Source organism: Streptomyces sp. NPDC029292, from assembly GCF_055569295.1.
The window spans coordinates 1-57,671 of sequence record NZ_JBVHXR010000010.1 but is presented as its reverse complement, the minus strand read 5'-3'; the positions used below and the strand labels follow the sequence as shown (position 1 = coordinate 57,671).

General features: G+C 70.4%; 49 protein-coding genes. 28 read left to right on the top strand and 21 right to left on the bottom strand.

Annotation, left to right across the window (positions count from 1 at the left end):
• Nucleotides 1-298 precede the first annotated feature (298 nt).
• Together ACZ4WS_RS22330 and ACZ4WS_RS22325 are read left to right on the top strand one after the other, a co-directional pair.
• Nucleotides 299-976, top strand: coding sequence for a response regulator transcription factor (locus tag ACZ4WS_RS22330; RefSeq protein ID WP_018566970.1), 678 nt, complete (start codon nt 299-301; stop codon nt 974-976).
• Between the two features lie 258 nt (nt 977-1,234).
• The gene (locus tag ACZ4WS_RS22325; protein ID WP_467982862.1) at nt 1,235-2,512 is read left to right on the top strand and encodes an ATP-binding protein; all 1,278 of its coding nucleotides are present in this window, start codon (nt 1,235-1,237) and stop codon (nt 2,510-2,512) included.
• 61 nt (nt 2,513-2,573) lie between these two features.
• On the opposite strand, the gene ACZ4WS_RS22320 is transcribed toward ACZ4WS_RS22325, so the two are convergent.
• Nucleotides 2,574-3,101 carry a GtrA family protein gene (locus tag ACZ4WS_RS22320; protein ID WP_467982861.1) on the bottom strand — a complete coding sequence of 176 codons (528 nt, stop codon included), beginning with the start codon at nt 3,099-3,101 and terminating at the stop codon, nt 2,574-2,576.
• Nucleotides 3,102-3,296: 195 nt separating this feature from the next.
• Between ACZ4WS_RS22320 and ACZ4WS_RS22315 the strand changes: the two genes are divergently transcribed.
• The 4 genes from ACZ4WS_RS22315 to ACZ4WS_RS22300 all read left to right on the top strand — a co-directional run bounded on the left by ACZ4WS_RS22315 (nt 3,297) and on the right by ACZ4WS_RS22300 (nt 7,475).
• Nucleotides 3,297-4,457, top strand: a complete 1,161-nt coding sequence (locus ACZ4WS_RS22315) for a 5-(carboxyamino)imidazole ribonucleotide synthase (RefSeq protein WP_467982859.1) — start codon at nt 3,297-3,299, stop codon at nt 4,455-4,457.
• Between the two features lie 77 nt (nt 4,458-4,534).
• Nucleotides 4,535-5,035: a 5-(carboxyamino)imidazole ribonucleotide mutase gene (gene purE, locus ACZ4WS_RS22310; protein ID WP_467983180.1), complete on the top strand. Its 501-nt coding sequence runs from the start codon at nt 4,535-4,537 to the stop codon at nt 5,033-5,035.
• A gap of 5 nt (nt 5,036-5,040) precedes the next feature.
• Complete coding sequence (locus ACZ4WS_RS22305; RefSeq protein ID WP_467983179.1) at nt 5,041-6,219, top strand: dipeptidase; 1,179 nt, start codon at nt 5,041-5,043, stop codon at nt 6,217-6,219.
• Nucleotides 6,220-6,344: 125 nt separating this feature from the next.
• On the top strand, nt 6,345-7,475 hold the full coding sequence (locus tag ACZ4WS_RS22300; RefSeq protein WP_467982856.1) for a dipeptidase: 1,131 nt from the start codon (nt 6,345-6,347) through the stop codon (nt 7,473-7,475).
• A 7-nt stretch (nt 7,476-7,482) separates the two neighbouring features.
• Here ACZ4WS_RS22300 and ACZ4WS_RS22295 read toward each other — a convergent pair whose 3' ends face one another.
• Together ACZ4WS_RS22295 and ACZ4WS_RS22290 are read right to left on the bottom strand one after the other, a co-directional pair.
• Nucleotides 7,483-7,878, bottom strand: a complete 396-nt coding sequence (locus ACZ4WS_RS22295) for a VOC family protein (protein WP_467982854.1) — start codon at nt 7,876-7,878, stop codon at nt 7,483-7,485.
• A gap of 14 nt (nt 7,879-7,892) precedes the next feature.
• Nucleotides 7,893-8,252: a VOC family protein gene (locus tag ACZ4WS_RS22290; RefSeq protein WP_467982852.1), complete on the bottom strand. Its 360-nt coding sequence runs from the start codon at nt 8,250-8,252 to the stop codon at nt 7,893-7,895.
• 94 nt (nt 8,253-8,346) lie between these two features.
• On the opposite strand from ACZ4WS_RS22290, the gene ACZ4WS_RS22285 reads away from it, so the two are divergent.
• Nucleotides 8,347-8,853, top strand: a complete 507-nt coding sequence (locus ACZ4WS_RS22285; RefSeq protein ID WP_467982850.1) for a CGNR zinc finger domain-containing protein — start codon at nt 8,347-8,349, stop codon at nt 8,851-8,853.
• 124 nt (nt 8,854-8,977) lie between these two features.
• On the opposite strand, the gene ACZ4WS_RS22280 is transcribed toward ACZ4WS_RS22285, so the two are convergent.
• From ACZ4WS_RS22280 to ACZ4WS_RS22265, 4 genes are all read right to left on the bottom strand, one after another.
• Nucleotides 8,978-9,589 (bottom strand): hypothetical protein, encoded by a 612-nt coding sequence (locus ACZ4WS_RS22280; protein WP_467982848.1) that lies wholly within the window; start codon nt 9,587-9,589, stop codon nt 8,978-8,980.
• A gap of 31 nt (nt 9,590-9,620) precedes the next feature.
• The gene (locus ACZ4WS_RS22275; RefSeq protein ID WP_467982846.1) at nt 9,621-10,178 is read right to left on the bottom strand and encodes a hypothetical protein; all 558 of its coding nucleotides are present in this window, start codon (nt 10,176-10,178) and stop codon (nt 9,621-9,623) included.
• Between the two features lie 97 nt (nt 10,179-10,275).
• The gene (locus ACZ4WS_RS22270; RefSeq protein ID WP_467982844.1) at nt 10,276-11,541 is read right to left on the bottom strand and encodes an AI-2E family transporter; all 1,266 of its coding nucleotides are present in this window, start codon (nt 11,539-11,541) and stop codon (nt 10,276-10,278) included.
• Between the two features lie 317 nt (nt 11,542-11,858).
• Complete coding sequence (locus ACZ4WS_RS22265; RefSeq protein ID WP_467982842.1) at nt 11,859-13,202, bottom strand: UDP-glucose dehydrogenase family protein; 1,344 nt, start codon at nt 13,200-13,202, stop codon at nt 11,859-11,861.
• Between the two features lie 271 nt (nt 13,203-13,473).
• Between ACZ4WS_RS22265 and ACZ4WS_RS22260 the strand changes: the two genes are divergently transcribed.
• From ACZ4WS_RS22260 to ACZ4WS_RS22245, 4 genes are all read left to right on the top strand, one after another.
• Nucleotides 13,474-14,631 carry an acyl-CoA dehydrogenase family protein gene (locus ACZ4WS_RS22260; protein ID WP_467982840.1) on the top strand — a complete coding sequence of 386 codons (1,158 nt, stop codon included), beginning with the start codon at nt 13,474-13,476 and terminating at the stop codon, nt 14,629-14,631.
• A 305-nt stretch (nt 14,632-14,936) separates the two neighbouring features.
• Nucleotides 14,937-15,299: a four-helix bundle copper-binding protein gene (locus ACZ4WS_RS22255; protein WP_467982839.1), complete on the top strand. Its 363-nt coding sequence runs from the start codon at nt 14,937-14,939 to the stop codon at nt 15,297-15,299.
• A gap of 75 nt (nt 15,300-15,374) precedes the next feature.
• Entirely contained in the window at nt 15,375-15,680 is a 306-nt protein-coding gene (locus ACZ4WS_RS22250) for a class I SAM-dependent methyltransferase (protein ID WP_467982837.1), read from the top strand.
• Between the two features lie 19 nt (nt 15,681-15,699).
• The gene (locus ACZ4WS_RS22245) at nt 15,700-16,176 is read left to right on the top strand and encodes a class I SAM-dependent methyltransferase (RefSeq protein WP_467982835.1); all 477 of its coding nucleotides are present in this window, start codon (nt 15,700-15,702) and stop codon (nt 16,174-16,176) included.
• Between the two features lie 12 nt (nt 16,177-16,188).
• Here ACZ4WS_RS22245 and ACZ4WS_RS22240 read toward each other — a convergent pair whose 3' ends face one another.
• A complete protein-coding gene (locus ACZ4WS_RS22240; RefSeq protein WP_467982833.1) occupies nt 16,189-17,475 on the bottom strand; it encodes an LCP family protein in 1,287 nt (428 codons plus the stop codon).
• 119 nt (nt 17,476-17,594) lie between these two features.
• On the opposite strand from ACZ4WS_RS22240, the gene ACZ4WS_RS22235 reads away from it, so the two are divergent.
• A complete protein-coding gene (locus ACZ4WS_RS22235; protein ID WP_467982831.1) occupies nt 17,595-18,143 on the top strand; it encodes an acyl-CoA thioesterase in 549 nt (182 codons plus the stop codon).
• A 66-nt stretch (nt 18,144-18,209) separates the two neighbouring features.
• On the opposite strand, the gene ACZ4WS_RS22230 is transcribed toward ACZ4WS_RS22235, so the two are convergent.
• Entirely contained in the window at nt 18,210-19,685 is a 1,476-nt protein-coding gene (locus tag ACZ4WS_RS22230; protein ID WP_467982829.1) for an LCP family protein, read from the bottom strand.
• A 126-nt stretch (nt 19,686-19,811) separates the two neighbouring features.
• Between ACZ4WS_RS22230 and ACZ4WS_RS22225 the strand changes: the two genes are divergently transcribed.
• Nucleotides 19,812-20,840 (top strand): glycosyltransferase family 2 protein, encoded by a 1,029-nt coding sequence (locus ACZ4WS_RS22225; protein ID WP_467982827.1) that lies wholly within the window; start codon nt 19,812-19,814, stop codon nt 20,838-20,840.
• A gap of 61 nt (nt 20,841-20,901) precedes the next feature.
• On the opposite strand, the gene ACZ4WS_RS22220 is transcribed toward ACZ4WS_RS22225, so the two are convergent.
• The 4 genes from ACZ4WS_RS22220 to ACZ4WS_RS22205 form a co-directional block, all read right to left on the bottom strand.
• Nucleotides 20,902-22,614 carry an LCP family protein gene (locus ACZ4WS_RS22220; RefSeq protein ID WP_467982825.1) on the bottom strand — a complete coding sequence of 571 codons (1,713 nt, stop codon included), beginning with the start codon at nt 22,612-22,614 and terminating at the stop codon, nt 20,902-20,904.
• A 123-nt stretch (nt 22,615-22,737) separates the two neighbouring features.
• Entirely contained in the window at nt 22,738-24,462 is a 1,725-nt protein-coding gene (locus tag ACZ4WS_RS22215; RefSeq protein ID WP_467982823.1) for an LCP family protein, read from the bottom strand.
• 246 nt (nt 24,463-24,708) lie between these two features.
• A complete protein-coding gene (locus ACZ4WS_RS22210) occupies nt 24,709-26,016 on the bottom strand; it encodes an LCP family protein (protein ID WP_467982822.1) in 1,308 nt (435 codons plus the stop codon).
• 240 nt (nt 26,017-26,256) lie between these two features.
• Entirely contained in the window at nt 26,257-27,012 is a 756-nt protein-coding gene (locus ACZ4WS_RS22205) for a TIGR03089 family protein (protein ID WP_467982821.1), read from the bottom strand.
• 139 nt (nt 27,013-27,151) lie between these two features.
• Between ACZ4WS_RS22205 and ACZ4WS_RS22200 the strand changes: the two genes are divergently transcribed.
• Together ACZ4WS_RS22200 and manB are read left to right on the top strand one after the other, a co-directional pair.
• Entirely contained in the window at nt 27,152-28,672 is a 1,521-nt protein-coding gene (locus tag ACZ4WS_RS22200; protein ID WP_467982820.1) for a peptidoglycan recognition protein family protein, read from the top strand.
• Nucleotides 28,673-28,823: 151 nt separating this feature from the next.
• Nucleotides 28,824-29,906, top strand: a complete 1,083-nt coding sequence (gene manB, locus ACZ4WS_RS22195; protein WP_467982818.1) for a mannose-1-phosphate guanylyltransferase — start codon at nt 28,824-28,826, stop codon at nt 29,904-29,906.
• Nucleotides 29,907-30,064: 158 nt separating this feature from the next.
• Here manB and ACZ4WS_RS22190 read toward each other — a convergent pair whose 3' ends face one another.
• The 4 genes from ACZ4WS_RS22190 to ACZ4WS_RS22175 form a co-directional block, all read right to left on the bottom strand.
• The gene (locus tag ACZ4WS_RS22190; RefSeq protein ID WP_467982817.1) at nt 30,065-31,078 is read right to left on the bottom strand and encodes a DNA-3-methyladenine glycosylase family protein; all 1,014 of its coding nucleotides are present in this window, start codon (nt 31,076-31,078) and stop codon (nt 30,065-30,067) included.
• 248 nt (nt 31,079-31,326) lie between these two features.
• Complete coding sequence (locus ACZ4WS_RS22185; RefSeq protein WP_467983178.1) at nt 31,327-32,661, bottom strand: coenzyme F420-0:L-glutamate ligase; 1,335 nt, start codon at nt 32,659-32,661, stop codon at nt 31,327-31,329.
• A 5-nt stretch (nt 32,662-32,666) separates the two neighbouring features.
• Complete coding sequence (cofD, locus tag ACZ4WS_RS22180) at nt 32,667-33,626, bottom strand: 2-phospho-L-lactate transferase (protein WP_467982815.1); 960 nt, start codon at nt 33,624-33,626, stop codon at nt 32,667-32,669.
• A 93-nt stretch (nt 33,627-33,719) separates the two neighbouring features.
• Nucleotides 33,720-34,211 carry a cysteine dioxygenase gene (locus tag ACZ4WS_RS22175; protein WP_467982813.1) on the bottom strand — a complete coding sequence of 164 codons (492 nt, stop codon included), beginning with the start codon at nt 34,209-34,211 and terminating at the stop codon, nt 33,720-33,722.
• 684 nt (nt 34,212-34,895) lie between these two features.
• On the opposite strand from ACZ4WS_RS22175, the gene ACZ4WS_RS22170 reads away from it, so the two are divergent.
• The 3 genes from ACZ4WS_RS22170 (at nt 34,896) to ACZ4WS_RS22160 (ending at nt 40,606) form a co-directional block, all read left to right on the top strand.
• On the top strand, nt 34,896-35,159 hold the full coding sequence (locus ACZ4WS_RS22170; protein WP_003975777.1) for a WhiB family transcriptional regulator: 264 nt from the start codon (nt 34,896-34,898) through the stop codon (nt 35,157-35,159).
• A 207-nt stretch (nt 35,160-35,366) separates the two neighbouring features.
• Nucleotides 35,367-39,113, top strand: a complete 3,747-nt coding sequence (locus tag ACZ4WS_RS22165) for a glycosyltransferase family 2 protein (RefSeq protein ID WP_467982811.1) — start codon at nt 35,367-35,369, stop codon at nt 39,111-39,113.
• Complete coding sequence (locus ACZ4WS_RS22160) at nt 39,110-40,606, top strand: DUF5719 family protein (RefSeq protein ID WP_467982810.1); 1,497 nt, start codon at nt 39,110-39,112, stop codon at nt 40,604-40,606. The genes ACZ4WS_RS22165 and ACZ4WS_RS22160 overlap by 4 nt, the downstream gene beginning before the upstream one ends.
• A 166-nt stretch (nt 40,607-40,772) precedes the next feature.
• On the opposite strand, the gene ACZ4WS_RS22155 is transcribed toward ACZ4WS_RS22160, so the two are convergent.
• On the bottom strand, nt 40,773-41,222 hold the full coding sequence (locus ACZ4WS_RS22155) for a metallopeptidase family protein (RefSeq protein ID WP_467983177.1): 450 nt from the start codon (nt 41,220-41,222) through the stop codon (nt 40,773-40,775).
• A 352-nt stretch (nt 41,223-41,574) separates the two neighbouring features.
• On the opposite strand from ACZ4WS_RS22155, the gene ACZ4WS_RS22150 reads away from it, so the two are divergent.
• From ACZ4WS_RS22150 to ACZ4WS_RS22120, 7 genes are all read left to right on the top strand, one after another.
• Entirely contained in the window at nt 41,575-41,952 is a 378-nt protein-coding gene (locus ACZ4WS_RS22150) for a DUF3499 domain-containing protein (RefSeq protein WP_467982808.1), read from the top strand.
• 195 nt (nt 41,953-42,147) lie between these two features.
• Nucleotides 42,148-43,764: an L-lactate permease gene (locus ACZ4WS_RS22145; protein ID WP_467982803.1), complete on the top strand. Its 1,617-nt coding sequence runs from the start codon at nt 42,148-42,150 to the stop codon at nt 43,762-43,764.
• 266 nt (nt 43,765-44,030) lie between these two features.
• Complete coding sequence (locus tag ACZ4WS_RS22140; RefSeq protein WP_467982801.1) at nt 44,031-45,395, top strand: phosphomannomutase/phosphoglucomutase; 1,365 nt, start codon at nt 44,031-44,033, stop codon at nt 45,393-45,395.
• Nucleotides 45,396-45,700: 305 nt separating this feature from the next.
• The gene (locus ACZ4WS_RS22135; RefSeq protein WP_467982799.1) at nt 45,701-45,871 is read left to right on the top strand and encodes a Trm112 family protein; all 171 of its coding nucleotides are present in this window, start codon (nt 45,701-45,703) and stop codon (nt 45,869-45,871) included.
• An 84-nt stretch (nt 45,872-45,955) separates the two neighbouring features.
• Entirely contained in the window at nt 45,956-47,083 is a 1,128-nt protein-coding gene (locus ACZ4WS_RS22130; protein ID WP_467982798.1) for an SIS domain-containing protein, read from the top strand.
• A 92-nt stretch (nt 47,084-47,175) separates the two neighbouring features.
• On the top strand, nt 47,176-48,327 hold the full coding sequence (gene manA, locus ACZ4WS_RS22125; protein ID WP_467982797.1) for a mannose-6-phosphate isomerase, class I: 1,152 nt from the start codon (nt 47,176-47,178) through the stop codon (nt 48,325-48,327).
• Between the two features lie 111 nt (nt 48,328-48,438).
• Nucleotides 48,439-49,416, top strand: a complete 978-nt coding sequence (locus tag ACZ4WS_RS22120) for a cation diffusion facilitator family transporter (protein ID WP_467982796.1) — start codon at nt 48,439-48,441, stop codon at nt 49,414-49,416.
• 56 nt (nt 49,417-49,472) lie between these two features.
• Here ACZ4WS_RS22120 and lepB read toward each other — a convergent pair whose 3' ends face one another.
• The gene (lepB, locus tag ACZ4WS_RS22115) at nt 49,473-50,156 is read right to left on the bottom strand and encodes a signal peptidase I (RefSeq protein ID WP_467982794.1); all 684 of its coding nucleotides are present in this window, start codon (nt 50,154-50,156) and stop codon (nt 49,473-49,475) included.
• Nucleotides 50,157-50,273: 117 nt separating this feature from the next.
• Complete coding sequence (locus tag ACZ4WS_RS22110) at nt 50,274-52,361, bottom strand: fructose-specific PTS transporter subunit EIIC (RefSeq protein ID WP_467982793.1); 2,088 nt, start codon at nt 52,359-52,361, stop codon at nt 50,274-50,276.
• A 494-nt stretch (nt 52,362-52,855) separates the two neighbouring features.
• On the opposite strand from ACZ4WS_RS22110, the gene ahcY reads away from it, so the two are divergent.
• Together ahcY and ACZ4WS_RS22100 are read left to right on the top strand one after the other, a co-directional pair.
• Nucleotides 52,856-54,313 (top strand): adenosylhomocysteinase, encoded by a 1,458-nt coding sequence (gene ahcY / locus ACZ4WS_RS22105; protein WP_467982791.1) that lies wholly within the window; start codon nt 52,856-52,858, stop codon nt 54,311-54,313.
• Nucleotides 54,314-54,413: 100 nt separating this feature from the next.
• Nucleotides 54,414-55,028 (top strand): hypothetical protein, encoded by a 615-nt coding sequence (locus tag ACZ4WS_RS22100; protein WP_467982790.1) that lies wholly within the window; start codon nt 54,414-54,416, stop codon nt 55,026-55,028.
• A gap of 45 nt (nt 55,029-55,073) precedes the next feature.
• Here ACZ4WS_RS22100 and ACZ4WS_RS22095 read toward each other — a convergent pair whose 3' ends face one another.
• Nucleotides 55,074-56,114, bottom strand: coding sequence for an RDD family protein (locus ACZ4WS_RS22095; RefSeq protein ID WP_467982789.1), 1,041 nt, complete (start codon nt 56,112-56,114; stop codon nt 55,074-55,076).
• A 119-nt stretch (nt 56,115-56,233) separates the two neighbouring features.
• On the opposite strand from ACZ4WS_RS22095, the gene ACZ4WS_RS22090 reads away from it, so the two are divergent.
• Nucleotides 56,234-57,241: a stage II sporulation protein M gene (locus tag ACZ4WS_RS22090; protein WP_467982788.1), complete on the top strand. Its 1,008-nt coding sequence runs from the start codon at nt 56,234-56,236 to the stop codon at nt 57,239-57,241.
• Nucleotides 57,242-57,671 lie beyond the last annotated feature (430 nt).

Sequence of the window (57,671 nt, the reverse complement as noted above, 5' to 3'; positions counted from 1 at the left end):
TCCTTTCAAGGCTGGCAAACACCAGCCCGCACACAAAAGAGACCTTTAGCATCAATATCTCGCCAAAGGTCCCCGTGTGGTGCTACAGGCGTCTGGTCACCATACGACACGTCAATGCCGCATATGGAAGGACTTGAGACATGGATCACAGGCGATCATGGAACCGGGGACACCCATTCGAAGGTGCTCATCAGGATCGCATCCCACAGCCGCAGGTAAGAAACGCGCCGGTCGCAGGTGTGAATCACGGATGCCGATCGCCCCACAGCTGTCGTCCGTGGCGGACTACCATCACCCCATGACCCGTGTACTGCTCGCCGAGGACGACGCGTCCATCTCGGAGCCGCTGGCCCGCGCACTGCGCCGGGAAGGTTACGAGGTCGAGGTGCGCGAGGACGGACCCACCGCGCTCGACGCCGGGATGCAGGGCGGCGTCGACCTGGTGGTCCTGGACCTGGGCCTGCCCGGCATGGACGGCCTGGAAGTGGCCCGCCGACTGCGCGCCGAGGGCCACACCGTCCCGATCCTCATCCTGACCGCGCGCGCCGACGAGGTGGACACCGTCGTCGGCCTCGACGCCGGCGCCGACGACTACGTCACCAAGCCGTTCCGGCTCGCCGAACTCCTCGCCCGCGTACGGGCGCTGCTGCGACGCGGCGCCGCCGAGCCGCAACAGCCGCCCGCCACGCACGGCGTGCGCATCGACGTCGAGTCGCACCGCGCCTGGATGGGCGACGAGGAACTCCAGCTCACCGCCAAGGAGTTCGACCTCCTGCGGGTGCTGGTGCGGGACGCCGGGCGGGTCGTGACCCGCGACCAGCTCATGCGCGAGGTCTGGGACACCACGTGGTGGTCGTCCACGAAGACCCTCGACATGCACATCTCCTGGCTGCGCAAGAAGCTCGGCGACGACGCGGCGAATCCTCGGTACATCGCGACGGTGCGGGGCGTCGGGTTCCGCTTCGAGAAGAGCTGAGCGAAGTCTTCTCAGCCCCGGGCGGCAATCTTTCGGCCCGTCCGGCGTTTGAGGACGAGCACGAAGCGCGATACGGGGGTCTGGGGGGCGGAGCCCCAGGTGGCGATGGGGGTCCCCCGCTCGAGCGAAGCCGAGAGCGGGGGAGAGCAGGGGCGGAGGCGGCGACCGCAGCCATGGGCGGCTCCGCCGCGGGCTCGCCCCGGCCCAGGGCAGCGCCAGGCACACTGGTCACCGTAAGCAACCCGCCCGGAGGGCCCCGTGCGTCGCCGTCTCATCCAGTCCACCCTCGCCGTCGTGCTCGTCGTGATCGCCGTCTTCGGCGTGTCCCTGGTGATCGTCGAGACCCGCACGATCAGCAACAGCGCCCAGGAGAGGGTGGACTCCGAGGCGCTGCGGCTGGCGAGCATCCTGGACAGCCGGATCCTCGGGAGCGAGGACATCACCGGGGAGATCCTCAAGAACCAGGTCACGGACCAGCGGTACGCCTTGGTCAAGATCCCGGGCAAGGCGCCCATCGAAGTCGGTTCGCAACCCACCGGTGACGTCATCCACTCCACGGCCAAGGGCGAGGAGGGCGAGACGGTCACCGTGCAGGAGCCGCGCTCGGCGGTGACCCGGGAGGTCGGCCGTACGCTTCTGATCATCGCCGCGGTCGCCCTGCTCGCGATCGTCGCCGCCGTCCTCCTCGCGGTCCGCCAGGCCAACCGCCTCGCCTCCCCGCTCACCGACCTCGCGGAGACCGCGGAACGGCTCGGCTCCGGCGACCCCCGCCCGCGCCACAAGCGGTACGGCGTCCCCGAGCTGGACCGCGTCGCGGACGTCCTGGACGGCAGCGCGGAGCGGATCGCCCGCATGCTCACCGCCGAGCGCCGGCTCGCCGCCGACGCCTCCCACCAGCTCCGTACGCCGCTCACGGCCCTCTCCATGCGGCTGGAGGAGATCACCCTCACCGATGACCCGGACACGGTGAAGGAGGAGGCGACGATCGCGCTGACGCAGGTCGAGCGCCTGACGGACGTCGTGGAACGACTCCTGACCAACGCCCGCGACCCGCGGACCGGCTCCGCGGTCTCCTTCGACCTCGACGAGGTCATCAAGCAGCAGCTGGAGGAGTGGCGCCCGGCCTACCGCAGCGCGGGCCGCGCGATCGTCAGCTCGGGCAAGAGGCACCTCCAGGCGGTGGGCACCCCGGGCGCGGTCGCCCAGGTCCTCGCCGCCCTCATCGAGAACTCCCTGATGCACGGCGGCGGCACCGTCGCCCTGCGCACCCGTGTCACCGGCAACCAGGCCGTCGTCGAGGTCACCGACGAGGGCCCCGGCGTCCCCACCGACCTCGGCGCCCGCATCTTCGAGCGCACGATCAGCGGCCGCAACTCCACCGGCATCGGCCTCGCCGTCGCCCGCGACCTCGCGGAGGCCGACGGCGGCCGTCTGGAGATGCTCCAGGCCCAGCCCCCGGTGTTCGGCCTGTTCCTGTCCCGCACACCGCTGAAGAGGCCGCCGATGGGGGAGCACGAGGAGCGGACGGTCAGGTAGGCGTAGAGGGCAGGGGCAGGGGCAGGGGCAGGGGCAGGGGCCGCGGAGCGGCGGCGAAGGCTCAGTTCACGCGGGCCCGCGCCGGCTCTCCGTCGAGGAACGACTCCGCACTCGCCACAGCCTCCCGTGCGGGCAACGCACGGAACACCCACGTGCGGTACGACCAGAAGCGGAACAGGGTCGCGATGCCGATGCCGAGGAACTTGAAGACGTTGCTCTGCAGCGGGCTGTCCCAGCCGAAGCCGTACGTCGCCGCGTACAGCACCCCGTTCTCGATCACCAGCCCCACCGCGCTGAACAGCAGGAAGAGCGTCAGCTCCTTGGTGCGGCCACCCTTGTCGCGGTCCCGATAGGTGAAGTACCGGAACCCGATGTAGTTGAAGACGATCGAGACGACCGTGGCGATGACACTGGCCCGCACGACCTGCAGGCCGGTGGCATGGCGTACGAGGTTGAACACGAGCAGGTTGACGAGCAGCCCCGCCCCCCCGACCGCACCGAACTTGGCGATCTCGCGAGACAGCAGGTCGAACCGGCGGCGAACCGCGCTACGAGGCTTCGCAGGAGCCTCCGAAGAAGCACTGCCCATGGTGTCGCCAGCCCCCGTCGGTCGGATACGTCGGTCGAATACGTCCATTACATCAACCCGGCCATGCTAACCAGCGGCCTTCTGCGCCGCCTGTGTACGAGCTCACAGGTAAGAATAGAGGGGATCACAGGCCCGGAAAGCCGGGCATATAGGCATGGAAACCGGCCACCGTGGCGCGGCCGATACTCTTGGAGCGTGACGTTCCCGGTAGTCGGCATGGTCGGCGGGGGCCAGCTCGCTCGTATGACACACGAGGCGGGCATCCCGCTCGGCATCAAGTTCAAGCTCCTCAGTGACACCCCTCAGGATTCCGCGGCGCAAGTGGTCAGCGATGTCGTCATCGGCGACTATCGCGACCTCGACACGCTGCGTGACTTCGCGCGGGGCTGCGATGTGATCACCTTCGATCACGAACACGTACCCACCGAGCACCTGCGTGCCCTGGAGGCGGACGGCATCCCCGTCCGCCCGGGGCCCGACGCACTCGTGCACGCCCAGGACAAGGGCGTGATGCGCGCGAAGCTCGACGAGATCGGCGTGCCGTGCCCACGGCACCGCATCGTGACCGACGTCGAAGACGTCGCCGCGTTCGCGGCCGAGGGCCTCTCCGAAGGAGAGCCGGGCGACGGCTTCCCGATCATCCTCAAGACCGTCCGCGGCGGCTACGACGGCAAGGGGGTCTGGTTCGTGCGCTCCATCGAGGACGCCCACGACCCCTTCCGGGCCGGCGTCCCCGTCCTGGCCGAGGAGAAGGTCGACTTCGTCCGCGAACTCGCCGCGAACGTCGTGCGTTCCCCGCACGGCCAGGCGGTCGCGTACCCCGTCGTGGAGTCCCAGCAGGTCGACGGCGTCTGCGACACGGTGATCGCCCCCGCGCCCGGCATAGCGGAGGAGCTGGCCCTCCAGGCCGAGGAACTCGCCCTGCGCATCGCCAAGGAACTCGGCGTCGTCGGCCACCTCGCCGTCGAACTCTTCGAGACCCGCGACGGCCGCATCCTCGTCAACGAACTGGCCATGCGCCCGCACAACTCGGGCCACTGGACCCAGGACGGCGCGATCACCTCCCAGTTCGCCAACCATGTCCGCGCGGTCCTCGACCTCCCCCTCGGCGACCCGCGCCCGCGTGCCAAGTGGACGGTCATGGCGAACGTCCTGGGCGGCGACTACCCGGACATGTACTCCGCGTACCTGCACTGCATGGCCCGCGACCCCCAGCTGAAGATCCACATGTACGGCAAGGACGTGAAGCCCGGCCGCAAGGTCGGCCACGTCAACACCTACGGCGACGATCTGGACGACGTCCTTGAGCGTGCCCACCACGCAGCCGGCTACCTGAGAGGCACGATCACCGAATGAGCCCCGCCCACCCGTCGCCCGACCACCACCCCTCAACGAGCGCTGACGCGCGCCCCTGTCCATTGGTCGGCATCGTCATGGGGTCGGACTCCGACTGGCCCGTCATGGAAGCGGCCGCCCAGGCCCTCGACGAGTTCGAGATCGAGTACGAGGTCGACGTCGTCTCCGCGCACCGCATGCCGCACGAGATGATCGCGTACGGCGAGCAGGCCGCCGAGCGCGGGCTCAAGGCGATCATCGCGGGGGCCGGGGGTGCCGCCCACCTTCCCGGCATGCTCGCCTCCGTCACCCCGCTGCCGGTCATCGGCGTACCCGTACCCCTCAAGTACCTGGACGGCATGGACTCGCTGCTGTCGATCGTGCAGATGCCCGCGGGCGTCCCCGTCGCGACCGTCTCCGTCGCCGGCGCGCGCAATGCGGGCCTGCTGGCCGCCCGTATGCTCGCCGCGCACGACGAGGAACTCCTCGGCCGGATGCGGGAGTTCCAGCAGGAGCTCAACGACCAGGCCACCGAGAAGGGCAAGCGGCTGCGCGCCAAGGTCGAGGGCGCGGGCAACGGCTTCGGCTTCGGGAAGTGACGCGCGTGTCGTCCTACGACCTGGCTCGCGAACTGCTCGCCGAGTTCCCCGTCGTCGACGGGCACAACGACCTCCCCTGGGCACTGCGCGAACAGGTCCGCTACGACCTCGACGCCCGCGACATCGCCACCGACCAGAGCGCTCACCTGCACACCGACCTGGCGCGTCTGCGCGCGGGCGGCGTGGGCGCCCAGTACTGGTCGGTGTACGTCCGCTCGGACCTGCCCGGCGCGGTCACCGCGACGCTCGAACAGATCGACTGCGTACGGCAGTTGATAGACCGGCACCCGTCGGACCTGCGCGCCGCGCTGACCGCCGCCGACATGGAGACCGCGCGGAGTGAGGGCCGTATCGCCTCCCTCATGGGCGCCGAGGGCGGCCACTCGATCGACAACTCCCTCGCCGTGCTGCGGGGGCTGTACGCCCTGGGCGTCCGGTACATGACCCTCACCCACAACGACAACATCGCCTGGGCGGACTCGGCGACCGACGTCCCCGCCGTGGGCGGACTGTCGGCCTTCGGCCGCGCGGTCGTACGGGAGATGAACCGCGAGGGCATGCTCGTGGACCTCTCCCACGTGGCGGCGACGACCATGCGGGACGCGCTCGACACGAGCGTCGCGCCGGTGATCTTCTCCCACTCCTCCTCGCGCGCGGTGTGCGACCACCCGCGCAACATCCCGGACGACGTTCTGGAGCGGCTGCCCGCCAACGGGGGAGTGGCGATGGTGACGTTCGTACCGAAGTTCGTCCTCCAGGCGGCGGTCGACTGGACGGCCGCGGCCGACGAGAACATGCGCGCCCACGGCTTCCATCACCTCGACACCACCCCTGAGGGAATGAAGGTCCACCGCGTCTTCGAGGAGACGAACCCGCGCCCCGTCGCCACGGTCTCGACGGTCGCGGACCACCTCGACCACATGCGCGAGGTCGCGGGCGTCGACCACGTCGGCATCGGCGGCGACTACGACGGCACGGCGTTCACCCCGGACGGCCTGGACGACGTATCCGGCTATCCGAACCTGATCGCGGAGCTGTCCGACCGCGGCTGGTCCCGTGCGGATCTCGCCAAGCTGACCTGGCAGAACGCGGTACGGGTGCTGGGCGCGGCCGAGGACGTGGCCCGCGACCTGCGGGCGAGCCGGGGGCCGTCGAACGCGACGCTGGAGCAGCTCGACGGCTGAACAACCGAGGCGGCACACCTGGTGGGTGGGGCGTACCCCCAAACGCCCCACCCACCAGGAAGCCCCCCGGCCTCCGTGCGACGGTGGCGGTACTGCGATCGCCGTCCACCCAACGGAGTCCCGTCATGGCAGACCTGCAGGACGAATTCCACGCCACCGCTGAGGTCGGCGAGTTCGACCGGCCCGCTGCCTGGCCGGAGTCCGAGCCGCTGCCCGTCGACCCCGCGGAACCGGAGAACGACGCAGGGACCGACCCGCTGGCGCGGGCCCACTCCTTCCTCGCCACCCACCCCGTCGCCGACGGCTACAGCGGTCTGCCCTGGGCGCTGCGCCACCTGCCCTGGTTCGACCTGGAGCTGGGCGAGAGCGCCGTGGACACGGACGTACCCCGGATGCGCGAAGGGCACGTGGGCGCGCTCTTCTGGTCGCTGCACCTGCCCGAGGGACTCGCCGGGGACCGGGCCGTCGGCGCGACCCTGGAACAGCTGGACCTGGTGGCGACGGTGGTCGATGCGCACCCCGAGGGTCTGCGCATGACGCGCACCGCCTCCGAGGTCACCGACGCCCGCAACTGCGGCCGCGTCGCCGTTGTGCTCGGCCCCGCCGGAGCGGGCGCGCTCGGCGACTCGATGGGCATCCTGCGCGCCATGCACGCGCTCGGCCTGCGTGTTCTCACGCTCGCGGGCGCCTCCTGGGCGAGCGAGGCGGGCCTGACCCGGTTCGGCGAGGAGGTGCTCCGCGAGATGAACCGCCTCGGCGTGCTCCCCGACCTCTCCGGCACCTCGGAAGCCACCATCAGCCGCGCCCTCGTGTCCTCCAAGGCTCCGGTCCTCTTCACCCGCTCCGCGGCCTGGGCGCTGCGTCCCCATCCGGCCAACCTCCCCGACGACGTCCTCGTCGAACTGGGCGCCGCCAACGGCCTGTGCCTCGTCCCGCTCACGGCCGAGCAGACGGGCCCCTCCGTCCGCGACGTCGCCGACCACCTCGACCACATCCGCGCCCTCGCGGGAGCGGAGTGCGTCGGCCTCTCGGGCACGTACGACTCCGGGGCCGCCCACCCGCAGGACCTCGCCGACGCGTCCTGCTACCCGAAGCTGATCGCGGAGCTGTTCTCCCGCGGCTGGTCCGAGACCGACCTCGCCCTGCTCACCTGGGGCAATGTCCAACGGGCCCTGCGCAGCGCGGATTTCACGGCCCGCGCCGCCCAGCAGCGCCGAGAGCCGTCGTCGGCGAAGATCGCGGAACTCGACGGCTGAGCGCTCGTCAAGCGGTGTCGATCCGGCAGAGGCAGAACGGATGCCCCGCCGGATCGGCGTACACCCGGAAGTCCTTCTTGCCGCCCTCGTCGTCCAGGTCCAGCGGGCGCGCGCCCAGCGCGAGCACCCTCTCCTGGGCGGCGTCGACGGCCTCCCAGGTGGGTCCGGCGTCGAAGTCGAGATGGAACTGTTGCGAGTTGCGGTCGGCGCGGGGCCACTCCGGCGGGACGTACCCCGCGGCCCGCTGGAACGCGAGCCGCGGCCCGTCCGGGATCCGGAGTACGACCCAGTCGTCGTCCTCGGCCCTGGGTGTGCCGCCCGCCACGCGTGCGTAGAACTCGGCGAGCGCTCGGGGATCGGGACAGTCGAGTACGACGGAACGCAGACGTGCGACGGGGTCCACGGCAAACTCCTCGGTCAGCAGGCGCAGAGACAGAACGGGTGCCCCGCCGGGTCGGCGTACACACGCCAGGACCGCGACCGGTCCTCGGCGTCCAGCGGCTTCGCGCCGAGCGCGAGCACGCCCTTCTCGGCGGCGTCCAGGTCGTCGACGGTCAGGTCCAGGTGGAACTGCTGCGAGTCGCTGGGCGCGGGCCATTTCGGCGGTACGTGTCCGGGGGCGGCCTGGAACGCCAGCGACTGACCCTCGGACAGCTTGAGGTCCACCCAGTCGCCCTCCCCCTCGACGGTGCCGCCCAGCACCTCGGCGTAGAACCCGGCGAGCGCGCGCGGGTCGGGACAGTCCAGGACGACGACGCCCAGTTCGGCGAGAGCCATGACTTCCTCCTAGTGCAGACTTGTTACCTGTAGGCCGCCTCATGCAGTAACGAGGGTTACTGCATGCTCCCGCATTGGAGGTAACGTCGCAAGCATGAGTGAGAGATCGCCCGCGCCCGGGGGACTGGCCCTCGTGGAGGCCCTGGTGAACACCGTGGACCTGGAGTCGGGCGCCGACAGGCTGGACACGGCCGAGGGACGTGCCGCGTTCGGCGTCGCGGAGCGGGACGTGGCCGACGTACGAGAGCTGCGCGAATCCCTGCGCGCCGTGTGCCTGGCGCACGCCGGGCACGCCCCGCACCGCGAGGTGACGCCCCTGGGCGAGCTGCTGGCGCGGGCGCCGCTGTACGTGGCGGTCGACGAGCGCGACGGCTCGGCGGCCCTCGCCCCGGCCGACGCGGGCCCGCTGCTCTCCCGTGTCGCGGCGGCCGTGGCGGAGGCGCTCACTGCGGGCACCTGGCTCCGCCTCAAGGCCTGCGAACTGCCCGAGTGTCACTGGGCGTACTACGACCGCAGTCCGGCCGGCCGGGGTCGCTGGTGCTCGATGTCAGGCTGCGGTGCGCGCGCGAAGATGAGGCGGTACCGCGCCAAGGTGTCGTAGGGCAGCGGGAGTCGGACGATCCGGCTCGGCGCACAGCGATGTGGTGCAGAATGCAAAAAGACACCGGTCCGGCCGACTGAGCCTCGGCCGGACCGATGTCGTCCGTGCACGCCGCCGCGCTGCGTCAGGTGACCAGCAGGCGGTTGAAGAACGAACGGTAATGGCGCAGGGCCAGGCGCAGGTCCTCAGTATCCGCCTGCTCGCCCCGATTCCACTGTCCCTCCAGTTCCTGCTTGTGATCGGCGAAGGTGGCGGCGAGCCTCTGCATCACGTCCGCGACCAGGGCGTCGGCGGTGTGCACGGCGTCGCGCGGGTCGTCGACGAACTTGCTCTGCACCTCCTGCCAGCGCGCGCGGAACCCTTCCTCGTCCTCGTCGGTGAGGAGTTGGGGAATCTCGTCCTCGGCCCGGGCGTCCGAGCCGCGGGCCTCGTCCCGGGTGCCGGATTCGTCGGCGGTGGCCTCGGGTGGGGGGCCGGCGTCGGCTTTAGCGTCCTCGGCCGCGTGGCTGGAGTCCGCTTCCGCGTCCTCGGCCGGGGGCCCGGAATCGGCCTGCACGTCCTTGCGTTCGGCGGATTCGCCCGCCAAGGTCGTGCCCTCTCCAGGGAAGGTCGGCACCTCTGGCTGCGTCTCCGCGGTGTCGTTCGTGTCGTCCGTCCTCCGGTCGCGAGGCTGGGCGATGTCGTCGGTGGACAGGCCGCTCTCGGTAGCGGTGTCCGGTATGTCGTGACGCTGCATCTCTTCTCTGTCCTTGCGTTCGCCGAGCCGCTCAGGCCCGGGCGTGGCGGGCTTGGCCTCCATCGGAGAGCAGTTCTTCGAAGAGGGTGCGGTAGTGCACCATGGCGCCCCGCAGTTGCTCCGTGGTCGCCTGGTGCCGAACGCTGAGCTCGTCCACCTCATGGGCGGCCCGGTAGTGCTCCAGCGTGCGGCCGTGCTCGACCGAGAGGTCCTTGAGCTGCTGCTCGAAGTGCTGGGTCGGATAGCCGCGTTCGTCCATCAGGGAGGTCACCAGACGGTCCGCGTCATGCACGGCGCCCTCCGGATGGTCCACGAAGTCCTCCTGCACGTTGGTCCAGTCCCGGGCGTACCGATCCCTGACGTTGCTGTCCAGCGGCTTGATGTCCAGCGAGTCGTGCCGCTTCTCGCGGTCCCTGAGATCGCGTTCTCCGGCCATGCGGCTGTCGGCGTCCTCCACCGTCCGCTCGTACTCCGGGCCGAAGCGCTCGCGCAGCTTCCGGCGGCGTACGAACAGCGAAGCCGCCACGGCGGCCAGGGCAATCACCACCACGATGGGAATGATGATCGCCAGAAGTGTCCCTGTTGACATGGGGCAGAACCTCCTCACGGGGCGGGATGTGCCCTTATTTATGCCGAATTCCCCTGACTTGTCGACTAAAACGAAATAATCAAACATGGGTACGCCCTCACCCCGATGGCCGCCCGGGCTCGTCCGGCTCGGGCGGGGCGCGCAGCTCGCCGATCACGGACCAGGCGACCGACACCAGCGGGACGGCCACGACCGCGCCGATCACGCCGGCCAGGATGCCGCCGGCGATGACGGAGACGGCCACCACCACGGGGTGCAGCCGGACCGCCCAACTCAGCACCAGCGGGTGCAGCACATGGCCTTCGAGCTGGCCGATGACGACGATCAGGGCGAGCACCGCGATCGCGGTGACCGGCCCCCGTGAGGCCAGGGCGACGACCGTGGCCACGGCCAGCGCGATGGGCGAGCCCACCAGCGGGATGAAGGCGAGGAAGAACTCCAGCAGCGTCAGCGGCAGGGCCAGCGGCACACGCAGCGCGAACAGGGCGATCCCGACCAGTACGGCGTTGGTGGCCGCGACGATGATGATGCCCCGCGTGTACCCGGCGAACGTGCGCCATGCCGCCCGTCCCGTGCGCGCCCACGGGTCCCGCGCGCCCTCCGGCAGCAACTCCTGGAACCAGCGCCAGAACTTGTCCCCGGAATGAATGAAGAACAGGGAGCAGAACAGCGCGAGCACCCCGGTGGTGAGCACCTCCACCAGCCGCCCGGCGCCGCTGAGCGCACTGCTGATCAGCAGGGAACGGTGCTCCGAGAGGTACGTGGCCAACTTGCCCTGGAGATCCGACACCACCGTATGGCTCACATGGAAGGGGGAGCCCTCCAGCCACCGTTCGATCCGCCCGATGCCCCCGGAGAACTGGTCTCCCAGCTTGCCCGATTCCCTCGCCACCAGGCTGCCGACCAGCGTCAGCAGCCCCAGCGCCACCACCAGGCTCCCCACGACGCTCACAGCGACCGCCGCGGGCCTCGGCAGCCACCGCGCCAGCTGATTGGCCGGCGGACGCAGCACTGAGGTCACCACCAACGCGAGGAACAGTGCCACCGCGACCAGCTGCAGCCGCCCCAGGATCGTGAAGGCCGCGTACACGGCCACCCCGAGCACCAGCAGCCGCCATGCGTACGCCGCGCCCACCCGCAGCCCGTGGCCCACGGTCGTGGCCACGCTGTCGCGATCCCCGGCGCGCCGTATCGCCGCCCCGGCCGTACGTGCCCGTGCGACCGCCCCCACCCCACGGGCGGGCCGGCTCCCCAGCACGATGAACCGCATCCGTCGTCCCCCGCGACCGGAGCCGGGATCCGCGCCGGGACCCGCGCCGGGCGAGCCCGGCCGTCGGCGCGAACGACGCGATCCGTCGCTCACCTGTGTGTCACCGCCTCCCGCCGGGCGGGACCACGCGACTACGCGTTCCCGAAGGGGCACCTTCGAACACAAGGGGCGTCAGGGACAGCGTGGGGCGGTACGAGGAGTCGGGCGAGTCGGGGACGCCCGGCCGTACGCCATCCGGCCCCCTGGAGTCGGCCGATCGGCGACGGGACGCCGATCGGCGACGGGACGCCGATCGGCGACGGGACGCCGATCGGCGACGGGACAGCGGGGGTGCTGGACGGGCGCTGCCGTATGCAGGCGGGACCGGTGCCTACGTGGTGGGACCGGTGCCTACGCCGTAGGGCCGGTGCCTATGCGGTGGGGCGCCCCATCGCCCGGTACGTCCACCCGGCCCGGCGCCACGCCTCGGGGTCGAGGGCGTTGCGCCCGTCGAGGAGCAACCGGGCCGCCGCGGCCTCGCCGAGCACCGCCGGGTCCAGCTCACGGAACTCGCGCCACTCGGTCAGGTGCAGCACGACGTCGGCGCCGCGCACGGCCTCGACCGCGGAGTCGGCGTATCCGAGGGTCGGGAAGAGCCGCTTGGCGTTCGCCATGCCCTTCGGGTCGTAGACGGTGACCTGGCCGCCCTGGAGGTGGATCTGCCCGGCGACGTTCAGCGCGGGCGAGTCCCGGACGTCGTCCGAGTCCGGCTTGAACGTCGCGCCGAGCACGGCGACCCGCTTGCCGAGGAAGGAACCGCCGCCGAGCGCCTCCCGGGCCAGCTCCACCATCTGACCGCGCTGGCGCATGTTGATGGAGTCGATCTCGCGGAGGAAGGTCAGTGCCTGGTCGGCGCCCAGCTCACCGGCGCGCGCCATGAAGGCGCGGATGTCCTTCGGCAGACAGCCACCGCCGAACCCGATCCCGGCGCGCAGGAACTTCTTCCCGATCCTGTCGTCGTGCCCGATGGCCTCGGCCAGCTTGGCGACGTCCCCGCCCGCGGCCTCGCACACCTCCGCCATCGCGTTGATGAAGGAGATCTTGGTGGCGAGGAAGGAGTTCGCGGACGTCTTCACCAGCTCGGAGGTCGGGAAGTCGGTCACCACGAAGGGCGAACCCTCGGCGACCGGCGTCGTGTACACCTCGCGCAGCAGCTTCTCGGCCCGCTCGCTGCGGACGCCGACGACGATGCGGTCGGGGTGCAGCGTGTCGTTCACGGCGAAGCCCTCGCGCAGGAACTCCGGGTTCCAGGCGAGCTCGGCGTCCTCGCCGACGGGCGCGAGCTCGGCGAGCCGGGCGGCCAGCCGCTCCGCCGAACCGACCGGCACGGTGGATTTGCCGACGACGAGAGCGGGAGCCTTGAGGTGCGGGGCGAGCGCCTCGAAGGCCGAGTCGACGTACGACATGTCGCACGCGTACTCACCGTGCTTCTGCGGCGTGTTCACGCAGACGAAGTGGACGTCGCCGAACTCGCCGACCTCGGCGAAGTCCATGGTGAAGCGCAGCCGGCCGGTGGACCCCTCGATGCCCGCGACGTGCTTGCGCAGCAGCTCCTCGAGACCGGGCTCGTACATCGGGACCTCGCCCCGCTGGAGCATCTCGATCTTCTCGGGGACGACATCGAGCCCGAGGACCTCGAAGCCGAGCTCGGCCATGGCCGCGGCGTGCGTGGCGCCGAGATAGCCGGTGCCGATCACGGTGATCTTGAGGGCCATGGGTGCTCCAGACAATCAGGTGCCGGCGCGTCAGCGCCGTCGTTGAGGGGTGGTGGTCGGGTGACGGGTGGGCTTACGGCCGTGGGTGCGGTGCCCGAGCATAGTCGGGGCGCGCCGGGCGCCCTCACTGGGCAGATCTCGCCGTGTCTTTCCTGCGCTTTTCCCTCTGTCGCCAAGCTCACGTATCACTCGGGTGGGCGTGCCCCTAAAATTTGGGTTACTTAACGGTAGTTAGCGCCACCATCACAGCATCCTTGGAGCGTGAGAGACCTTGGCCGGATCGGCTGATTTCGACCTGTACCGCCCGTCCGAGGAGCACGACATGCTCCGGGACGCGATCCGTTCGCTGGCCGAGGCGAAGATCGCGCCGTACGCCGCAGCGGTGGACGAGGAAGCCCGTTTCCCCCAGGAGGCCCTGGACGCCCTGGTCGCCTCCGACCTGCACGCGGTGCACGTACCGGAGACGTTCGGCGGCGCCGGCGCGGACGCGCTGGCGACGGTGATCGTGATCGAGGAGGTGGCGCGCGTCTGTGCCAGCTCCTCCCTGATCCCGGCGGTGAACAAGCTGGGCTCGCTCCCCGTGATCCTCTCGGGCTCCGAGGACCTCAAGAAGAAGTACATGACGCCCCTCGCCAAGGGCGACGGGATGTTCTCGTACTGCCTCTCCGAGCCGGACGCCGGTTCGGACGCCGCGGGCATGAAGACGAAGGCGGTCCGCGACGGCGACTCCTACGTCCTCAACGGCGTGAAGCGCTGGATCACCAACGCGGGCGAGTCCGAGTACTACACGGTGATGGCGGTCACCGACCCCACCAAGCGCTCGAAGGGCATCTCGGCCTTCGTCGTCGAGAAGTCGGACGAGGGTGTCTCCTTCGGCGCCCCGGAGAAGAAGCTCGGCATCAAGGGCTCCCCGACGCGCGAGGTCTACCTGGACAACGTCCGCATTCCCGCGGACCGGATGATCGGCGAAGAGGGCACCGGCTTCGCGACCGCCATGAAGACCCTGGACCACACCCGCATCACGATCGCCGCCCAGGCCCTCGGCATCGCCCAGGGCGCCCTCGACTACGCCAAGGGCTACGTCCAGGAGCGCAAGCAGTTCGGCAAGCCGATCGCCGACTTCCAGGGCATCCAGTTCATGCTCGCCGACATGGCCATGAAGATCGAGGCCGCGCGTCAGCTGACGTACGCGGCGGCGGCCAAGTCCGAGCGCGGCGACGCCGACCTCACCTTCCAGGGCGCCGCGGCCAAGTGCTTCGCCTCGGACGTCGCCATGGAGGTCACCACGGACGCCGTCCAGCTCCTCGGCGGCTACGGCTACACCCGCGACTACCCGGTCGAGCGCATGATGCGCGACGCCAAGATCACCCAGATCTACGAGGGCACCAACCAGGTCCAGCGGATCGTCATGGCGAGGAACCTGCCGTAAGGAATGGCATGGAGGGAGGCGTCCTTCGGGACGCCTCCCTCATGTTTTCGAGGGCGCGGCGTGACAGCGGCACGAGCCGCCCTGGCCACGTGATGCCTCAAGCGGCCTGAATGGCTCGGGCGGATAACCGATCGGCGTATCGGCGACACCGCCCCCGGTTCGGTGGCGGGAGCTCTTGTCGCTTTGGCGGTGAGGCGTTTGTAGCGGATTGTTCACCTCTGTCCGATGGCGCGGCGCGGTGGACAGGCGTACGACGGAAGGACACGGGGCCCGCCCCGGGCCCTACTTCTTCCTCAGGAGGAGCCATGACCCAGCCCGGAACCATGACCGCGATGAGCAAGGAGATGCAGGACTGCGTCGAGGCCTGCATGTCCTGCCACAGCATGTGTGAGGAGACCATGAGCTCCTGCATGCAGATGGGCGGCCAGGCCCAGATGCAGATCATGCGCGCGCTCATCGACTGCTCCGAGATGACCCGGATGTGCGCCGACATGATGATGCGCCGCTCGCCGATGTCGGCCGAGATGTGCGCGATGTGCGCCAAAGCCTGCGCCATGTGCGCCGAGGCGTGTATGTCCATGCCGGACGACCCTCAGATGATGCGCTGCGCCGAGTCCTGTCGCCGCTGCGCGGAGATGTGCCGCACGATGGCGGGTGCCACGATGTGAACCCCATGTGACCGGCCCCAAGGGCACCCCACGGGGTGCCCTTGATCCGTTGTGCAGCAGGGTGGCCCCATGGACATGACTGGTTTGACGCAGGCGTTCGACGATGTCGAGCGGGCCATGTGGGCCGGGCGGGCCGAGGCGTACGGGAAGAGTTTCGCGTTGCTGTGCGCGTACCCGGTGGAGATGCTGCTGGACGCGGCGGGGGCGTCGGCGGGGAGGTACGTCCTCGATGTCGGCACGGGTACCGGCACGGCGGCCCTGGCGGCGCTGGGGCGTGGGGCGCGGGTATGTGCCGTGGACGCCGATCCGGGGATGGTGGCGGCCGCTCGAACTCGCGGTGCCGACGGGCGGGTCGCGGTGTTGCCCGAAACTGCCCTTTGAGGACGGCGAGTTCGATGCAGTGGTCGGGAACTTCGTCCTCAACCATGTCGGCCGCCCGCGCGCCGCGCTCGCCGAGCTGCGGCGCGTGCTGCGGCCGGGTGGGCGGGTCGCGCTGACCCTCTGGAGCGCGCGGCGCGGTGCCGGACAGGAACTGTTCGGCCGAGCCTTCGAGGCGGCGGGCGTCGTACCGCCGGCGCATGTGCCGCGGCTCGACCCGGCCGAGGACTTCGTTCGTACGCCCGAAGGGCTCGCGAAGCTGCTGGCCGAGGCCGGTTTCACGGAGGCGGAAGCCGCCGAGCCGGAGTGGGATCACCGGACCACCGTCGAGGAATGGTGGGGCGGGGTCGCCACCGCCGGGCTCATCGTCACGTCGCAGGACCCGGAGACGGTCGTACGGATCAGGCGGCACTACGAGCGGCTGAGTGCCGGATTCGATGGTGGGGGAGGGGAGTTGGCCCTGCCGCACATCGCGCTGCTGGCGTGCGGCAGGGCCTAGTAGGGCCTGTCGTCAGTTGCCCGACACCGTCACCTTCTCGTCGTTCTTCAACTCGTTCACCAGCGTCTTGACCTTGGCCTTGTCCCAGACGAGGTTGCCGCCCGTGGAACCGGAGATCGGCATGTTCATGGACTTGCCGTCGCCGCCGCTGACGCTCTTCATGGCCCAGAACATGTCGCCGAGGTCGAACAGCCCCATGTCCTTGTCGACTATGAGGGTGTCCAGGCCCGCGCCCATGGTCGGGTACAGCTTGAAGGGGTTCAGGATCGTGCTCGGCGTCGCGACCTGGTTGGCCAGGGCTGAGAGGAACTTCTGCTGGTTCTTCGTACGGTCGAGGTCGCTGCCCGCGAGCGCGTACCGGGTCCGGACGAACGCCAGCGCCTGCTCACCGTTGAGGGTCTGCTTGCCCGCAGTGAAGTTGGCGCCGGACTTGGTGTCCTTCATGCCGCCCTTGGGGATGGTGATCTCCACTCCGCCGACCGAGTCGACGATGTTCGCGAAGCCCGCGAAGCCGATCTCCACGTAGTGGTCGATGTGCAGACCGGTGTTGTACTCGACGGTGCGCACCAGCAGTTCGGGCCCGTCCTCCGCGTACGCCGCGTTCAGCTTGACCTGGCGGCCGGTGCCCTCGTACGTCTTGCCGGACGAGGATCCCTTGTACGTGGGGATCGTGACGTTCGAGTCACGCGGCAGCGAGATCAGCGTGTCGCCGTTGTCGCCGGTGTGCAGGATCATCATCGAGTCCGTGCGCTTGCCCTCGGCGGACCCGGTGTGCAGCTTCTTCTTCTCCGCGGCGGACATGCCGGCGCGGCTGTCGGAACCGACGATCAGGTAGTTCGTGCCCTTGCCCGCCTCGGGCCGGTCGATGACCTTCGAGAGATCCACGTCACGGTTGAGCTTGGAGTCCGCCCAGAAGTACGTGCCGACCGAGACCACGACCAGCAGCGTGACCAGCGTGATCGCGGTCCACTTTATCCGGCGCCGCCAGTTCGGCGCGGGCCGCGGCTGACGGGTGCCGGTGGGGCCCTGCGGACCGCCCGGTCCGTTCGGGTTTCCGTAGACCTGGCCCGTGTTGTAGCCGGAGTCGTACCCGTCGTCGTAACCCTGCCCGTCGACGTACGACGGCTGCTGGGGCACCCCGCCGCCGTACGGCGGCGCGGCCGACCCTGGAGGGGGCGCCGCCGGGCCACGCCGGACCTGCCGCATCACGCGCGCGCTCTCGGGCTCTGCGCTGGCGCTGCCGCCGCCGTACCGGTTGCTGCGGTTGTCGTCGGACCATCCGTCGGGCCAATCGTTCATGTCGACCAGTGTGCAGGGCCCCACTGTGTGCCTTACAAGAGAGTGGGGAGATCTGGGTCACGGCTGTTGCAGAGCTGATGCAAAGCAGCCCTTGCGTGCCCCGGCATAAGGTGGACGCCATGACAGACCAGGCCCCGACCCCGGAATCCGATATTCCGGGCAAGCCGACCTCCGCGTCCCGGACCACCCTCAGCCACATCATGACCCACAGCGACACCAACCTTCTGGGATCGGTGCACGGTGGAGTGATCATGAAGCTCGTGGACGACGCGGCGGGCGCGGTGGCCGGGCGGCACTCCGGCGGGCCCGCCGTCACCGCCTCGATGGACGAGATGGCCTTCCTGGAACCCGTCCGCGTAGGCGACCTCGTCCATGTGAAGGCTCAGGTCAACTGGACCGGACGTACGTCCATGGAGGTCGGCGTCCGCGTCCTCGCCGAGCGTTGGAACGAGTCCACGCCACCCCAGCAGGTCGGCTCGGCCTACCTCGTCTTCGCCGCCGTCGACGCCGACGGCAAGCCCCGCCGTGTCCCGCCCGTCCTCCCGGAGACCGAGCGTGACGAGCGCCGCTACCAGGAGGCCCAGATCCGCCGCACCCACCGCCTGGCCCGCCGCCGCGCGATCATGGACCTCCGCGAGAAGCGCGCGGCGGAAGGTCTCGACGACTAGGGGTACGGAGTCGGGCGCCCCGCGGATTGGTTACGGACGGCGGATTGGTTACGGACCGCGGATTGGTTACGGGCAGACCACCTGATCGCCGGTCACCACCCCGAACTCCCCCTGATGCGGATCGTCCGCCCGTACCCGCCTGACCTCCTTGAAGTCCGACCCCGCGGTCACCTTCAGCACCGCCCCCTGCCCCTTGACCGCGCGCAGCTCGGCGCCGGGCAGTGAGGCCGCGAGGGAGTTCGCCGAGCGGTCCCAGCGGGGGTCGTACCAGACGATGGTGCGCCGCACGGTGCGGTCCCGCGCGCTGACGGGCTGCCGCGTCGTACGGAACCCGGTGGCGGCGAGCGCGCTGTCCACGCGCTTGCCGAGGCCCGCGGTGGCCGTCCCGTTCTCGACCTGGACGCGGATCTGCTGCGGGGCCACGTCGATGCGCAGGGCCTTGGGCGGCCGTGCCTTGTTCACCGCGAGCGGCTTGTCGTCGCGCAGCGCCTGGAAGAGACGGCCGGCCTTCTCGTCGTCCCACTTCAGCGTCGAGCCAATGCCCTTGACGACGTATCCCATCCGCCCGATCGGCACGGTCGTGAACTCGGAGGAGGAGGGTGAGAAGTTCCGCATCGCCCGCCCGAGGTCGAGCAGTTCGTCCGTGCCGAAGCCCCGGTCCGCGCGGACCGAGCCGAGCACGGCCCGGGTGACGTCACGGAACTTCAGCGGGTTCAGCAGCACCCCGGAGGAGGTGGCCCGCACGAGCAGCGCCGCCAGGAAGCGCTGCTGGCGCTGCATCCGGCCGAGGTCGGAGGCCCCGTCGACATGCCGTGAACGTACGTACTGAAGTGCCTGCCCGCCGCCCAGCAGGTGCGAGCCCGCCGTCAGATCGAGTCCGGTGTACGAGTCCTTCAGCGGCTGTGCGGTGCAGATCTCCACGCCGCCGAGCACGTCCACCGTCTTCATGAAGCTGGTGAAGTCGACCTCCAGATAGTGGTCGATCTTGACGTGGGTCATGTTCTCGACAGTGCGCACGGTCAGGTTCGGACCACCCTCCGCGTACGCCGCGTTGATCTTGATGGGGTGGGAGCGGTGCTGCTCGCCGGTGGTCTGGTCGACGTGCGCGGGCATCTCGGCGTAGGAGTCGCGCGGCAGGCTCACGATGCTGGCCCGCTCCCGGTCCTCCGAGATGTGCACGATCATGATCGTGTCCGTGCAGTGGCAGGGGGTGCCGCCCAGCCGGTACTTCCGCCGCTCGTCCTCCGTGATCCTGTCGCGGCCGTCGGTGCCGACCAGCAGCACGTTCATGCCGTGGCTCCCCGCGGGGCGGTTCTTCATGTCCTTGAAGGGGTCGACCCGGGCGATGTCCGCGTCCAGGCTGGTGACCACCGCGTGCCCGATGCCCGCGGAGGCGAGGATCACCACGGAGAGGGTGGTCACCATCCGCATGGCCCAGCGTGGCTTCCTCGGCCGCACGGGGGGCCGCATCGGAGGCCGCCCGGCACGGGACGGCTGCGGCCGGACTCGAGGGCGTACGGGGGAGCGGGGCGGCGTGGACAAGGAGGGCACCTCCGCGAGGCCGGACGTGGGGATCCGTGAGCACGGTAGGCCCATACGATCTGCGGCCCGGCCCGGAGGCAGGGCGGCGCGCGCCCGTGTCCCTCATTCGCGGTAACGTGGCGTCCGATGAGCGAGAAGTCTGACGTGCGAGCCCCCGCCGTTTCTGTGATCATGCCCGTCCTCAATGAGGAGCGGCATCTGCGCGGGGCCGTCCAAGCGATCCTGGCGCAGGAGTACGACGGCGAGATGGAGGTGGTGATCGCCATCGGCCCCTCCACGGACCGTACGGACGAGATCGCCGCCGAACTGGTGCGCGAGGACCCCCGGGTCCACACCGTGCCGAACCCGACGGGGCGCACCCCCGCCGCGCTGAACGCCGCGATCAAGGCGTCCCGGCACCCCATCGTCGTACGCGTCGACGGGCACGGCATGCTCTCGCCGAACTACATCGCGACCGCCGTCCGCCTCCTGGAGGAGACCGGCGCGCAGAACGTCGGCGGCATCATGCACGCCGAGGGTGAGAACGACTGGGAGCACGCGGTCGCCGCCGCGATGACCTCGAAGATCGGCGTGGGCAACGCGGTCTTCCACACGGGCGGTGCGGCCTGTGCCGCCGAGACCGTGTACCTCGGCGTCTTCCGGCGCGAGGCGCTTGAGCAACAGGGCGGCTACAACGAGGAGTTCATCCGCGCCCAGGACTGGGAGCTCAACTTCCGGATCCGGGAAGCGGGCGGGCTCATCTGGTTCTCGCCCGAGCTGCGGGTGTCGTACCGCCCCCGGCCCTCGGTGAAGGCGCTGGCCAAGCAGTACAAGGACTACGGCCGCTGGCGGCACGTCGTCGCCCGCTACCACGAGGGCTCCATCAACCTGCGCTACCTCGCCCCGCCGACCGCGGTGTGCGCGATAGCGGCGGGCCTCGTGGTCGGCGCGGCGCTGACGCCGTGGGGCTTGGTGATCCCCGGCGGCTATCTCGCGGCCATCACGCTCGGCTCGCTGCCCGCGGGCAAGGGGCTGCCGCTCAAGGCGCGGCTCCAGATTCCCGTCGCCCTCGCGGCGATGCACATGTCGTGGGGCTTCGGCTTCCTCACCAGCCCGAAGGCGCTGGCGAAGAAGGTCATCGCGTCGCGGCGCCCGGCGGTGCTCAGCTCCAACTGAGCTTCCTCTCATGCAAGTTGGGCCCCTCTCGGCTTCGAGAGGGGCCCAACTGCCGTTGTGCTTACGACCAGGTGTAGTCCGGGTCGACGTGCATGCACGCCTTGGTGTCCGAGCCCTTGTCCAGCTTCGCGGACGCCGGCGTCTTGTCGTCGTCCTCCGGCGCCGTGTACGTGGTGCCCGACCGCCAGTCGGCGCCGACGACCAGGGTGACCCCGGAGACGTCCGTCGACTTCTTCACCGCGCTGTACGGGATGCCGAGGGACTTGGCGACCCGCTGGGCGTCGCCCTCCAGGTCGGCGCTCGGATAGCGGATGACGGTCGTGTCCTGGGTGAGCGCCGCCGAGGTGTCGGCCTTCGCCTGCGTGAAGCCCTTGCCGACGAGCAGCTGGGTCACGTCGCTCGCGCGCCCGCTCACCGGCGCCAGCGTGCTGGTGCGCGTGCCGTTCTGCACCTGCACCGCGATCTTGTCGTCCGCCGCGGCCGGGTCGGACGACGTCTTGACCGTGGTGGTCTTCTTCTTGTCCTTGCCGTCCAGCGCGATGTCCTCGCGGACCAGCCGGAAGAGCTTCGCCGCGTCGGTCGGCTTGGGCACCACCCGGCCGCTGGTGGGCGACAAGTACTGCCACGGCATCGTCGTCATGCTGATGCGCTTCGTCGGAACCTTCTTCAGTTCCTTGCTCAGGTCGTACAGCTTCGTCACGGTTCCGAGGGATTTGTCCACGGTGATCGCGTTGGTGGCCGTCTCCGCGAGCTTGCGCAGCTTGTTGGGGTTGCTGAGCGTGGCGTTCTCCCGCAGCTGGCGCACCATCGAGTTCATGTACTGGTGCTGGGCCTTGGTCCGGGCGATGTCGGTGTCGTCCTCGAAGCCGTACCGCGTGCGCAGCCACTGCAGGGCCTGCTTGCCCTTGATGGACGTGGTGCCCTTCTCCAGCTTCAGGCCGGAGCCGTGGCCGGAGGAGGTGTGTGAGTAGACGTTGGCGTCCACGCAGACCGGGACGCCGCCGATGGCGTCCGCCATCGACACCACACCCGAGAAGTCGACCATCATGAAGTGGTCGATGTGGATGTCGGTCAGCTTCTCCCAGGTGGCGACCGTGCAGCCGGGGCCGCCACGGCCCAGCGAGTCGTTCGTCATCGCGGTCGTCTCGGCCGCGTAGACCTTGCCGGTGTCCGGGTCCGTGCACTTGGGGATGGACACCAGCGTGTCGCGCGGCATGCTCACCACCGACATGTTGCTGCGGTCCGCCGACACGTGCAGCAGCATCTGGACGTCCGCGCGGGCCGGTGTGCCGAAGGTGTCCTTGGCGCCGCCGAGCTTCTGGTTCTCCGTGGAGTCCCGGGCGTCCGAACCGATCAGCAGGATGTTCAGCGGGGTCTGGCCCGCCGCGTTCGCCTTCGACTTGGCGGCGCGGTCCTTCGCGTCGCCGATGTTGAGGTCGTCCTTCTTGATGTTGCCGTTCAAGTGCTGGTAGTAGAGATAACCGGCACCGGCGGTGCCGAGTATCAGGACCGCCAGGACCGTCGCCGACCAGCGCAGTATGCGGCGTCTGCGACGCGGGCGCCCCCCGCCCCCGCGTCGGCGCCCACCTCCGCCACCGTGCCGGCCGTGCCCCGGTGGCTTGAGCATCGTGTCGTCGGCCGCCCGAACGCCATCGCCGTCGGCCCGGTGAACGGGCTCGCCGTTCTCGTCGTACAGGCTGTCGTCCCAGCCCAGTTCGCCGGCCTGCCGGACACGTGGTCGTGCTCCCTCCCCGCGCACACCGCTGTGAGCCATCTCCCTGCCCCTCCCCACCCTGCGCCTGACAAACGGGTCCGTCGGACGCCCAACTGGACTCTTTCCGCGCCCGGTTGGACGCTTCTTGCGTCCTGTTAGACGCCTGACGGACCCGTTAGGTCATCAACTGGCGCACACCGTCTTGTCCGCCGTGGACTTCTCGACGTCCGGCGCCTTCGTCGGAGTGGTCATCGACACTCCGGCGCCCTTGAAGTCCTTGCCCAGGGTCAGCACGATCGCGGGCAGACCCTGTGAGTTCTTCTCGCTCTTGCCAGGCTTCATCGCCGAAGCGGACAGCTCCATGAGGTCCGCCAGTTTGCGTGCCTGATCGGCCTGGTCGGGAGAGTACTCCAGGGTCGTCTTGCTGAGTGTTTCGTCAGCGTTTCCGAGCTGGCTGGACTTGGTCACGCCCTCATCATTCTGCAGCCAGTTAAGAGTTGCCTGTGCGGATCCGGCGTCGGCGCCGCCGTTGTAGATGTCGACGCGGATGTCGGCGGCGGCGGAGCGGGTGCCCTTGAGGCGGGCGGCCACTGCGGCCTTCTCCTTCTTCGCCTTCTGCTTCACCGCGGTGAAGGAGACGTCGTTCTTGATGGCGTCGAAGACCGGCTGGGCAGTCGTCGGGTTGGGAACGACCGTCGCGTGGACCTTCTCGGCAGGGTTGTCGATCACCGGAACCGTAGTGAAGGTCAGGTTCTTCGGATTGAGCTTGCCCAGCTCAAGCCCCAGGTCCTTCAGCTTGCCGATGCTGTCCAGCTTGTCGTCGACGGTCAATGCCTTGGTGCCGGCCTCGGCCAGCTTCAGCATCTTCGACGGACTGGTGAGCGTCGAGTTGGACTTCAGCTTGCGCATCAGCGCGCTGAGGAACTGCTGCTGCAGTGCGATCCGGCTCAGGTCACCGCCGAGGCCGACGGAATGCCGGGTGCGCACGAACGCCAGCGCCTGCTCGCCCGAGATGTTGTGCGTGCCCTTCGACAGCTTCAGGTGCGAGTCCGCGTCGTTGATGTCCTTCGCCAGGCAGACCTCCACCCCGCCGACCGCCGTCGTCAGCGTCTTGACCGCGTTGAAGTCGGCGACCATGAAGTCGTCAGGGGTGATTCCGGTCAGCTCGGTGACCGTGCGCATGGTGCAGCTCGGCGTCCGTCCGCTCTGTCCGAGGCTCGTGTTGAAGCGGACGTCCTGTGTGCCCGAGATGACCTTCTTGGTGCCGTCGGCCTGTGTCGTCGGGCAGTCCGGTACGTCCACGATCAGGTCGCGCGGGATGCTCAGCGCGGTGGCGTTCGACCGGTCCTTGGACACGTGCAGCAGGATGTTGGTGTCGGCGTGTCCCACGCTGCCCGTGTCGCCGTAACCCTCGTTGCCCTTGCCGGTGCGCTTGTCGGTGCCGATCAACAGGATGTTGATCGCCTCGTCCTTCCGGAAACCACCGGTGCTCGCGCCGTCGTCGGAGACGGACGTGATGTTGTCGTTCAGGTGCTTGATGTAGAGGTAGCCGGCGGCCGACACGGCGACCAGGACGAAAGCCATCGACCCACCGGTCCACAGCAGTATCTTCTTCGCCTTCGACTTCTTCGGCTTCGTACGCCCCCGACGCCGCCCGGGAACCGGCTCCGGCGGTTCCGCACGGCGTCGGCGCGGCCCCGGCACGTCGGTGGTGCCGGGAGCCTGACGATCCCGGCCCGGCGCCGTACGCGCACGCGCTCCCGCGGGCGAGCCTCTGCGCGGTCTCGGGACTCCCGACTGCGGTGCGGAAGGGGTCAGTCGCAGTTCGTATTCGCCGGTATTCGGGTTGAGTACCCACTGGTCTGCGGGGTCGATGTCGTCCGCCCGCCCACGGCCTTGCGCGTCCACGGTTGTCTGAATCCTCCGTCGGGGCCACGCGGCGCCTTCTCCCCTCAAAAGGCGCTCGGGTCTCGGTCAAGCGGTGCGCGACCTCCAGGACGTACCTCGTGGCCGGGTGCACCGGGTCGCTCACACTATCCGCCCAGTTCAGCGTCAAGCGACGGCGGTGACAAACTCCACTTCCCTACAACCGGGCAATCCGCCCTATTTCTCAGAGACTTCTTAGCTCAGCAGTTCCTCGGCTTGGCGTGCGCTTTACCCGCAGGTGTCCTCGGCGGCCGTGTTCCCGCGGAAAGTCGGCGCGGGGGAGGGGGTGTCGGCGGGGTCATAGGGCCGCTTTCCGCCCGGCTTTCCGTCATCGTCCGACTCCTCTTCGTAGTCGGACGAGTAACTGTTCGGGAAGTCGGACGAGCCTTCGTTGTCGCTGCGACTGGCACTGCTACTGCTCATGCTGCTCTTTGGGGCGGAAACGTCCGGAAGGTCCTTCGAGACGGCCACCGGTGCGTCCTCGCGCAGCCGCGCGAAGAGTTTCGCCGCCTCGGGCTCGACGAGCTGGTCGCGATTGGCGTTGTGGACGTACGACGTCCGGGGCACCGTCAGGAACTGCACACGTTCCGTGGGGATGTTGCGCATGCCGCGCACCAGGTCGTACAGCCCGCGCAGGCTCGCCAGATCCGGGTCCGTGGTGAGCGACGAGGTGGCCGCGTCGAGCACGGGATACAGCTTGGTGGGATTGAGCAGGACGTCGTTGCTGCGCACTTTGTTGACGAGCGCGCCGAGGAACCGCTGCTGCCGGTCCATCCGGTCGGTGTCGCTGCCGTCGCCGATGCTCTTGCGGGCGCGCACGTAGCCGAGGGCCTGCTCGCCGTCGAGCATCACCTTGCCCGCGGGCAGCTTCAGCTTGGCGGCCTTGTCGTCGATGGGCTCCTTCAGACACACCTCGACCCCGTCGACGGCATCGACCATGTCCTTGAACCCGTTGAAGTCCACGACCATGTGGTGGTCGATCCGGATGTTCGTGAGCTTCTCGACGGTACGGATCGTGCAGGCCGAACCGCCGGTCTGGAAGGCAGAGTTGAATATCGTGAACACGGGCCGGGTGCGGGTGCCGTCCGGGCGGCGGCAACTGGGCACGTCCACCATCAGGTCGCGGGGCAGCGAGACGGCGGTGGCGCTGCCCCGGTTCGCGGCGAGGTGCAGCAGGATCGTGGTGTCCGACCGCTCGGTACCGGAATCCCGCCCGTACTGCGCGTTCCCGTCCCCCGACCGCGAGTCCGACCCGATCAGCAGGATGTTCTGCGCGTCGCGCACCAGCGCGGTGGGCCGCTCCTTCTCGTACCGGGCCAGCTCGGCCGCCGCGTCGTTGTCCGCCGTGATGTTCGCGTTCAGCTTCTCGTACGCGGCCCAGCCGGCCCCGACGGCACCCAGCACCACGACGGCGACCCCGATCGCGGTGTAGCGCAGCCAGCGCCGGCGGCGGCGTATGACTCCGGCCCCGGTGGGCGACGCTCCCGGTCCCGGCCCCTCGGGGCCTCCGGAGGGCGTGCCTGCGGTGTCGGTCACGTCTGGGTCCACCCCTCATGGCGTACGAGCGTGCTGCGGTGCTCTTACGACCATGTCCCGGAGGGGGCTGCGAGGGGTGCCGCTGATGGGCCGAACGGATGACGCCGGGCGACCGCGGCGCGCCCTGTAAGGGGCGCGTGGCCTTCGCATCCTGCGGCTCCGCCGCGTGGGCGTGACCAGCCACAGACGGCCCGCGCTGCCCGGGCGGCCCGCGGTTTCCCCGCCCCCTCCGGCGTAGCGTCACCGCGCCGTGGCAGTCACCCGCTCACTCTCGATCCTCTTGGCCAGCCCGTCCTCACCGAGCTGCTCCAGATGGCGGCACAACACCACGGACCCCCCGGTGGCGAGCGCCGAGTACAGCCCGGCGCTGAGCCCCTCCCACGTGTCGTACGGAAGCGCGGACAGAATCCGCGAGCCAGGCCCGGTCAGGTCCAGCGCGGGCGCATCGGCCCGGGCCCGCTCGACGACCTCGGCACCCGTGTACTCCGCCGCGGCGACGATCAGCGCGGGCTCCTCCGGGTCCACGGGCGCGTACGGCTGGAAGCGGTCGCCCTGGGTCGGCACCTCGACGGCGTAGTCGGCGTACCCGTCGGGCGGAACCGGGAAGCGGCGCCCGAGCGGCGCGAGCGAGAGGGCGATGCGCTCGCCGGAGCAGGCGAGCCCGGCCTCGAACTCGCCGGGCCCCGCGACGACGTGGTCCGCCGCGGCCGGATCGCCCCCGACATCCGCGACGACGCCCACCGAGGAGCACGCGAGCAACCACACCGCCGTCTGCCAGTGCGCGGGCAGCAGCAGCGCGACCCGGTCGCCGGGTTCGGCGGACAGCTCGTTCTGGAGCAGGTTGGCGGTCTTGGCCACCCAATTGGCGAAGGTGGCCACGGACAGTTCGACGCGTTCGCCCGTGGCGTCGTCGTAGAAGGTCACCAGGGGGCGCGCGGGGTCCGTGGCGAGCGCGGATCGCAGCAGGTCGGCGGGGGTGCGGTCGGTGGCGTTCACGCGCGCAAGCGTACGCGGGGGCGGCGCGCGGAGCGGACCATCCGTGCCACCGATTCGCCACCGGTTCGGACGAGCGCGCCCGACGGTCCGTCAATTCCGCGATGGACAGATATGTATGAATATGTCCACGATCGGGGGCATGCGTGGATTCCTTGCCTCTTCGGTCGGCGCCACTTGCGCGACCGCTCTCGCCCTACCACTGGCCCTGTCCGCCCCGGCGCAGGCCGGACCGCCGGCGGCGAGCTCCGAGCCCGCCGTCCCCGGCAGCACCCAGTCCCTGCCGCTCGTCCCGCTCGCGGACGGGCGCGCCCTCGGCTCCGCCGCGCCCGAACAGGGGCTCACCAGACGGGACGCGCGGCCCTTCTCCCTGGTCGGCGTCGTCTGGGACAACCCGGATACCGAACTGCACGGCCGTGTCCAGGTCCGTACCCGCGCGGCCGCGACCGGCCACTGGTCCGGCTGGCAGCCCGTCGAGACGCACAACCACGAGCACGCCGCCGACCCGGACACCCCCGAGAGCGCGTCGGGCCGGGTGCGCGGATCCACGGCGCCGCTGTGGGTGGGGAACTCGGACGGAGTGGAGGTGCGCGTCCAGGCGGAGGTGGACGAGCGCGCGCCCACTCCGGGCGACTCGCCGCTTCCCAAGGGGCTGCACCTCGAACTCGTCGATCCCGGCGCGGACGCCGCTCCCGCGGGCGCGCAGATGGACGACCCGCGCGCCGGCGCAGGCTCCACGGAGGCCGATGAGACAGAGGAGCTCGACGAGACCGACGAGCTCGACGAGACCGACGAGCTCGACGAGCCCACCGGCTTCGGCTTCAGCACCGGCTTCGGCTTCGGCTTCGGCTTCAGCACCGGCATCGGCTTCAGCACCGGCACCGGCACCGGCACCGGCTTCACCACCGACACGGCAGAGGCCACAGAGACCGTCGCCGCGTCCGCCGCCAACTCCGATCTCGCGCCCCTGGGCGCCACCGAGATCCCCGCGCTCTCGCAGGAGGAGACACGGCGCGAATTCCTCGCCGTGCGCGGGGGCGAGCAGCGCGCGAAGCCGTACATCGGCGCACGCCCCCGCATCATCACGCGCCGGGGCTGGGGCGCGGACGAGAGCCTGCGCGAGGGCGGCTTCATCTACACGAAGCAGGTCAAGGCCGCCTTCGTGCACCACACGGTGTCCGGCAACAACTACGCCTGCTCCCAAGCCCCTTCGGTCATCCGCAGTATCTACCGCTACCACGTCGTGAGCAGTGGCTGGCGCGACATCGGCTACAACTTCCTCGTCGACAAGTGCGGAAACATCTACGAAGGCCGTGCCGGGGGCGCGGCAAAGCCCGTCATGGGCGCCCACACCCGCGGTTTCAACGCGAACAGCACGGGGATCGCCGTCCTCGGCACCTTCGGCAACACCAAGCCGTCCGCCGCAGCGGTGACGGCCGTCGCGCGGCTCACGGCATGGAAGCTCGGTCTCTACGGTGCCAATCCGCGTGGCAAGACATACCTGAAGTCCGCCGGTGGCAATCTCTACCCAAAAGGAAACAACGTACGACTGAATGTGATCTCCGGCCATCGGGACGGGTTCGCCACGGACTGCCCAGGACGCCTCCTGTACGGCAAGCTCGGCTCGGCCCGGACAGCGGCAGCCCGCTACCAGGGCCGCTGAGGACCGGAGACCACCAGACAGAGCCGTACGGGTCATCCGCACGGAGCCGTCGACGACACCCCACGGCCATCGAAGGCGCATCGCACGGTCTGCATACACTGGCCGGCCGAAACACACTTCGGCCGGTCCCGGCAGGAAGCAGAGACGACAGGTGACAGAAGCGATCCTCCTGGTCGGCGGCAAAGGCACCCGGCTGCGCCCGCTCACGGTGCACACCCCGAAGCCCATGGTCCCGGCGGCCGGGGTCCCGTTCCTCACCCACCAGCTGGCGAGAGCCAGAGCGGCGGGCGTGGAACACATCGTCCTGGCGACCTCCTACCTGGCCGAGGTCTTCGAGCCGCACTTCGGCGACGGCTCCTCGCTGGGCCTTCACCTCGAATACGTCACCGAGGAGGAACCCCTCGGCACCGGCGGCGCCATCCGCAACGTCGCGTCCCGTCTGCGCTCGGGCCCCGACGACCCGGTGCTGATCTTCAACGGCGACATCCTCACCGGGCTGGACATCCCGGCCCTGGTCCGCACGCACGAGACGACGGGCGCGGACGTCTCCCTCCACCTCACCCGTGTCGAGGACCCGCGCGCGTACGGCCTGGTCCCCACGGACGCGAGCGGCCGCGTACAGGCGTTCCTCGAAAAGCCCCAGACCCCCGAGGAGATCGTCACCGACCAGATCAACGCGGGGGCGTACGTCTTCCGCCGCTCGGTCATCGACACGATCCCGGAGGGCCGCCCGGTCTCGGTGGAGCGGGAGACATTCCCGGACCTCCTGTCCTCGGGAGCCCACCTCCAGGGGATGGTGGATTCCACCTACTGGCTGGACCTGGGCACCCCACAGGCCTTCGTACGCGGCTCCGCGGACCTCGTCCTGGGCCGCGCCCCCTCCCCGGCCGTCCCCGGCCGCTGCGGCGACCGCCTGATCCTGCCCACGGCCACGGTCGCCCCCGACGCCAAGCTGACCGGCGGCACGGTCGTCGGCGAGGGCGCGTACGTCGGCGAGGGCGCCCGCGTCACGGGCAGCGCGATCCTCTCCGGCGCCGTCGTCGAACCCGGCGCCGTCATCACCGACTCCCTCATCGGCGCCCGCGCCCGCATCGGCGAACGCTCCATCCTCACCGGCACGGTCATCGGCGACGGCGCGGTCATCGGCCCCGACAACGAACTCCGGGACGGCGTACGGGTGTGGTGCGACGCCCGCATCCCGGGAGCCTCGGTCCGCTTCTCGTCGGACCAGTAGCCTCCAACCGGACGGGCTGATTTCAGCCCGTCCGGCGTTTGCGGACGAGGCCGTTCAGGCCGATAGCAGGGGTCTGGGGGCGCAGCCCCAAGTACGGGAAGGGTAGGGGCGGAGGGGGCGAAAACCGCCCAGAGCCCAGCCCACGCACCGCCGCCCGATCACAGCCGCCCGATGTCCCCCCGAGGCATCTTCGGCATACGGCGAGGCGGCGTCCGCCCCGACAGCAGAATCAACCGCGCCGCACGATGCCGCTGCCCCGCGTAGGGCGAGAGCAGTTCCAGCATGACGGAGTCGTCCGCGTCACGGTCCCCCGCCAGCGCGTACCCCACGATCCCGGGAAGGTGCAGGTCCCCCACGGTCACCGAATCCGCCGCCCCGTGACTGCGCTGCACGACCTCCGCGGAGGTCCACGGCCCCACCCCGGACACCAGCTCGAGCCGAGCCTGAGCCCGCACCGGGTCGAACGACACCGCCTCCTCAAGCCGCGCGGCAACCCGCACGGCCCGCAGAATCGTCGACGCCCGTTTGTTGTCGACCCCGGCCCGATGCCACTCCCAGGAGGGGATCAGCGCCCAGGTCCGCGGCGCGGGCATGACGTACATCCGCTCCGGCGCGGGCCCCGGCGCCGGCTCCCCGTACTTCCGTACGAGCAACCGCCACGCCCGATATGCCTCGTCCGTGGTGACCTTCTGCTCCAGCACGGACGGAATCAGCGACTCCAGAACGAGCCCGGTCCGCGTCAGCCGCAACCCCGGCCGCCGGTGCCGGGCGAGCGCGACCAGCCGGTGCCGCGGTTCGAAGGCGTCCGGGTCGTCCGACGCCCCGAGCAGCTCCGGGAGCCGATCGAGCAGCCATACGGCGCCCGGCCCCCACGCCTCGGCCTGGACCACCCCGCCCCGCAGAGCGACCCGCAGCGTCCCGGGCCCGGCTGGAGTGAGGCTGGCCCGCCACACGGACCCGTCCGGCGTCGTACGGAAGGTCGGATCACCCGGCCCACGCCGCAGCGGCCCGAGCACGAGCCCGAGATCGAGAGGTCCGGACGGCGTCCACGTACGACTGCGACCGGGCGCGCTCGCGGGGCGCGGCACATCACGGGACACGCCTCCGGGCACCACGACATGCCCGCCGCGCACAGTCGTACGCGTCGGCCGAGGAGCGAAACGTCCAGCCACGGATGAGGTCCTAGAGGTGCTCGGGGTGCCCTACGAGGGTAGGCGTTCCGGCCGCCCGGAACACACGAGTCGGCACACCGCGTCGAACCCGAGACCCGGCACATCGAGTGTCAGCGCACCGAGTCTCAGCGCACCGAGTCTCAGCGCACCGAGTCTCAGCGCATCGAGACTCAACGCACGAGACTCAGCGCCCCGCGACGAACACGCCCCGGCGCACCGCGACGCCCCGCGACCCGACGCCCCCCGACTCAGCGCACCTCGATGAACGCCCCCGCGTCCCGCTCGGGCCGCGCCTTCGGCTCTTCGGCCGCATGCCCGACCGCCACGGCACCCATCGGATCCCAGCCCTCCGGCAGCCCCAGCACCTCCCGCACGACATCCCGGCAGAACATCGTCGAGGACACCCACGCGGACCCGAGCCGCTCCCCGGCCAGCGCGACCAGGAAGTTCTGTACTCCCGCCCCTGCGGCGACCACGAACATCTCGCGCTCGGCCCCGTCCCGCCGCACGTCGCCGTACGTATGGGAACCGTCCATCACCAGACACGGCACCACGAGGTACGGCGCCTTGCGCAGCACGTCCCCCCGCCGCACCCGCTTGGCGATGGACTCCTCGCTCTTCCCGTCCGCCCGCAGATCGGCGATCCACGCGTCCCGCATGGCGTCGAGCAGCCGCGTCCGGGACTCCTCGGACTCGAGAAGCACGAACCGCCACGGGGTGGTGTGATGCGGCGCCGGAGCGGTCACCGCCGCCGCCACGGCCCGCCGTACGGCACCGGGGTCGACGGGCTCGTCGGTGAAGGCCCGTACGGTACGCCGCTGGGTCACCGCCTCCCGTACGGCCTCCGAGGTGCCCAGCCGGAACATGTCGTCCCGCGCGCCGCGCGCCATCGCCCGCGTCCCTTCGCCGTCGTCCTCGGCCACCACGTGCGGCAGCCCGCGCACGACGGCGACGGGCAGCCCGGAGGCCTTTCCCTTGACCAGGTCGCCGGCGGCGGCGAGCTCGTCGGCGGTGGCGACGACGGTCGCGCTCAGCGGATTGCCGTACGCGTCCGTGCCGCCGCGCAGATCGTCGAGCACCCGTACGCCCGCGGCCCCGATGGCGACATCGGTGAGCCCGGTGCGCCAGGGCCGCCCGAAGGTGTCGGTGATCACGACACCGACGTCCACACCGAGCGTGTCCCGCAGCCCGTCCCGGACCGCACGCGCCGACGCGTCGGGGTCCTCGGGCAGCAACAGCACGGTCCCGGCGGGGGTGTTGGAGGCGTCGACCCCGGCGGCGGCCATCACGAGGCCCTGCCGGTTCTCGACGATCCGCAGGGTCCCGCGGCGCGCCACGATCCGTACGGTCTCGGCGTCGATGGCGGCCTCTCGGTCGACGGCCTCGACGATCCGTCCCTCGGCCTTGGACACGATCTTGGAGGTGACGAGGAGCACGTCCCCGTCGACGAGTCCGGGCTCGGTCGCGGCGATGAGCTTGGCGAGGTCGTCGCCCTGGCGTACCTCGGGAAGGCCGGTCAGCGCCCAGACCCGGTAGCTCGCCGAACCCCCGCCGTCCGCGAGCCCCTCCTGCGGGGGCAGCAGTCTGTTCAAGACGCCCGTACCTCCTCCGCCAGCGTCAGCGCCTGCCGCGCCATCTCAGCCGTCGCTTCGAGGCCGGACATCATCAGCGGCACGGCCCGGCAGCGGATGCCCGCCGCCTCCACCCGCTCCACGGCGGACGCGTCCACCGTGTCGACGAGCCAGCCGTCGAGCAGCCCCGAGCCGTAGTGCTCGGCGACCGCCGCCGCCGTGGACTCGACGCCCACCGCCGCCAGCACCTTGTCGGCCATGCCGCGCACGGGCGCGTCGCCGACGATGGGGGAGAGGCCCACCACCGGAACGCCCGCGTCGGCGATGGCCTCCCGGATGCCGGGCACGGCGAGGATCGTGCCGACGGACACGACGGGGTTGGACGGCGGGAAGAGGATCACGTCCGCTTCCGCGATGGCCTCCAGGACGCCCGGCGCGGGCTTGGCCTGCTCGGCGCCGACCGGCACGATGGCCTCGGCCGGCACGGAGGCCCGCAGCCGCACCCAGTACTCCTGGAAGTGGATGGCCTTGCGCTCGCCGTCGATCTCGACGGCCACATGGGTCTCGACGCGGTCGTCGGACATGGGGATGAGGCGGACGCCCGGCTTCCACCGGTCGCACAGGGCTTCGGTGACGGCGCTGAGCGGATAGCCCGCCCCGAGCATCTGCGTCCGCACGATGTGCGTCGCGAAGTCGCGGTCGCCGAGCCCGAACCACTCGGGCCCGACCCCGTACGCCGCGAGCTCCTCCTTGAGGTGGAAGGTCTCGTCGGTCCTGCCCCAGCCCTGCTCCTCGTTGATACCGCCGCCGAGCGTGTACATCACCGTGTCGAGGTCCGGGCAGACCTTCAGCCCGAAGAGGTGGATGTCGTCGCCGGTGTTGCCGATGACCGTGATGTCCGCGGCCGGCACGGCCCGCTGGAGACCACGCAGGAACCGGGCACCACCGATACCGCCTGCCAGAACCACAATGCGCATGGGGTTCAGTCTTGCAGGCGGGTACGACAACGCGTCAGGCGGTTACGAGACCTCGCCCGTCCTCGGGCAGTGACGATCGCCGGGGCGCACTGATCAGGCAGTGACGACCGCCGGGGCGCACTGAGCGGCGTGCATCGGCATCTCGGTGAGACCCGGGTAATAAACGTGCAGGCTCACGGCCGGTTCGAGGGAGTCGTTGACGACCTCGTGGAGGTAGCCGGGCGCGAAGACCCGCTGCGAACCGCTGCCCAACGCGCGCGTGCCGCGGTCGGTGTGCTCGGTCAGCGCGCCGTCCAGGACGGTCAGTACGCCGGACGAGGGACCGTGGTCGTGCAGCCCGCTGCCCTGTCCGGGCACCCAGGAAAGGAGCCACACCTCGTAGCCGGGTCCGGTGCGCAGCCGGTGGTACCAGCGCGAGGTCGCGTCGTACTGGACGAGGTGCTCCCACTGGGAGCGGTCGGCGGCGATGGCGCGGGCGAGGCCGACGAACTCGGCCACGGTGGCGGGGTGCTCGCGCGGCGGCTGGAGCAGGTGCGGTACTTCGAGGATGTCGCCGGCGATCTGGAGGTCGCTGTCGCTGTTCATGGGTGCGGTGGTTCCTCGGCGGGAGAGTGCTGGGGTGTCGCGGACCATTTCCGCCCTGGTCAAGGACGGGAGGGGTTGCCCTGGTACGGGCGGTCAGTCGCCTCAGTGGGGCGAGGCAGCCGGAGCGCGGTATGGCTCAACAGCTGAGACAGCAACAGCTACAGCGAGCTCGGGCAGCACCGTGGGACCCGGCGGTGCGGGTCGAGGTGAGTGCCAAGTTCGCGAGCATGCCCACAAGGACACCGGTTCACACCTTCACTGTCAACTTCATGTCCGCTATGTGGGAAATGTTTCACCTCATCCGGTTCATCTGGCAGGCGAAAGGTTTGTTCAGGAGTCCCCCCGGACACATGGCGCACAACCGGGCGCACAAACCTCGCTGTGATCCCGTGATCCAAATGTGATCCGGTTCGCTTCGGGCGTGTGTCGGAACGAGATCGAACTCCTGGGCGTCCTCCCCTGTGAGGGGGCGGGGGCCTGGCCTGGGCTTCTAGGGCTGTCAGGGTTTATGCCGATTTGAACACTTTCCGCATAGCCTTGGTTCCGCAGAGTGAATAAGGGGCCCAATAGCAGATCTCGGCTTGACTGGCCCGGATCGGCACACTTGTAATTTCACTCGTGTCGTTCAGCCGAAATCGGTAACGGCAGCATCACGGGGACGCGAAAGACAGACGAGGGGCGCACATGACCGAGCTGGTGCAGCAACTGCTGGTCGACGACGCGGACGAGGAACTCGGCTGGCAGGAGCGCGCGCTGTGCGCCCAGACCGACCCCGAGTCCTTCTTCCCCGAGAAGGGCGGTTCCACCCGCGAGGCCAAGAAGGTCTGCCTCGCCTGTGAGGTCCGCTCCGAGTGCCTCGAATACGCGCTCGCCAACGACGAGCGGTTCGGCATCTGGGGCGGTCTGTCCGAGCGTGAGCGACGCCGCCTGAAGAAGGCAGCCGTCTGAAAAACAGTCGTACGCGCGTGTGTGCGTGCCACTGACCAAACGGCACACACTCTTACGTAACGAACGGCCCGTCGCGGGTGGGTTATCCACAGGCGGCGGGCCGCTGTGTTGCCCAGCCGTTAGTGTGGGCCCTCGTCCGAGACGTCCCGCTGTCCCCGCCGGACACAGACGTCCACCGCAGTCCATCGAACCGGGGCCCGTACCTCGATGTCCGTGCACAGCCATACGGCAGCCCAACACGACGCTGCCACTGTTGCGTTTGACCCGACCCGCCCGCCCGAGTTTCCGCGCCACGTGGTGACCGCGGTGCTCGTCTCCCACGACGGCGCCCGCTGGCTGCCCGAGGCGCTCGCCGGGCTGCTCGGCCAGGAGCGCCCCGTGCAGAACGCGGTGGCGGCCGACACCGGCAGCGCGGACGACTCCGCCCAGCTGCTCACCGACGCCCTCGGCGCCGACCACGTGCTGCACCTCGCCCGGCGCACCGGCTTCGGCCAGGCCGTCGAGGAAGCCGCCCGCAGCGCCAGTGTGCTCACCCCGGACGACCTGCCCTACCTGAAGCGCCCCAGCGGCTGGGACCCCGTCACCCGCACCTGGCGCGACGACGCGTACGACCTGCCGGACCTCCCGCACGGCGAGCCCGAGCAGTGGCTGTGGCTGCTGCACGACGACAGCGCCCCCACGCCGGACGCCCTGGCCCAGCTGCTGCGGGTGGTGGAGAACGAGCGGGAGCTCGGCAGAGAAGTCGCCGTAGTGGGCCCCAAGCTCCGCGGCTGGTACGACCGCCGCCAGCTCCTCGAAGTCGGCGTCACCATCGCCAACTCCGGCCGCCGCTGGACGGGTCTGGACCGTCGCGAGCAGGACCAGGGCCAGCACGACCACGTCCACCCCGTGCTGTCCGTGTCCACCGCCGGAATGCTGATCCGGCGCGATGTCTTCGAGCAGCTCGGCGGATTCGACCGACGGCTGCCCCTGATGCGCGACGACGTCGACCTGTGCTGGCGCGCCCAGGCCGCAGGCCACCGCGTCCTCGTCGCCCCCGAAGCGGTCGTACGGCACGCCGAGGCGGCCTCCCGCGAGCGCCGCACCGTCGACTGCGTGGGCCGCACCTCCGCGTCCCCGCACAAGGTCGACAAGGCGGGCGCGGTCTACACCCTCCTCGTCAACGCCCGTACCGCACAGCTGCCCTGGATCCTGATCCGGCTGGTCCTCGGCACCCTGCTGCGCACGGTCGCGTATCTCGTCGGCAAGGTCCCCGGACAGGCCGTCGACGAGATCCGCGGCCTCCTGGGGACGCTGCTGCGCCCCGAGCGGATCATCGCGGGCCGCCGCAGACGCGGTCGCCCGCAGGTCGACAAGGGCGAGCTGCGGGCACTGTTCCCGCCGCCCGGCGCGACCGTCCGGGCCACCGTCGAACAGGTCGCGAGCAGCCTCGTGGGCCGCTCCGACCCCGAGGTCGCCGCCGGTGCCGGACGGCACGGCGGTGCGGTCGAGTCCGGGCCGGGCGGCGACGACGCCGAATTCCTGGAGATCGAGCAGTTCGCCCGGCTCAAGCGCGTCGCCCGCAACCCCGGCCCGATGCTCTTCCTGGTGCTGCTGTTCGTCTCGCTCCTGGCCTGCCGTCAACTGCTCGGCAGCGGGGCGCTCGCGGGCGGCGCGCTGCTGCCCGCGCCCACCGACTCCTCCGAGCTGTGGTCGCGCTATCTCGACGGCTGGCACCCCGTGGGCGCGGGCGGCACCCAGTCCGCGCCGCCTTACCTCGCGCTCGTCGCGCTGCTCGCCTCCCTGCTCCTCGGCTCCACCGGGCTCGCGGTCACCGTGCTCCTGGTGGCCTCCGTACCGCTGGCCGGCTTCGCCGCGTACTTCGCCTCGCGGCCCCTCGTCGAGTCGCGCCTGCTGCGCGCCTGGGCGTCCGTCGCGTACGCCTTCCTGCCCGCCGCCACCGGCGCGCTCGCCGGCGGCCGCATCGGCACCGCCGTCCTCGCGATCCTGCTGCCGCTTCTCGCGCGCGCGGGCATCGCCGCGAGCGGGCTCGCCCACTCCTCCGGGGCGCGCGGCAGCTGGCGCGCCACCTGGGCGTACGCCCTGCTGCTGACGTTCACCACGGCGTTCACGCCGATCGTGTGGCCCATCGCGCTGGTCCTCGGAATCGCCCTCCTCGTAGTGCGCCGCAAGGAGATCACCGCCTACGGGCCGCGCTTCCTGGCCCAGTTCGGCACCCCGCTGCTGATCCTCGCCCCCTGGTCGCTGACGCTGCTCCCGTTCGGCTTCTTCAAGGAAGCCGGCCTGGAGTACGGCGACAGCGCTGCCTCCGCGCTCGACCTGCTCGGCGCCAGCCCCGGCGGCCCCGGAACGGTCAACGGGCTGATGCTGATCGGCATCGTGCTCGCCGCGCTCGCCGGCCTGCTGCGCGCGGAGCGCCAGGCGGGGGTCTGGACGGCATGGGCCGTCGCCCTGGTGGCACTCGTCTTCGCCGTGCTGTCGAACGGTTCCACGTGGGCCGGCCCCGCGACCCTCGTCTACGGTCTCGCGCTGCTCGCCGCCGCCGCGATGGGCGGCGACGGGGCACGCGCGCGCGTGGCCGAGCAGAGCTTCGGCTGGCGCCAGCCGGTGGCCGCGCTCATCGTCTTCGCCTGCGCGGCGGGCCCCCTGCTCGTCGCGGCCGGATGGATGATCCGGGGCGCCGACGGGCCCGTGGAGCGCCGCGACCCGGTGCAGGTGCCCGCGTTCGTCGCCGAGGAGAGCGGCACCCGCGACCAGGCCCGCACCCTCGTCCTCGACAGCCGGTCGGCGGCCAAGGTCGGCTACACCCTCGTCCGCGGCTCCGGCGCCCGCCTCGGCGACGCCGAACTCGCGGCGGCGGGCGGCGAGAACAAGAAGCTCGACAAGGTCGTCGCCAACCTCGTGGCGGGCTCCGGCGCCGACCAGGCCAACCAGCTCGGCGGCTTCGCCGTCCGCTACGTACTCGTCCACAAGGGCGCGCCCCGCGAGGTGAGCCGCGTCCTGGACGCCACCCCGGGCCTGACCCGGCTCAGCCAGCAGGACGGCAGCGCCCTGTGGCGGGTGGACCAGCAGGTCTCGCGCGCGGCGATCGTCCCCAAGTCCGGCGAGTCGCAGTCCATCGCCGCCGGACCCGTCGAGCTGCACACCACCATCCCCTCCGGCGCCGCGGGCCGCGTCCTGCGCCTCGCCGACACGGCCGACGCGGGCTGGACGGCGACCCTGGACGGAAAGCCGCTCACCCGCACCACGGTCGACGGCTGGGCGCAGGGCTTCGAACTGCCCACCACCGGCGGCAAGTTGGACGTCACCTTCGACGCTCCGGTGGGCCACACCGCCTGGCTGTTGGCGCAGGGCGCGCTCGCCGTCGTCCTCGTGGTGCTCGCCCTGCCCGGGCGGCGCCGGGACGTCGACGACGACCTCCCCGAGGAGCAGGCCGTCCCCGCCCAGGACGTCACGGGCGAGGGCCGCCGCGCCCGCCGCCTGCGCGCCCAGGCGGAGGCCGAGGCGGAGGCCGAGCAGGCCGGTCAGGAATCCGACGCCCTTCCTCCTCCGGAGGAGGAGGTCCCGGTCGCGCCCGCCGCGGTCCCGCACCAGCAGGCGTACGGCGAGTGGGACACACCGAGCTACGCGGGCGCCGAGTACGGCACCTACGGCGGCGAGCAGTACCAGGGCCAGCAGTACCCGGCGGGCACGTACGAGCAGCCGTACCAGGCGGACCCCTACCAGGGCGGCCAGTACGACCCGTACGCCTACGGGGGCACGACGGCGTACGACCAGACACAGACGTACCAGCAGGGCTACGACGCGACCGGTCAGGGCTACGACGCGACCGGTCAGGGCTACGACGTGACCGGCCAGGGCTACGACCCGGCGTACGACCCCGCGCAGCCCCCGATGCCGCCGCAGCCGCCGCACGGCACCGACAGTGAGCGCCCCGACGGGAGCCAGCAGTGAACCGCACCACCCTGTCCCTGATCGCCGGCGCGACCGCGCTCGCCGCCGTCACCGGATTCGCCGCCCTCAGCACGCCGGCCGCCTCCGGCGACAACGCCGCCAAGGCGGCCGCACAGCTGCCCGTCGAGCGCACCAGCCTGCTCTGCCCGCAACCCAGCACCTCCGACCTCGCCGAGACCGCGTACACGTCCTTCACGCCCGTTTCGAAGGGCACCAGCGACAGCGGCAAGGCCGAACTCCAGGCCGCGACCCAGGAGTCGGCGGACGGCAGCACGAGCAAAAAGGGTGGCAAGAAGGCCGACAAGCCCGTCCTGGAACCCAAGGAGCCCGGCAAGCCGGCCACCGGCGACAGCTCGGGCGCCGAGGCGCCCGCCCTCGTCGGCACCGCCGAGGGCAGGTTCGCGCCCGGCTGGACCGTCCAGGAGACCACCGACGTCGCCGCGGGCACAGGGCGCGGTCTGCTCGGCACCAACTGCACCGCTCCGGACACCGAGTTCTGGTTCCCGGGCGCCAGCACCGCAGGCGACCGCACCGACTACGTGCACCTGACGAACCCCGACGACTCCGCCGCCGTCGTCGACATCGAGCTGTACGGCAAGGACGGCACCCTCAAGGCCACGGTGGGCGAGGGCATCACGGTCCAGCCCCACGCCAGCGAGCCGATCCTGCTGAACACGCTCACCGACGATGCGCAGACCAACCTCACGGTGCACGTGAACGTCCGCAGCGGCCGGGTCGCGGCCGCCGTGCAGGCCCTGGACGACAAGCTCGGCGGCGACTGGCTGGCGGCCTCCACCGACCCTGCGGGCAGCCTCGTGCTGCCGGGCATCCCGAAGGACGCCACGTCCGTGCGCCTGGTCGCCTTCGTGCCCGGTGACACCGACGCCGACCTGAAGGTGCGCCTCGCCTCGCCCTCGGGGCTGATCACTCCCGCGGGGAACGAGACGCTGCACGTGAAGTCCGGCATGACCGCCGCCGTCGACCTCGGCGACGTCACGCGCGGCGAAGCGGGCTCCCTGGTGCTCACGCCCACCGGCACATCGGTGCCGGTCGTCGCCGCCCTGCGGGTCGTGCGCGGCAAGGGCGACAATCAGGAGACCGCGTTCATCCCCGCCACCAGCCCGGTCGGCACGCGCGCGACGGTCGCCGAGAACAGCTCCAAGGGCTCCACACTCGCCCTCTCCGCCCCCGGCCGGAGCGCTCAGGTCAAGGTCACCGCGTCCGCGGGCAGCGAGGGCGGTACAGCGGTGACGAAGACGTTCACGATCAAGGGCGGGACGACGCAGAACGTCGCGGCACCGGTCCCGAGCGGCCTCAAGGGCACGTACGCGCTGACGGTGGAGCCGGTCTCCGGGGGGCCGGTCTACGCCTCCCGGATGCTCGCCGTCACCCAAGAAGGCGTCCCGGGCTTCACGGTCCAGACCCTCCCGGACGACCGCGGGACGGTGGCCGTACCGGACGCGGAGCAGGATCTTTCGGTGCTGCAGAAGTAGGGCCCGTTTCGGAAAGCGGGCTCCACGCGCGCGTGCGGGGTTATTCGCCTCATACGCGCGCGTGCCGTTTCCCGCACGCCCGCCTCCCGCACATCCGCGTGCCCGCGTTCTGCGACGTCCGCGTTCCGCGACTTCCGCGTGTCCGAGTGTCCCGTGCGGGCGGCCGTCAGTCCTCGCCGTACCGAGGATCCACCGTCTCCGGTGTCAGCCCCAGCAGCTCCGCGACCTGTTCCACGACCACCTCGTGCACCAGGGCGGCGCGCTCGTCGCGGCCCTTGGTGCGGATCTCGACCGGGCGGCGGTAGACGACCACGCGCGCGGGGCGGCCCTCGCGGGCGGGGATCGTGCCGCCCAGGGGCACCGCCTCGTCGCTCCAGCCCTCGCCCGGGCTGTCCAGGCGGGGCACCTCGAGGACGAGGAAGTCGATGTCGGCGAGCTGCGGCCAGCGCCGCTCGAGCCGCTCCACGGAGTCCTGCACCAGGTCCGCGAACACCTCGGCGCGGCTCGCGGAGAGTGGCACCTGGGGCGGCGCGACGGGGCCGCGCATGCCCCTGCCATGGCGGTCACGACGGCGGGGCCCGGGTGCGGCGGCGCGGGGCGGTACGGGGTTGTCCATCACTGACGAAGCGTAGTCCCCGTGAGGTCCGTGTGCCCTGCCCCCACGCTGCTGCCGCAGACCGGCGGCACCAAGGTCGTTGATCATTCGAGTTGTCGCTTGATGACCATTCCAGCCAAGGTTGGGATCGAATCCGTATCCCTCCAAGACCGCCGCTCACATGGCAATTGACGTGGTTTGCACCAAGTGGTGACCGGATTCAGGTCTGTTCGGCATCTCGTCACGGGATATCGCCCCAGGTCAGGGTGGCGTGCTCGGAGGCCCGTGTGGGCCGTCTCACAGCACGACACGGTGGGGTGACCTGGGGGAGAGTCGTCGCGGCCCGCTCAAGAGTGCGGTACCGTCCAACGTCGTGAGCCCTGTACGTCGCTGTTCGCGAACCGCTTGCGGCCGTCCGGCCGTCGCGACGCTGACGTACGTCTACGCCGACTCGACCGCGGTCCTCGGCCCGCTCGCCACCTACGCCGAACCCCACTGCTACGACCTGTGCGCCCAGCACTCCGAGCGCCTCACCGCGCCGCGCGGCTGGGAGGTCGTCCGGCTCGCCGACTCCTCGGGTCCCTCCCGCCCCAGCGGCGACGATCTGGAAGCGCTTGCCAACGCCGTGCGCGAGGCGGCCCGGCCCCAGCAGCGCGCCGCGGAGGCCGGCGGCGGCGGCGCGCGCTCGGCGGACCCGATGGAGGTCGCGCGCCGCGGCCATCTGCGGGTGCTGCGCTCGCCGGACAACTGAGCGTCCTTCACCGCCTCTTGGCGCGAGCCTCCTGCTTCCCCGGACGCGGGTTTCCCTGCTTCCCCGAACGTGGGTTTCCTGTGCATCGATTTCACTGAGTGGTGCACGCCCATTGACGTGGAGTTGTTGTGGACACGACCATTCCGTTTGCCGTGAGAAATCGCTTTCCGCATCACGGAATCCGGGGAGGCGCCCGTGTACGTTCAGGAACTGGAACCCGTCGCCCACTCGCTCGGCCTGTCCGCCTTCGTCGCGGCCCTGCCCCTCGTCATCGTCCTGGTCCTGCTCGGCGGCGTCCGCATGAAGGCGCACCGGGCCGGGCTCATCGGCCTCCTGGCCGCCGCCCTGGTCGCCTGGCTCGCGTACGGCATGCCGGTGGGCCAGACGCTCTCCAGTGCCGCCCAGGGCGCCGTCTTCGGCCTCTTCCCCATCCTGTGGATCGTCGTCAACGCCCTGTGGGTGTACCGGATGACCGTCCGCACCCGGCACTTCGACATCCTGCGCCGCTCCTTCGGGCGGCTGTCCGACGACCCGCGCATCCAGGCGCTCGTCGTCGCCTTCTGCTTCGGCGCGCTCCTGGAAGCCCTCGCGGGCTTCGGCGCGCCCGTCGCGATCTGCTCGGTCATGCTGGTCGCGCTCGGCTTCGACCCGGTGCGCGCGGCGGTCGTCGCGCTCGTCGCCAACACCGCGCCCGTCGCCTTCGGCGCCATGGGTACGCCGGTCGTCACCCTCGCCCAAGTCACGGGCCTGCCGCTGGATTCCGTCGCCTCCGTAGTGGGCCGCCAGACCCCACTGCTGGCCCTCGTCGTCCCCCTCCTGCTCGTCGGCCTGGTCGACGGGCGACGCGGGCTGCGCGAGACCTGGGTGCCCGCCCTGGTGTGCGGAGTCGCCTTCGCCGCCGCCCAGTTCGCCGCCTCCAACTACGTCTCCGCGCAACTCGCCGACATCGGCGCCTCCTTGGCGGGCGCCGCCGCCCTGGTCGCCGTACCGCAGGCGCGCAGGCCCGCCGCCGAGCCCGTACGGGCCGCCGTCCTGACCGGCGTACGCAGCGAGGACCTGGACGAGGAGGACCCGCGCCCCGAAGTCGTGCGCGCCTACGCCCCGTACGCGCTGATCGTCGTCATCTTCTCGATCGCGCAGATCCCGGCGGTGAAGGACTGGCTGGCCAAGGCGACCCGCGTCTTCGACTGGCCCTTCCTGAACGTCGTCAATCCGGACGGCAAGCCGGTCGGCGGCAATGTCTTCACGCTGCCCCTGGTGTCGACCGGCGGCACGCTGGTGCTGCTCGCCGGGCTGTGCACGGCGGCCGTTCTCGGGGTGCACGCGCGCGTGGCGGCCAGGGAATGGGCGGCGACGGTCCACGAGTTGAGGTTCGCGATCCTCACCGTGACGTCCGTACTGGCCCTCGCCTACGTCATGAACCTCTCCGGACAGGCCGCCACGATCGGCCACTTCGTGGCGGCGGCCGGCGCGGGGCTCGCCTTCTTGTCACCCGTTCTCGGCTGGTTCGGCGTGGCGGTCTCCGGCTCCGACACCTCGGCCAACGCCCTCTTCGGCGCCCTTCAGGTGAGCGCGGCACGAGAGTCGGGGCTGTCTCCCGAACTGCTCGCCGCCGCCAACAGTTCGGGCGGTGTCCTCGGCAAGATGATCTCGCCGCAGAACCTGACCATCGCGTGCGCGGCGGTCGGGCTCGCGGGCCGCGAGGGCGACCTGCTGCGCAAGGTGCTGCCGTGGAGCGCCGGGCTGCTGCTGATCATGTGTCTGATCGTGGTGGGACAGAGTTCGCCGGTGCTGGAGTGGATGTTGCCCTGACGGGCTCCTAGCCTCCGGTGCGGATGTTGCCTTGACAGCCTCCGGGCCTCCGGGCCTCCGGGCCTCCGGGCCTCCGGGCCTCCGGGCCTCCGGAGTGGATGGTGCCCCGACGCGCCGCGTTACCCGCGGGTGACGGGGGCGAGTCCGCAGGTGACGGACACGGCGTCGCAGATGACGGATGCGCATCCGCTCAGCTCGGGCACAGCGGACTGTCAGCCCGGACGGGTAGTTTGGGGTGACCGAAGTGGACTTCTGGAGGGTTGGCCGTGACTGCTGATCTGTCGCAGCTCGTGAAGGCGTACGACGTACGCGGGGTGGTTCCGGACCAGTGGGACGAGTCGCTGGCCGAACTGTTCGGGGCGGCCTTCGTCCAGGTGACCGGAGCGGACGCCGTCGTGATCGGGCACGACATGCGGCCCTCCTCGCCCGGCCTGTCACGTGCCTTCGCGCGTGGGGCGGCGGCGCGCGGTGTCGACGTGACCGAGATCGGCCTGTGCTCGACGGACCAGCTGTACTACGCCTCGGGCGCGTTCGACCTGCCGGGCGCCATGTTCACGGCCTCGCACAACCCCGCCCAGTACAACGGCATCAAGATGTGCCGGGCGGGCGCGGCGCCGGTCGGCCAGGACACCGGCCTTTCCGAGATCCGCCAACTCGTCGAGTCCTGGCTCGACTCGGGCGCCCCGGCGGCCTCGGACGCCACGCCGGGAACGATCACGCAGCGGGACACGTTGGAGGATTACGCGGCGTACCTCCGCGGCCTTGTCGACCTGACCTCCATCCGCCCCCTGAAGGTCATCGTCGACGCGGGCAACGGCATGGGTGGACACACGGTCCCGACCGTCTTCGCCGGACTGCCCCTGACGCTGGTCCCGATGTACTTCGAACTGGACGGCACGTTCCCGAACCACGAGGCCAACCCCCTCGACCCGGCGAACATCGTCGACCTCCAAAAGCGCGTGCGCGAAGAGGGCGCCGACATCGGCATCGCCTTCGACGGCGACGCCGACCGCTGCTTCGTCGTCGACGAGCACGGCGACCCGGTGTCACCGTCCGCGATCACCGCCCTGGTCGCCGCCCGCGAACTGGACAAGCACGGCGGCGGCACGGTCATCCACAACCTCATCACCTCGTGGTCGGTCCCCGAGGTCGTCCAGGAGCACGGCGGCACCCCGGTCCGCACCCGCGTCGGCCACTCCTTCATCAAGGCCGAGATGGCCCGCACCGGCGCGATCTTCGGCGGCGAGCACTCCGCGCACTACTACTTCCGCGACTTCTGGAACGCCGACACGGGCATGCTGGCCGCCCTGCACGTCCTCGCCGCCCTCGGCGGCCAGGACGGCCCGCTCTCCCAGCTAGTCGCCGAGTTCGACCGCTATGCCGGCTCCGGCGAGATCAACTCCACGGTCGACGACCAGGCCGCCCGCCTCGTCGCCATCAAGGCCGCCTACGAGGGCCGCGAGGGCGTCGAGCTGGACGAGCTCGACGGCCTGACGGTCACCGCCGAGGACTGGTGGTTCAACGTCCGCCCCTCCAACACGGAGCCGCTGCTGCGCCTGAACGCCGAGGCACGGGACGAGGCGACGATGGGGAAGATGCGGGACGAGGTGCTGGAGATCATCAGAGGCTGAAGCCTGGGGCGCGATTTCAGCGCCGGGCGGCAATCTTTCAGCCCGTCCGGCGTCTGAGTACGAGGCCGTTAGGCCGATAGCGGGGGTCTGGGGGCGGCAGCCCCAGGTACGGGACGGGTAGGGGCGGAGGGGGCGAAAACCCCAGACGCCCACCCCAACACCGATTATATGCCCCTAAAACCGGTCACATGCCCCCGCCCCCGCATGGCCTCACCCCCGCACAGCCCCGGCGCCCAGCCGCCCACGGCGGTACCCTGACCAGGCCGCATCCACCTGTCGCATCCACCCGTTCGGAAGGACACCCCATGCCGCTCGAAGCCGGCCTCCTGGAGATCCTCGCCTGCCCGGCCTGCCACGCCCCGCTCAAGGAGCAGGAGAGCGAGCTGGTGTGCACAGGCCAGGACTGCGGCCTCGCCTACCCCGTCCGGGACGGCATCCCCGTACTTCTCGTCGACGAGGCCCGCCACCCCGCGTAAGCGACAGCGGCTCAGCCGCCCGCGCGAGCGACCCCGGCGGCACACAGGTAAGCGACCCCCCGGCGATCGGAGGCTGCCGACCCCATGCTCGATGAATCGCTGCTCGACGACCCCGAGGCGCTCGACCGCGCCGACAGACGGGCGCTGCTCCGCGGTGCCGCCGAGGCCGGCGCCCGGGTGCGCACCGCGGTCCGGCACGCCAACGAGGCCGGGATCCCCGAGCTGAAGCCGGACGGCCGCCCGCGCGCCGTCCTGATCGCGGGCCCCGGCATGGCCGCCACCGGCGTCGCCGAACTGCTCGGCACCCTCGCCGGAGCGAGCTGCCCCCTCACCCGGCTCACCCCGACCGGTGTCGCCCCTGCCGCGGGCGCCCTGCGCTGGGAACTGCCCGGCTGGGCGGGCCCGGTCGACCTCCTCCTGATCGCCACGCCCGATGGCACCGAACCAGGTTTCGAACTCCTGATCGATCAGGCGTACCGCCGCGGCTGCACCGTCGCCGCCGTGGCCCCGGCCGGCTCCCCGCTGGCCGAGTGGGTGGAGGGCGCGCACGGCCTCTTCGTACCGATGGCGACCGCCCCGTACGAGCAGGACGAACCCCTCGCGGCCTCCGCCCCCGGCGTCCTGTGGGCGCTACTCACCCCGCTGCTCGCCCTTCTCGACCGCACCGCCCTGCTCACGGCGCCGCCCGACACCCTGCAGAAGGTCGCCGACCGTCTCGACCACATCGCCGAGCGCTGCGGTCCGGCCATCGCGACGTACAGCAACCCCGCCAAGACGCTCGCCGTCGATCTGGCGGAGGCCCTCCCGGTGATCTGGACGGAGGGCACCTCCGCGGGCCCCGCGGGCCGCCGTTTCACCGCCGCGCTCGCGGAGCTCGCGGGCCGCCCCGCGCTCACCGCCGAACTCCCCGAGGCGCTCGCCTCCCACAGCGTGCTGCTCGCGGGCGCACTCGCCGCCGGCGCCGACCCCGACGACTTCTTCCGTGACCGCGTCGCGGAGGCGCAGGCCCTGCACGTGCGCGTGGTCCTGCTCCGCGACCGCCCGATCGGCGGTATCAGCGCGGCGCCCGCCGCCCGCGAACTAGCCCTCAGCCACGACACCGCGATCAGCGAGCTCGAACCCGAGGAGGGCGGCGACCTCGAGACCCTCGCGGAACTGATCGCCATCACGGATTTCGCCGCCGTTTACCTGGCGCTCGCTTCGGGGGCCTGATCTTGACCCACACGAGCTGACGCACATCAGCTGCCGCACACCCGGTGACGAGCGCCCGCCGAGCAGCGTACGTACGGAGAAAACGACACACCATGGACCGCCTCGACAACACCGTCCGCCCCTACGCCTGGGGTTCGACCACCGCCATCCCGCGGCTGCTCGGCGTCGAGCCGACCGGTGAGCCGCAGGCGGAGATGTGGATGGGCGCCCACCCGGGCGCGCCCTCGCTCACGGCGCGCGGTCCGCTCAACGAGGTCATCGTCGAGGACCCCGAGAAGGAACTCGGCCGCGCGGCCGTCGCCAAGTTCGGGCCCCGCCTGCCGTTCCTGCTGAAGATCCTGGCCGCGGGCGCCCCCCTCTCCCTCCAGGTGCACCCCAACCTCGAACAGGCGAGGGAGGGTTACGAGGACGAGGAGCGCCGTGGCATCCCGATCGACGCCCCGCACCGCAACTACAAGGACGCCAACCACAAGCCCGAACTGATCTGCGCCCTCACGGAGTTCGACGGCCTGTGCGGCTTCCGCGCGCCCGACGAGGCCGCCGAACTGCTCGCGGGCCTGGACGTCGACTCCCTCAAGCCGTACGTCGACCTGCTGCACGCACACCCCGAGGACGCGGTACTGCGCGAGGTCCTCACGGCCGTCCTGAGCGCCGACCCCGACGCCATGGCCCACACGGTCACCGAGGCCGCGGCGGCCTGCGACCGCCTCGGCGGCGCCTACGCCCCGTACGCCGACATCGCCCACCACTACCCGGGCGACCCCGGCGTCATCGCCGCGATGCTCCTGAACTACGTCCAACTCCAGCCCGGCGAGGCCCTCTTCCTCGGTGCCGGCGTCCCGCACGCTTACCTGAACGGCCTGGGCGTCGAGATCATGGCCAACTCCGACAACGTCCTGCGCTGCGGCCTGACCCCCAAGCACGTCGACGTCCCCGAACTCCTGCGCGTCGTCCGCTTCGAGGCGAGCGACCCGGGCGTGCTGCGCCCGGAGGCGTCCCCGGACGGCGAGGAGGTCTACGCGACCCCCATCGACGAGTTCCGCCTCTCCCGGTACGTACTCTCCGAGGGTGCCGCCCCACACGACCTCACGCGCACGACGCCGCAGATACTGCTCTGCACGGCGGGTTCCGTACACGCGGACGGCATCGTGCTGGCCCCCGGCCAGTCGGCCTTCGTACCGGCAGGCGAAAAGGCCGAAGTGTCAGGGATCGGCACGATTTTCCGCGCGACGGTTGTGGCCTGAGGCGACCACGGTGGTGGTCCGACGCATCGCTGTCGGACCGGGCTGCAACAATGGCCCACCGGCAAAGGGCGGGCAAAGCCCGGACGGCGTACGAAGGGACAGCAGGAGCACATGAGCGCTTCAGGCGGCACCAAAGCGATCGTGGCGGCACTCGGCGCCAACCTCGCGATCGCGGCAGCGAAGTTCGTGGCGTTCGCCTTCAGCGGCTCGTCATCGATGCTCGCCGAGGGCGTCCACTCGCTCGCCGACTCCGGCAACCAGGCCCTCCTCCTGATCGGCGGCAAGAAGGCCCAGCGCGAGGCGACCCCGCAGCACCCCTTCGGCTACGGCCGCGAGCGCTACATCTACGCCTTCCTCGTCTCGATCGTCCTCTTCTCGGTCGGCGGCATGTTCGCCGTCTACGAGGGCTACGAGAAGATCAAGCACCCGCACGAGATCGAGCACTGGTACTGGCCGGTGGGCGTCCTGGTGTTCGCGATCATCGCCGAGGGCTTCTCCTTCCGCACGGCCATCAAGGAGTCCAACGAACTGCGCGGCAAGCTGTCCTGGGCGCAGTTCATCCGCCGCGCCAAGGCCCCCGAGCTGCCGGTCGTCCTCCTGGAGGACTTCGGCGCGCTGATCGGTCTGGTCCTCGCGCTCGGCGGCGTCGGCCTGGCCCTGCTCACCGGCGACGGCGTCTGGGACGGCATCGGCACGGTCTGCATCGGCGTCCTGCTCATCCTGATCGCGCTGGTCCTGGCCGCGGAGACCAAGTCCCTCCTCCTCGGCGAGGCCGCGGGCACCGACGACGTCAAGAAGATCGAGGACGCCATCGTCGACGGCGACACGGTCACCGGCATCATCCACATGCGCACCCTCCACCTCGGCCCGGAGGAGCTGCTCGTCGCCGCCAAGATCGCCGTCCAGCACGACGACACGGCCGCCGAGGTCGCCTCCGCGATCAACGCCGCCGAGTCCCGCATCCGCACCGCCGTCCCGATCGCCCGCGTGATCTACCTGGAGCCGGACATCTACAGCGAGGCCGAGGCGGCGAAGGGCCCGGACCGCAAGGCGACGCCCGGGGGACCGGCCCAGACGGCCGAGCACTGATTTCCGCTTGTACGCAGTGGGGGCCCGCCTGAAGATCAGGCGGGCCCCACGGGTGTTCAGGCATGCACGGGCCACGGCGGCAGGGGAGGCACCGCCCGCCGCCGTCGCCGTACGACCAGGGCGGCGATCCCGAAGCCGAGTCCGGCGAGTGCGACGACCAGCCCGAGCACCGCGACCGCGAACCACGCAACGGCTCCGCCGGGCCTGTCGACCACCCGGCCCACGACGGCTCCGTTCGCCACCGTGCCCTGGTGGCCGTCGCTCTGGTAGAAGCGGGAGTCGTTCGAGTTCAAGCGACGGTCACCCATCAGGAACAGCCGCCCGGGCGGCACCGTCACGTCGATCAACTGGTGCCCCCCGTCGGCGATACCGTCCTTCACGTACGGCTCGTCGAGTGGTTTCCCGTTGAGGGTGATCGGCTCGTTCGCTCCCTCGACCCCGACGCCCCCTGGGCACACGATCCGGTCGCCGCCGACCGCGATCACGCGCTGTATCAGGGCTCCCTCGATGTGCCTCTCGGGCACCTCGTACAGGACGACGTCCCCCCGGTGCACCTCGTCGCCGTCCAGCCGTTCCACGAACAGCCGCTGACCGACGGTGTAGGTGGGCGACATGCTCTCGCCCATCACTGTGACCGTCGTATAGGCCGAACGCACATACAGCAGCGAGCAGATGACGATCGCCACCCCCAACGGCCCCAACAGCCACGCTGTGATCGCCAGCCCTCGTCCTTTACGCATCCCTGTCCCCTCCCGACGCGGCCCTCCCGCGCGGCGCAGAGGCTAGCGGTTTCCTGTGAACGCGAAACGGTGGGCCCCACACCTGTTGGCACGAGGCCCGCCGCTCTTCCGCGTCCGCTACCGAATCTCGCGCAGTACGTCGAGCACCGCGCCCTCGTCCGCGGCCGCCGCGAGCCGCTCCCGGAACCCGGTGTCCATCAACTTCCGCGACAGCAACGCCAGAATCCGCAGATGTTCGTCGCCCGCCGACGCTTCCGGTACGGAGATCATGAAGACCAGCTTGGCCTTGGTCCCGTCGAGCGCACCCCACTCGATGCCCTCGGCGGACCGCGCGAACCCGACGACCGGCGCGGTCACCGCATCCGTCTTGGCATGCGGAATCGCGATCTCCTCCCCGAGCCCCGTCGTGCCCTGCGCCTCCCGCCGCAACGCCGTCCGCACCAGCTCCTCGACATCCGCGACCTTCCCGGTTGCGGCCAGCAGCCCGGCCATTTCCCGGATCGCGGACTCCTTGTCCCGCGAGTCGAGACGAACCTTCACAGTCTGCTCGGTGAGGTAGCCGGAGAGGACCTCGGGCTCGGTCGCGGTGGTGGCAGGAGTTGTGGTGATGACGGGGGCAGTGGTCGAGTCCGCTGTCAGAGGCTGCGGCCGTACGGCGGTGGCGGCACCGGCACTCGCACCGGCGCCCACCCCGACGAGCACGGGCGCGGGAGCGGGCGCGAGCGGCACCGCGGCCACCAGCGTCTCCCCGCGCCGCTTGCGCTCGCTGAGGTCGACCAGGGTGACCGTCGTCAGAGCCGTCACCGCGGTACCGATGGCCACGGCGACGAAGAACATCGGTACGCCGCCCACGGCACCCAGCACCGCCACGATCGGCCCGCCGTGCGGGACCGCGTCCTTGACCCCGGCGAGCCCGGCGATCGCACCGGCGACCGCGCCGCCGAGCATGTTCGCCGGGATGACCTGCGCGGGCCGCGCCGCCGCGAACGGGATCGCGCCCTCGGAGATACCGAAACAGCCCATGAACAGAGAGGCCAGACCTGTCTCGCGCTCCTGCTCGGTGTACAGGCGCTTGCGGATCAGCGTGGCCAGGCCCTGGCCGAGCGGCATGACCGGAATCGCGGCCGCGCACATGCCCATGACGGTCTGGTTGCCGGTCGCGATGAGCCCAGCGCCGAACAGAAACGCCGTCTTGTTGACCGGTCCGCCCATGTCGAACGCGATCATCAGCCCCAGAATCGCGCCGAGCAGAATCGCGCTCGTTCCCGTCATCCCGCTCAGCCAGCTGGTCAGATGCTCGAAGACCCAGGAGATCGGCTTGCCGATGACGTAGATGAAGAACAGGCCGAGCGCCGTCGTCGCCACGATCGGGATCACGATGATCGGCATGATCGGCTGCACGAACTTCGGAACCTTGACCTTCTTGATCCACAACACCAGATACCCGGCGAGGAACCCGGTCACGATCGCCCCGATGAAGCCCGCGCCCGCCTTGGAGTCGTACAGCGCGCCCGTGTTGGCTATCCAGCCGCCGATCATGCCCGGCACCAGCGCAGGTCGGTCGGCGATCGCGTAGGCGATGTAGCCGGACAGGATCGGGATCATCAGCTGGAAGCCGATGACACCGATCTGGTTGACGTAGTACCAGAAGGTGTCCGCTGGGATGACATAGCCCTTGGCCGTCGCGTCTCCGCCCAGCGCGAGCGAGACCGCGATGAGCAGACCGCCGACCACGACGAACGGGATCATGTACGAGACGCCGTTCATCAGCGCCTTGTAGAAGACACCCCGCTCCTTGCCTCCGCCGAGCGCGCCGCTCGAGACTGCCGAACCGTCTCCTTCGTGCACGGGCGCCGACCGAACCTGCTCGATCAGCCGCTCGGGATGGTGAATCCCCTCGGCAACCCCGACAGTGATGACCCGCTTCCCCGCGAACCGACTCAGGTCCACGTCCTTGTCCGCTGCGACGATGACGCCGTCGGCAGTGCTGACATCGTTGTCATCGAGCACGTTTTCGGCGCCGATGGACCCCTGGGTCTCCACCTTCATGTCGATCCCGAGACGCTCCGCCGCCTGCGAGAGCTTCTCGGCCGCCATATAGGTGTGGGCGATGCCGGTCGGGCATGCGGTCACTGCGAGCAGCTTCAACCGCTTCTGCTCGCCATCGCCGTTGCCCGTGGGGGGAGGGCCGGCCGGATTGGTCACGTGGATCTCCTAACGCCTTTGTCACGCGGAACGCCGTCCCGGACGCCCCGCAAGATCGCTTACATGGTCCCGATCTCCTCGCATCCTGCAACACGCAGGCTCAGGTTCAAAGGTCTAGAAGTCCCTGTTTGTGCTGGTCTGATGGCTCCTGCTGCCCATCCTGTGCGCTCCCTGTTATCGATCCCGAGGGTGTTCCGTTATCGGCCTGGTGCGTGCGCGCGGGACCCCTCCGGGTCCGGAGGCGGACTGGGGGGCGTCGGGCCCACCGGTGTAGCTTGGTGACTGAGCCAGACGTCGCTGCTGATGGCGGTCGGGCGGTCCCACCGCGGACCGACCGAGGGAGAGAGGGCCTCCGACGGACTGCGCTGCGCGCATCAGGCACGCCTGTGCCCTGCCGGGCACCTCTGTGCCCAGCTCGGGCATACGTATGCCCGCCGCCGCGCAGACAGCCGTATCCACCTCGCCCCAATCCCGACCCCGAGGAGCAGCTCGCCATGACGACTGTCGACAACCGACAGGACTTCAAGGTCGCCGACCTCTCCCTGGCCGCATTCGGCCGCAAGGAGATCACCCTCGCCGAGCACGAGATGCCCGGCCTGATGTCGATCCGCAGGGAGTACGCCGAGGCGCAGCCCCTCGCGGGCGCCCGCGTCACCGGCTCCCTGCACATGACGGTGCAGACCGCCGTTCTCATCGAGACCCTGGTCGCCCTGGGCGCCGAGGTCCGCTGGGCCTCCTGCAACATCTTCTCCACCCAGGACCACGCCGCCGCCGCCATCGCGGTCGGCCCGAACGGCACGCCCGACAACCCGCAGGGCGTCCCGGTCTTCGCCTGGAAGGGCGAGACCCTGGAGGAGTACTGGTGGTGCACGGAGCAGGCGCTGACCTGGCCGAACACCCCCACCGGCGGCCCGAACATGATCCTGGACGACGGCGGTGACGCCACCCTCCTCGTCCACAAGGGCGTCGAGTACGAGAAGGACGGCAAGGTCCCCTCCGTCGACACCGCAGAGTCCGACGAGCACCGCGTCATCCTCGAACTCCTGCACCGCACCATCACCGACGGCTCGCAGAAGTGGACCCAGCTCGCCTCGGAGATCCGCGGCGTGACCGAGGAGACCACGACCGGCGTCCACCGCCTGTACGAGATGCACCGCGACGGCACCCTGCTGTTCCCGGCGATCAACGTGAACGACGCCGTGACGAAGTCGAAGTTCGACAACAAGTACGGCTGCCGCCACTCGCTGATCGACGGCATCAACCGGGCCACCGACGTCCTGATCGGCGGCAAGACCGCGGTCGTCTGCGGCTACGGCGACGTGGGCAAGGGCTGCGCGGAGTCCCTGCGCGGTCAGGGCGCCCGGGTGATCGTCACCGAGATCGACCCGATCTGCGCGCTGCAGGCGGCGATGGACGGCTACCAGGTCACGACCCTCGACGAGGTCATCGACAAGGCCGACATCTTCGTCACCACGACCGGCAACAAGGACATCATCATGGCCTCGGACATGGCCAAGATGAAGCACCAGGCGATCGTCGGCAATATCGGCCACTTCGACAACGAGATCGACATGGCCGGCCTCGCGCAGATCCCGGGCATCGTCAAGGACGAGGTCAAGCCCCAGGTCCACACCTGGAAGTTCCCCGACGGCAAGGTGCTCATCGTCCTGTCCGAGGGCCGCCTGCTGAACCTGGGCAACGCCACCGGTCACCCGTCGTTCGTGATGTCCAACTCCTTCGCGGACCAGACGCTGGCCCAGATCGAGCTGTTCACCAAGCCCGAGGAGTACCCGACCGACGTGTACGTGCTGCCCAAGCACCTGGACGAGAAGGTCGCCCGTCTCCACCTCGACTCGCTCGGCGTGAAGCTGACGACGCTGCGCCCCGAGCAGGCCTCGTACATCGGCGTAGAGGTCGAGGGCCCGTACAAGTCGGACCACTACCGCTACTGAGCACCCCGGCCGAGCAGCGGTACCACCGCTCGGCGTACGGATGTCAGCAGGCCCTCGCCGTCCCGGCGGGGGCCTGTCCCCGATGAGGACCTGAACCCCTATGCCCCGCGGCCGTTATTCGCTCCATGATCCGCACGATCACACCCCCCTCGCTGAAGAGCACTTCCACTGCGCGCCCGGCCCCTCCGGCTGGCGCTATGTCTCCCAACTCACCACCCCCTCCGGCGACCAGTCGGGCTCCGTCGACCTCGCACTCGACGACCTCGGCCGCCCCATCCGTCTCGAACTGCACGCCGCCGGCTGGCAGGTCCGCGGCGCCGCGCTCGAGGGCGTGACCTGGGTCCGCACCGACCCCACCGGCACGCAGGCCACCGAAGGCAATGTCCGCGCCCACGCCTTCACCGGCACGTCTCCCGCATTCCTCGTCGCCACCGCCCGTCTCCTTCGCCTCACCCCCTCAGCCTCCGCGACCCGCGTACGCCTCGTCGCCTTCACCGACCCGGTCCTCGCCCCGCGCACCCTCGACCAGTCCTGGGCCTTGATCTCGAGAGAAACACACGCCACTGACAATGGCCCCCTGACCGTGGACGAATACCAGGTCACAGCGCTGGACACGGGGGAGCAGCACGCCGTGCACCTCTCGGGAGACGTGGTGCTCGCCGCACCCGGCATCGAACTGGAACATCTCGAGTCACCACCGTCGGTCTTCACCTGACGACGTCGCGGCCCGTCGGGCGCCGGGCGGCGCGGCAGCGTCCGATCAGGCCGGCGGCACGAAGCCCGTCGCGGGATGGTCGGCCTGTTCTTCCAGCGGCGTGCTGGGCTTCGGCGCCTGCGGCGACGCCGTTCCGGGTCGGCCCGGGGCCGGGCGCTGATCAGTGACTCCCGCGGTCGCGGGATATGAGGGAGCGGCTGACGGATAGGGGTACGAGGGAGCCACCGGCGGATAGGAGTACGAGGGAGCCCCCGGCTGTCCCATCGCCGGGCCGACCGCGCCCGGCATCCCGGCCACGGGCCCATCCGGCCCCCCGCGCGCCGTCACGGCAGCTCCGCCATTGCCAAACGCCCGCCGAGCCTCCCGAGCCTGCCGCTCCTGCACCACGGCCGCCAAAAACGCGGCCGGCGGAACCCCCTGCGGCGCCGGAGCCCCCGTACGGGCAGCGAGATCCACGGCGAGCCGCTCCGCCATCGCCCCACCGACCTGCGGATCCAACTGGTGCATCCGCGTCAGGTACTGGCGGACGGCCAGCCACAACCCGTCCGGAACGGCGGACAGATCAAGCCCGGAGAACCGCCCCGCCAGCCAGGGCGGCGGCGGAGGTACGAACGGCAAATGTCCGGCCGGAACCCGCTCCCGTACGACGAGGGTCCCCGCGAACACGTCACCGAGCCGTCGCCCTCGCGCCGAGACGAGCGAGGCGATGCACGCGACGATCCCGAGCGTCATCAGAATCTCGACCACACCTACGGCACCGCGCACCAGCGCGTGCCGGAACCGGATCGGCCCGCCGTCGTCCCGTACCACCCGCAGCCCGCACGCCAGCTTCCCGAGCGAACGGCCGTGGCTGAGCGTCTCCACCGCGATCGGCCCACCCACCAACACGAGCACGAAGCTCGCGACCGAGACCGCGAGCTGGGCCGCTTCGTCCAGGGCAGCCGTCGAAGCCACCAGGCCGATGGTCACGATGACGTAGACGGCCATGGCCACGGCCAGGTCGAGCAGCACGGCCAGCGCCCGGCTCGGCAGCTTCGCGGGGCGCAGTTCCAGCGCCACCGCCTCGCCTGTCACTAGCTCACTCACGCTCGCCGTCCTTCCCCTGACCTGCCCCGAGAATGGCCAGTCTGCCAAGCTGAGGGCACATCGCGCCGCAGTACGACAAGCTGACACTCACGACGAGCAGCCGAGGAGCAGCCAACCCGATGGACCTCGACGTCTTCGTGTCCGCCCACCGCCCGGAGTGGGACCGGCTCGACGCCCTGCTGCGCCGCCAGCGTCGCCTCACCGGATCCGAAGCCGACGAACTCGTCGCCCTGTACCAACGCACCGCCACGCACCTCTCCCTGATCCAGTCCAGTGCGCCGGACCCCCAGCTCACCGGCCGACTCAGCCAACTAGTGGCACGCGCGCGTAGTGCCGTGACAGGCACCCGCCGCGCCTCCTGGCGCGATGTCACCCGCTTCCTGACACACGGTTTCCCGGCAGCGGTCTACCGCTCACGCCACTGGTGGGTGCCCACCGCCCTCCTCTCCATCGTGATCGCGGCCCTCCTGGGGTGGTGGATCGGTACGCATCCCGAGGTCCAGTCCTCGATCGCCGCTCCCAGCGAGCTGCGTGACCTCACCCGCCCAGGCGGCCAGTACGAGACGTACTACTCCAGTCACCCCGCCGCCTCTTTCGCGGCCCAGGTGTGGACGAACAACGCCCAGGCCACCGCGATGTGCCTGGTCCTGGGCGTCTTCCTGGGCATACCGGTCCTCTGGATCCTCTTCCAGAACATGCTCAACCTGGGCGTCGGCATCGGCCTGATGTCCTCGGCCGGCCGTCTCGACACCTTCCTCGGGCTCGTCCTTCCGCACGGCCTCCTGGAACTGACGGCCGTCTTCGTGGCCGCGGGCACAGGCCTGCGGCTGGGCTGGACTCTCATCGATCCGGGCCCCCGCTCCCGCCGCACAGCGCTCGCCGAAGAGGGCCGTGCCGCCCTGGGCATGGCGATGGGCCTGGCACTGATCCTCTTCGTCTCCGGCGCCATCGAAGGCTTCGTCACGCCGTCCGGTCTCCCCACCTGGGCCCGTATCGGCATCGGAATAGCGGCTGAACTGGTTTTCCTCACGTACGTCTATGTCCTGGGCGGTCGTGCGGCACGGGCCGGTGACACCGGTGACGTCGACGAGTCCGAGCGCAGCGCCACCGTGCCGACCGCTGCCTGATGTGCGGGCACACCCGCTGACCTGCTAGTCTCTCCTTCGCCCCACAAGAGCCGTTGACACGGAGCGAGTGGGGAGGTAGATTCGAACAGTTGCCTAGAGCTGGACATGTCCGGTGGCAGCAGCTAGACTCTGCTTGCTTCTGGAACCGTCGAGTTCCAAGAAGCCTCTCCCGATGATTCAGAAATGGGCGCCGGTCAATCCGGCCCAAAACTTCTGATAAAGTCGGAACCGCCGGAAAGGGAAACGCGAAAGCGGAAACCTGGAAAGCACCGAGGAAAATCGGACACGAAAGAGTCTGATAGAGTCGGAAACGCAAGAACGAAGCAAAACAAAGTAAGACCGAAGGGAAGCGCCCGGAGGAAAGCCCGAGAGGGTGAGTACAAAGGAAGCGTCCGTTCCTTGAGAACTCAACAGCGTGCCAAAAATCAAC

What these genes read in the sequence shown, in the direction of transcription:
- ACZ4WS_RS22120 (WP_467982796.1), top strand. Translation starts at nt 48,439, where the DNA reads ATGAGCGCTTCAGGCGGCACCAAAGCGATCGTGGCGGCACTCGGCGCC.
- ACZ4WS_RS22235 (WP_467982831.1), top strand. Translation starts at nt 17,595, where the DNA reads ATGACAGACCAGGCCCCGACCCCGGAATCCGATATTCCGGGCAAGCCG.
- ACZ4WS_RS22220 (WP_467982825.1), bottom strand. Translation starts at nt 22,614, where the DNA reads ATGGCTCACAGCGGTGTGCGCGGGGAGGGAGCACGACCACGTGTCCGG.
- ACZ4WS_RS22320 (WP_467982861.1), bottom strand. Translation starts at nt 3,101, where the DNA reads ATGGGCAGTGCTTCTTCGGAGGCTCCTGCGAAGCCTCGTAGCGCGGTT.
- ACZ4WS_RS22090 (WP_467982788.1), top strand. Translation starts at nt 56,234, where the DNA reads ATGGACCTCGACGTCTTCGTGTCCGCCCACCGCCCGGAGTGGGACCGG.
- ACZ4WS_RS22240 (WP_467982833.1), bottom strand. Translation starts at nt 17,475, where the DNA reads ATGAACGATTGGCCCGACGGATGGTCCGACGACAACCGCAGCAACCGG.
- ACZ4WS_RS22200 (WP_467982820.1), top strand. Translation starts at nt 27,152, where the DNA reads ATGCGTGGATTCCTTGCCTCTTCGGTCGGCGCCACTTGCGCGACCGCT.
- ACZ4WS_RS22285 (WP_467982850.1), top strand. Translation starts at nt 8,347, where the DNA reads ATGAGTGAGAGATCGCCCGCGCCCGGGGGACTGGCCCTCGTGGAGGCC.
- ACZ4WS_RS22275 (WP_467982846.1), bottom strand. Translation starts at nt 10,178, where the DNA reads ATGTCAACAGGGACACTTCTGGCGATCATCATTCCCATCGTGGTGGTG.
- ACZ4WS_RS22265 (WP_467982842.1), bottom strand. Translation starts at nt 13,202, where the DNA reads ATGGCCCTCAAGATCACCGTGATCGGCACCGGCTATCTCGGCGCCACG.
- ACZ4WS_RS22280 (WP_467982848.1), bottom strand. Translation starts at nt 9,589, where the DNA reads ATGCAGCGTCACGACATACCGGACACCGCTACCGAGAGCGGCCTGTCC.
- ACZ4WS_RS22175 (WP_467982813.1), bottom strand. Translation starts at nt 34,211, where the DNA reads ATGAACAGCGACAGCGACCTCCAGATCGCCGGCGACATCCTCGAAGTA.
- ACZ4WS_RS22300 (WP_467982856.1), top strand. Translation starts at nt 6,345, where the DNA reads ATGGCAGACCTGCAGGACGAATTCCACGCCACCGCTGAGGTCGGCGAG.
- ACZ4WS_RS22135 (WP_467982799.1), top strand. Translation starts at nt 45,701, where the DNA reads ATGCCGCTCGAAGCCGGCCTCCTGGAGATCCTCGCCTGCCCGGCCTGC.
- ACZ4WS_RS22250 (WP_467982837.1), top strand. Translation starts at nt 15,375, where the DNA reads ATGACTGGTTTGACGCAGGCGTTCGACGATGTCGAGCGGGCCATGTGG.
- manA (WP_467982797.1), top strand. Translation starts at nt 47,176, where the DNA reads ATGGACCGCCTCGACAACACCGTCCGCCCCTACGCCTGGGGTTCGACC.
- ACZ4WS_RS22155 (WP_467983177.1), bottom strand. Translation starts at nt 41,222, where the DNA reads ATGGACAACCCCGTACCGCCCCGCGCCGCCGCACCCGGGCCCCGCCGT.
- ACZ4WS_RS22165 (WP_467982811.1), top strand. Translation starts at nt 35,367, where the DNA reads ATGTCCGTGCACAGCCATACGGCAGCCCAACACGACGCTGCCACTGTT.
- ACZ4WS_RS22170 (WP_003975777.1), top strand. Translation starts at nt 34,896, where the DNA reads ATGACCGAGCTGGTGCAGCAACTGCTGGTCGACGACGCGGACGAGGAA.
- ACZ4WS_RS22330 (WP_018566970.1), top strand. Translation starts at nt 299, where the DNA reads ATGACCCGTGTACTGCTCGCCGAGGACGACGCGTCCATCTCGGAGCCG.
- purE (WP_467983180.1), top strand. Translation starts at nt 4,535, where the DNA reads ATGGGGTCGGACTCCGACTGGCCCGTCATGGAAGCGGCCGCCCAGGCC.
- lepB (WP_467982794.1), bottom strand. Translation starts at nt 50,156, where the DNA reads ATGCGTAAAGGACGAGGGCTGGCGATCACAGCGTGGCTGTTGGGGCCG.
- ACZ4WS_RS22130 (WP_467982798.1), top strand. Translation starts at nt 45,956, where the DNA reads ATGCTCGATGAATCGCTGCTCGACGACCCCGAGGCGCTCGACCGCGCC.
- ACZ4WS_RS22290 (WP_467982852.1), bottom strand. Translation starts at nt 8,252, where the DNA reads ATGGCTCTCGCCGAACTGGGCGTCGTCGTCCTGGACTGTCCCGACCCG.
- ahcY (WP_467982791.1), top strand. Translation starts at nt 52,856, where the DNA reads ATGACGACTGTCGACAACCGACAGGACTTCAAGGTCGCCGACCTCTCC.
- ACZ4WS_RS22100 (WP_467982790.1), top strand. Translation starts at nt 54,414, where the DNA reads ATGCCCCGCGGCCGTTATTCGCTCCATGATCCGCACGATCACACCCCC.
- ACZ4WS_RS22255 (WP_467982839.1), top strand. Translation starts at nt 14,937, where the DNA reads ATGACCCAGCCCGGAACCATGACCGCGATGAGCAAGGAGATGCAGGAC.
- ACZ4WS_RS22225 (WP_467982827.1), top strand. Translation starts at nt 19,812, where the DNA reads ATGAGCGAGAAGTCTGACGTGCGAGCCCCCGCCGTTTCTGTGATCATG.
- cofD (WP_467982815.1), bottom strand. Translation starts at nt 33,626, where the DNA reads ATGCGCATTGTGGTTCTGGCAGGCGGTATCGGTGGTGCCCGGTTCCTG.